The organism is Bacillus sp. N1(2025), assembly GCF_053470005.1.
This window is the reverse complement of sequence record NZ_JBLTJB010000005.1, coordinates 111,288-168,779: the sequence shown is the minus strand read 5'-3', so window position 1 is coordinate 168,779 and position 57,492 is coordinate 111,288. Positions and strand designations below refer to the sequence as shown.

The 57,492-nt window shown below is 46.0% G+C and carries 57 protein-coding genes and 1 pseudogene (2 of these 58 running past the window's edge); 19 read left to right on the top strand and 39 right to left on the bottom strand.

The features are described from left to right. The 5 genes from ACNFN4_RS13630 to ACNFN4_RS13610 form a co-directional block, all read right to left on the bottom strand. A protein-coding gene (locus tag ACNFN4_RS13630; protein WP_014417151.1) for a putative nucleotide-diphospho-sugar transferase crosses the window boundary here: on the bottom strand, positions 1-358 show its start. 554 nt of this gene lie to the left of the window's left edge; only the first 358 of its 912 coding nucleotides appear in the window; the start codon lies at positions 356-358; its stop codon lies off the left edge, out of view. Positions 359-382: 24 nt separating this feature from the next. Continuing rightward, the gene (locus ACNFN4_RS13625) at positions 383-1,351 is read right to left on the bottom strand and encodes a GDP-mannose 4,6-dehydratase (protein ID WP_012117042.1); all 969 of its coding nucleotides are present in this window, start codon (positions 1,349-1,351) and stop codon (positions 383-385) included. A gap of 6 nt (positions 1,352-1,357) precedes the next feature. Then, a complete protein-coding gene (gene rfbF, locus ACNFN4_RS13620; RefSeq protein ID WP_014417150.1) occupies positions 1,358-2,122 on the bottom strand; it encodes a glucose-1-phosphate cytidylyltransferase in 765 nt (254 codons plus the stop codon). A gap of 215 nt (positions 2,123-2,337) precedes the next feature. Continuing rightward, on the bottom strand, positions 2,338-4,266 hold the full coding sequence (locus ACNFN4_RS13615; protein ID WP_014417149.1) for an LTA synthase family protein: 1,929 nt from the start codon (positions 4,264-4,266) through the stop codon (positions 2,338-2,340). A 427-nt stretch (positions 4,267-4,693) separates the two neighbouring features. Then, a complete protein-coding gene (locus ACNFN4_RS13610) occupies positions 4,694-7,876 on the bottom strand; it encodes a bifunctional cytochrome P450/NADPH--P450 reductase (protein ID WP_448200254.1) in 3,183 nt (1,060 codons plus the stop codon). 164 nt (positions 7,877-8,040) lie between these two features. Between ACNFN4_RS13610 and ACNFN4_RS13605 the strand changes: the two genes are divergently transcribed. Then, positions 8,041-9,111, top strand: coding sequence for a DUF3900 domain-containing protein (locus ACNFN4_RS13605; RefSeq protein ID WP_007609950.1), 1,071 nt, complete (start codon positions 8,041-8,043; stop codon positions 9,109-9,111). 36 nt (positions 9,112-9,147) lie between these two features. On the opposite strand, the gene ACNFN4_RS13600 is transcribed toward ACNFN4_RS13605, so the two are convergent. Beyond that, complete coding sequence (locus ACNFN4_RS13600) at positions 9,148-10,269, bottom strand: FAD-dependent oxidoreductase (protein ID WP_448200253.1); 1,122 nt, start codon at positions 10,267-10,269, stop codon at positions 9,148-9,150. A gap of 150 nt (positions 10,270-10,419) precedes the next feature. Here ACNFN4_RS13600 and ACNFN4_RS13595 point away from each other — a divergent pair, with 150 nt between their 5' ends. Continuing rightward, complete coding sequence (locus ACNFN4_RS13595; protein ID WP_007408942.1) at positions 10,420-10,932, top strand: MarR family winged helix-turn-helix transcriptional regulator; 513 nt, start codon at positions 10,420-10,422, stop codon at positions 10,930-10,932. A 38-nt stretch (positions 10,933-10,970) separates the two neighbouring features. On the opposite strand, the gene ACNFN4_RS13590 is transcribed toward ACNFN4_RS13595, so the two are convergent. The 8 genes from ACNFN4_RS13590 to ACNFN4_RS13555 form a co-directional block, all read right to left on the bottom strand. Next, positions 10,971-11,615 (bottom strand): Bax inhibitor-1/YccA family protein, encoded by a 645-nt coding sequence (locus ACNFN4_RS13590; protein ID WP_007408941.1) that lies wholly within the window; start codon positions 11,613-11,615, stop codon positions 10,971-10,973. 90 nt (positions 11,616-11,705) lie between these two features. After that, positions 11,706-12,008: a hypothetical protein gene (locus ACNFN4_RS13585; RefSeq protein WP_015416995.1), complete on the bottom strand. Its 303-nt coding sequence runs from the start codon at positions 12,006-12,008 to the stop codon at positions 11,706-11,708. Positions 12,009-12,037: 29 nt separating this feature from the next. Beyond that, positions 12,038-12,211 (bottom strand): YezD family protein, encoded by a 174-nt coding sequence (locus tag ACNFN4_RS13580; RefSeq protein WP_003155693.1) that lies wholly within the window; start codon positions 12,209-12,211, stop codon positions 12,038-12,040. 118 nt (positions 12,212-12,329) lie between these two features. Beyond that, on the bottom strand, positions 12,330-13,400 hold the full coding sequence (locus ACNFN4_RS13575) for a sulfate/molybdate ABC transporter ATP-binding protein (protein ID WP_061861944.1): 1,071 nt from the start codon (positions 13,398-13,400) through the stop codon (positions 12,330-12,332). 13 nt (positions 13,401-13,413) lie between these two features. Beyond that, a complete protein-coding gene (gene cysW / locus ACNFN4_RS13570) occupies positions 13,414-14,277 on the bottom strand; it encodes a sulfate ABC transporter permease subunit CysW (protein ID WP_072177514.1) in 864 nt (287 codons plus the stop codon). A gap of 10 nt (positions 14,278-14,287) precedes the next feature. Next, on the bottom strand, positions 14,288-15,124 hold the full coding sequence (gene cysT, locus ACNFN4_RS13565) for a sulfate ABC transporter permease subunit CysT (RefSeq protein ID WP_280144922.1): 837 nt from the start codon (positions 15,122-15,124) through the stop codon (positions 14,288-14,290). 15 nt (positions 15,125-15,139) lie between these two features. Continuing rightward, entirely contained in the window at positions 15,140-16,168 is a 1,029-nt protein-coding gene (locus tag ACNFN4_RS13560; protein WP_448200252.1) for a sulfate ABC transporter substrate-binding protein, read from the bottom strand. A 281-nt stretch (positions 16,169-16,449) separates the two neighbouring features. Next, on the bottom strand, positions 16,450-17,316 hold the full coding sequence (locus ACNFN4_RS13555) for an STAS domain-containing protein (protein WP_014417142.1): 867 nt from the start codon (positions 17,314-17,316) through the stop codon (positions 16,450-16,452). A 160-nt stretch (positions 17,317-17,476) separates the two neighbouring features. Here ACNFN4_RS13555 and ACNFN4_RS13550 point away from each other — a divergent pair, with 160 nt between their 5' ends. Together ACNFN4_RS13550 and hmoA are read left to right on the top strand one after the other, a co-directional pair. Further along, the gene (locus ACNFN4_RS13550; RefSeq protein WP_029973727.1) at positions 17,477-17,839 is read left to right on the top strand and encodes a VOC family protein; all 363 of its coding nucleotides are present in this window, start codon (positions 17,477-17,479) and stop codon (positions 17,837-17,839) included. 84 nt (positions 17,840-17,923) lie between these two features. Continuing rightward, complete coding sequence (gene hmoA / locus ACNFN4_RS13545) at positions 17,924-18,250, top strand: heme-degrading oxygenase HmoA (protein ID WP_003155696.1); 327 nt, start codon at positions 17,924-17,926, stop codon at positions 18,248-18,250. A 32-nt stretch (positions 18,251-18,282) separates the two neighbouring features. Here hmoA and ACNFN4_RS13540 read toward each other — a convergent pair whose 3' ends face one another. The 9 genes from ACNFN4_RS13540 to ACNFN4_RS13500 form a co-directional block, all read right to left on the bottom strand. Then, positions 18,283-18,972, bottom strand: coding sequence for a YetF domain-containing protein (locus ACNFN4_RS13540; protein WP_017419063.1), 690 nt, complete (start codon positions 18,970-18,972; stop codon positions 18,283-18,285). 113 nt (positions 18,973-19,085) lie between these two features. Beyond that, entirely contained in the window at positions 19,086-19,364 is a 279-nt protein-coding gene (locus tag ACNFN4_RS13535) for a YesK family protein (protein ID WP_095273248.1), read from the bottom strand. A gap of 30 nt (positions 19,365-19,394) precedes the next feature. Then, the gene (locus ACNFN4_RS13530; RefSeq protein ID WP_095273249.1) at positions 19,395-19,928 is read right to left on the bottom strand and encodes a GNAT family N-acetyltransferase; all 534 of its coding nucleotides are present in this window, start codon (positions 19,926-19,928) and stop codon (positions 19,395-19,397) included. 88 nt (positions 19,929-20,016) lie between these two features. After that, a complete protein-coding gene (cotJC, locus tag ACNFN4_RS13525; protein WP_003155700.1) occupies positions 20,017-20,586 on the bottom strand; it encodes a spore coat protein CotJC in 570 nt (189 codons plus the stop codon). A 14-nt stretch (positions 20,587-20,600) separates the two neighbouring features. After that, positions 20,601-20,864, bottom strand: coding sequence for a spore coat protein CotJB (gene cotJB, locus ACNFN4_RS13520; protein ID WP_007408934.1), 264 nt, complete (start codon positions 20,862-20,864; stop codon positions 20,601-20,603). Further along, on the bottom strand, positions 20,848-21,096 hold the full coding sequence (gene cotJA, locus ACNFN4_RS13515; protein WP_003155704.1) for a spore coat-associated protein CotJA: 249 nt from the start codon (positions 21,094-21,096) through the stop codon (positions 20,848-20,850). The genes cotJB and cotJA overlap by 17 nt, the downstream gene beginning before the upstream one ends. A 133-nt stretch (positions 21,097-21,229) precedes the next feature. Beyond that, the gene (gene ant(6) / locus ACNFN4_RS13510; RefSeq protein ID WP_448200251.1) at positions 21,230-22,099 is read right to left on the bottom strand and encodes an aminoglycoside 6-adenylyltransferase; all 870 of its coding nucleotides are present in this window, start codon (positions 22,097-22,099) and stop codon (positions 21,230-21,232) included. A gap of 197 nt (positions 22,100-22,296) precedes the next feature. After that, on the bottom strand, positions 22,297-22,587 hold the full coding sequence (locus ACNFN4_RS13505) for a spore coat protein (RefSeq protein ID WP_448200250.1): 291 nt from the start codon (positions 22,585-22,587) through the stop codon (positions 22,297-22,299). A gap of 179 nt (positions 22,588-22,766) precedes the next feature. Continuing rightward, positions 22,767-23,486 carry a YebC/PmpR family DNA-binding transcriptional regulator gene (locus ACNFN4_RS13500; protein ID WP_003155709.1) on the bottom strand — a complete coding sequence of 240 codons (720 nt, stop codon included), beginning with the start codon at positions 23,484-23,486 and terminating at the stop codon, positions 22,767-22,769. A 298-nt stretch (positions 23,487-23,784) separates the two neighbouring features. Here ACNFN4_RS13500 and ACNFN4_RS13495 point away from each other — a divergent pair, with 298 nt between their 5' ends. The 10 genes and pseudogenes from ACNFN4_RS13495 to ACNFN4_RS13450 all read left to right on the top strand — a co-directional run bounded on the left by ACNFN4_RS13495 (position 23,785) and on the right by ACNFN4_RS13450 (position 30,878). Further along, positions 23,785-25,668 carry a T7SS effector LXG polymorphic toxin gene (locus tag ACNFN4_RS13495; protein ID WP_448200249.1) on the top strand — a complete coding sequence of 628 codons (1,884 nt, stop codon included), beginning with the start codon at positions 23,785-23,787 and terminating at the stop codon, positions 25,666-25,668. 16 nt (positions 25,669-25,684) lie between these two features. Further along, entirely contained in the window at positions 25,685-25,975 is a 291-nt protein-coding gene (locus ACNFN4_RS13490; RefSeq protein ID WP_015417243.1) for a contact-dependent growth inhibition system immunity protein, read from the top strand. A 596-nt stretch (positions 25,976-26,571) separates the two neighbouring features. Beyond that, complete coding sequence (locus tag ACNFN4_RS13485) at positions 26,572-26,967, top strand: immunity 22 family protein (protein ID WP_202331975.1); 396 nt, start codon at positions 26,572-26,574, stop codon at positions 26,965-26,967. A 235-nt stretch (positions 26,968-27,202) separates the two neighbouring features. Beyond that, a pseudogene (locus ACNFN4_RS13480) lies at positions 27,203-27,862 on the top strand (DNA/RNA non-specific endonuclease); the annotation flags it as partial. Positions 27,863-27,866: 4 nt separating this feature from the next. After that, positions 27,867-28,340, top strand: coding sequence for an antitoxin YezG family protein (locus ACNFN4_RS13475; RefSeq protein WP_088037566.1), 474 nt, complete (start codon positions 27,867-27,869; stop codon positions 28,338-28,340). A 33-nt stretch (positions 28,341-28,373) separates the two neighbouring features. Further along, on the top strand, positions 28,374-28,847 hold the full coding sequence (locus ACNFN4_RS13470; RefSeq protein WP_094296466.1) for an antitoxin YezG family protein: 474 nt from the start codon (positions 28,374-28,376) through the stop codon (positions 28,845-28,847). After that, the gene (locus ACNFN4_RS13465) at positions 28,837-29,307 is read left to right on the top strand and encodes an antitoxin YezG family protein (RefSeq protein WP_448200248.1); all 471 of its coding nucleotides are present in this window, start codon (positions 28,837-28,839) and stop codon (positions 29,305-29,307) included. Before ACNFN4_RS13470 ends, ACNFN4_RS13465 begins: the two co-directional genes overlap by 11 nt. Positions 29,308-29,351: 44 nt before the next feature. Continuing rightward, entirely contained in the window at positions 29,352-29,822 is a 471-nt protein-coding gene (locus tag ACNFN4_RS13460; RefSeq protein ID WP_088056297.1) for an antitoxin YezG family protein, read from the top strand. A 91-nt stretch (positions 29,823-29,913) separates the two neighbouring features. Further along, positions 29,914-30,342 (top strand): TIGR01741 family protein, encoded by a 429-nt coding sequence (locus ACNFN4_RS13455; RefSeq protein ID WP_448200268.1) that lies wholly within the window; start codon positions 29,914-29,916, stop codon positions 30,340-30,342. Positions 30,343-30,392: 50 nt separating this feature from the next. After that, positions 30,393-30,878 carry an antitoxin YezG family protein gene (locus ACNFN4_RS13450; protein WP_448200247.1) on the top strand — a complete coding sequence of 162 codons (486 nt, stop codon included), beginning with the start codon at positions 30,393-30,395 and terminating at the stop codon, positions 30,876-30,878. A gap of 152 nt (positions 30,879-31,030) precedes the next feature. Here the strand turns inward: ACNFN4_RS13450 and ACNFN4_RS13445 are convergent, their stop codons facing one another. After that, positions 31,031-31,906, bottom strand: coding sequence for an ABC transporter permease (locus ACNFN4_RS13445; protein ID WP_448200246.1), 876 nt, complete (start codon positions 31,904-31,906; stop codon positions 31,031-31,033). After that, a complete protein-coding gene (locus tag ACNFN4_RS13440) occupies positions 31,907-32,860 on the bottom strand; it encodes an ABC transporter ATP-binding protein (RefSeq protein ID WP_014417126.1) in 954 nt (317 codons plus the stop codon). A 351-nt stretch (positions 32,861-33,211) separates the two neighbouring features. Between ACNFN4_RS13440 and ACNFN4_RS13435 the strand changes: the two genes are divergently transcribed. After that, positions 33,212-33,679 carry a hypothetical protein gene (locus tag ACNFN4_RS13435; protein WP_151280332.1) on the top strand — a complete coding sequence of 156 codons (468 nt, stop codon included), beginning with the start codon at positions 33,212-33,214 and terminating at the stop codon, positions 33,677-33,679. 155 nt (positions 33,680-33,834) lie between these two features. Here the strand turns inward: ACNFN4_RS13435 and rlmD are convergent, their stop codons facing one another. From rlmD to ACNFN4_RS13420, 3 genes are all read right to left on the bottom strand, one after another. Then, complete coding sequence (gene rlmD / locus ACNFN4_RS13430) at positions 33,835-35,220, bottom strand: 23S rRNA (uracil(1939)-C(5))-methyltransferase RlmD (RefSeq protein ID WP_448200245.1); 1,386 nt, start codon at positions 35,218-35,220, stop codon at positions 33,835-33,837. A gap of 147 nt (positions 35,221-35,367) precedes the next feature. Continuing rightward, a complete protein-coding gene (locus tag ACNFN4_RS13425) occupies positions 35,368-36,279 on the bottom strand; it encodes a diacylglycerol kinase (RefSeq protein ID WP_014417122.1) in 912 nt (303 codons plus the stop codon). A gap of 152 nt (positions 36,280-36,431) precedes the next feature. Next, positions 36,432-39,575 (bottom strand): efflux RND transporter permease subunit, encoded by a 3,144-nt coding sequence (locus ACNFN4_RS13420; protein ID WP_014417121.1) that lies wholly within the window; start codon positions 39,573-39,575, stop codon positions 36,432-36,434. Between the two features lie 128 nt (positions 39,576-39,703). Between ACNFN4_RS13420 and ACNFN4_RS13415 the strand changes: the two genes are divergently transcribed. After that, positions 39,704-40,552: a TetR/AcrR family transcriptional regulator gene (locus ACNFN4_RS13415; RefSeq protein ID WP_448200244.1), complete on the top strand. Its 849-nt coding sequence runs from the start codon at positions 39,704-39,706 to the stop codon at positions 40,550-40,552. 62 nt (positions 40,553-40,614) lie between these two features. On the opposite strand, the gene gatB is transcribed toward ACNFN4_RS13415, so the two are convergent. From gatB to gatC, 3 genes are read right to left on the bottom strand one after another with little or no spacing between them, the layout of a single operon-like run. After that, a complete protein-coding gene (gene gatB, locus ACNFN4_RS13410; RefSeq protein ID WP_003155730.1) occupies positions 40,615-42,045 on the bottom strand; it encodes an Asp-tRNA(Asn)/Glu-tRNA(Gln) amidotransferase subunit GatB in 1,431 nt (476 codons plus the stop codon). A gap of 13 nt (positions 42,046-42,058) precedes the next feature. After that, a complete protein-coding gene (gene gatA, locus ACNFN4_RS13405) occupies positions 42,059-43,516 on the bottom strand; it encodes an Asp-tRNA(Asn)/Glu-tRNA(Gln) amidotransferase subunit GatA (RefSeq protein WP_007408915.1) in 1,458 nt (485 codons plus the stop codon). Between the two features lie 14 nt (positions 43,517-43,530). After that, positions 43,531-43,821, bottom strand: a complete 291-nt coding sequence (gene gatC, locus ACNFN4_RS13400; RefSeq protein WP_003155732.1) for an Asp-tRNA(Asn)/Glu-tRNA(Gln) amidotransferase subunit GatC — start codon at positions 43,819-43,821, stop codon at positions 43,531-43,533. A gap of 421 nt (positions 43,822-44,242) precedes the next feature. On the opposite strand from gatC, the gene putP reads away from it, so the two are divergent. Both putP and ACNFN4_RS13390 read left to right on the top strand, forming a co-directional pair. Next, on the top strand, positions 44,243-45,721 hold the full coding sequence (putP, locus tag ACNFN4_RS13395) for a sodium/proline symporter PutP (protein WP_007408914.1): 1,479 nt from the start codon (positions 44,243-44,245) through the stop codon (positions 45,719-45,721). 120 nt (positions 45,722-45,841) lie between these two features. Beyond that, the gene (locus ACNFN4_RS13390; RefSeq protein ID WP_003155735.1) at positions 45,842-46,534 is read left to right on the top strand and encodes an MgtC/SapB family protein; all 693 of its coding nucleotides are present in this window, start codon (positions 45,842-45,844) and stop codon (positions 46,532-46,534) included. Between the two features lie 37 nt (positions 46,535-46,571). Here ACNFN4_RS13390 and ACNFN4_RS13385 read toward each other — a convergent pair whose 3' ends face one another. The 5 genes from ACNFN4_RS13385 to ACNFN4_RS13365 form a co-directional block, all read right to left on the bottom strand. Then, positions 46,572-47,567, bottom strand: coding sequence for a phosphotransferase enzyme family protein (locus ACNFN4_RS13385; RefSeq protein WP_448200243.1), 996 nt, complete (start codon positions 47,565-47,567; stop codon positions 46,572-46,574). Between the two features lie 236 nt (positions 47,568-47,803). After that, positions 47,804-49,000: a CamS family sex pheromone protein gene (locus tag ACNFN4_RS13380; RefSeq protein WP_007609871.1), complete on the bottom strand. Its 1,197-nt coding sequence runs from the start codon at positions 48,998-49,000 to the stop codon at positions 47,804-47,806. A gap of 15 nt (positions 49,001-49,015) precedes the next feature. After that, the gene (gene ligA / locus ACNFN4_RS13375; protein ID WP_448200242.1) at positions 49,016-51,022 is read right to left on the bottom strand and encodes an NAD-dependent DNA ligase LigA; all 2,007 of its coding nucleotides are present in this window, start codon (positions 51,020-51,022) and stop codon (positions 49,016-49,018) included. Positions 51,023-51,046: 24 nt separating this feature from the next. After that, the gene (gene pcrA, locus ACNFN4_RS13370) at positions 51,047-53,266 is read right to left on the bottom strand and encodes a DNA helicase PcrA (protein ID WP_059366739.1); all 2,220 of its coding nucleotides are present in this window, start codon (positions 53,264-53,266) and stop codon (positions 51,047-51,049) included. Between the two features lie 57 nt (positions 53,267-53,323). Then, complete coding sequence (locus tag ACNFN4_RS13365; RefSeq protein WP_003155740.1) at positions 53,324-54,013, bottom strand: heptaprenylglyceryl phosphate synthase; 690 nt, start codon at positions 54,011-54,013, stop codon at positions 53,324-53,326. A 195-nt stretch (positions 54,014-54,208) separates the two neighbouring features. Here ACNFN4_RS13365 and ACNFN4_RS13360 point away from each other — a divergent pair, with 195 nt between their 5' ends. Then, positions 54,209-55,783 carry an FMN-binding glutamate synthase family protein gene (locus tag ACNFN4_RS13360; RefSeq protein WP_448200241.1) on the top strand — a complete coding sequence of 525 codons (1,575 nt, stop codon included), beginning with the start codon at positions 54,209-54,211 and terminating at the stop codon, positions 55,781-55,783. 34 nt (positions 55,784-55,817) lie between these two features. Here the strand turns inward: ACNFN4_RS13360 and ACNFN4_RS13355 are convergent, their stop codons facing one another. The 3 genes in view from ACNFN4_RS13355 to ACNFN4_RS13345 are tightly spaced (at most 24 nt apart) and all read right to left on the bottom strand, a layout consistent with a single transcriptional unit that may run on beyond the window. Next, complete coding sequence (locus ACNFN4_RS13355) at positions 55,818-56,129, bottom strand: YerC/YecD family TrpR-related protein (RefSeq protein WP_003155745.1); 312 nt, start codon at positions 56,127-56,129, stop codon at positions 55,818-55,820. Between the two features lie 2 nt (positions 56,130-56,131). Continuing rightward, a complete protein-coding gene (locus ACNFN4_RS13350) occupies positions 56,132-57,127 on the bottom strand; it encodes a DUF3048 domain-containing protein (protein WP_014417110.1) in 996 nt (331 codons plus the stop codon). Positions 57,128-57,151: 24 nt separating this feature from the next. Beyond that, positions 57,152-57,492 carry the final stretch of an adenine deaminase gene (locus ACNFN4_RS13345; protein ID WP_202729454.1) on the bottom strand. It continues 1,402 nt past the right edge of the window, so only the last 341 of its 1,743 coding nucleotides appear in the window; its start codon lies off the right edge, out of view; its stop codon occupies positions 57,152-57,154.

Genomic DNA, 57,492 nt, shown 5'->3' with positions numbered 1-57,492 from the left:
TGTCAAAAATCGCGCGCGGATCAGCGAAGAAAAACAAATCGGCATCAATGTACGTGACACGCTCTAATTCCGGATGTCCGTCCAGCACGAATTCGAGAAATACCGGCTTCACCGTCCAGCAGTATTCGCTCTGATCCCTCGTCCGCTTCAGTTCAAGGAGCTCCTCATTTTCCAGTGCGGACACCTGAATCAAGGTGACATTATCCGGCCGCATAGCCTGAAGCACGTCATAGGTGTCTTGATCCATACACAAAGTAAAAATGGGGGCGTCCGCCTGAACCGCTTTCAATGAGCCGAACAAAGCGATGGCCTGATACAGCCTTCCTTTTGATAAAACTGTGCAATATGCGCTTGTCACGTCTTTCTCTCACCTCTGTTTCTGTTACTTTTGAAAAAAGGCTTTATACCATTCGATCGTTTTTTCCAATCCTTCATCAATGGTATGCGCGGGCGTCCAATTCAGAAGCTTCCTCGCCTTTTCCGCCGATAAATATTGGTGCTTGATTTCATGGCTTCCCTGGTTGAGCACTTTCGGCTTGAGGTCACTGTCCATGGCCTTAAGAATTTTTTCTACAAGCTCCAGCACCGTCAGCTGAATCTCATTGCTGAAGTTGAACGCTTCTCCCGCAAGATTGAGCTCCTCCATCTTTTCCGCCAGCAAAAGGTATGCCTCGACCGCATCCTCGATGTAAAAATAATCACGGATAAATGTGCCGTCGCTGCGGATTTCCGGCGCTTCACCGTTCAGCACGAGCTGAATCGTCTGCGGAATAATCCGGTTGAAGTTCAAATCTCCGCCGCCGTACAAGTTGCCGCAGCGCGTAATACAGACCGGAAGTCCGTACGTATTAAAATATGTGTGGCTTAACAAATCGGCACAGCTTTTTGATACGTCATACGGATGTTTGCCTTGAAGAGGCATGTTTTCATCGTACGGCAGTGTCGGCTGGTCGCCGTACGCTTTATCACTGGACGCGACGATCACCCGCTTGATGAGCGGATGCCTGCGGCACGCTTCAAGGATGTTCCATGTGCCGAGAATATTGGCTTCAAATGTGGAAATCGGATTGCGGTTTGCGACGCCGACGATCGCCTGAGCGGCTAAATGAAAGACCGTGTCAATTTCATATTCGCCCAGCGCCCGCTCAATCACATCCAGATCCTCAAGCGCACCCTGCACGATATTCATTTGCTTCACTTGTTCTCCCTGATACAGGTTCGACTTGGGCACAGTGTCACGGACAAGTCCCGTCACATTGGCCCCCTGATCGATCAGTTCCTTCACCAAGCAGCTTCCTAAAAGACCTGTACATCCCGTCACAAACACATTTTTATTTTTCCAGAAACTCAAACTTGATCACCATACCTTCCATACATGTTGTCCCCGGTCCCACATCTTGTTGATTTCCAGCAGGTTTTTATACGTATCGATCGCCGTCCAGAAACCGTAATGCCGGTATACCGCCAATTCGCCGTCCTTCGCCAGCTCCTTCAGCGGTTCTTCTTCAAACATGACGTCCCTGTCTTTCGGCAGATAATCAAATACCTTCGGGCTGAGCACGAAAAATCCGCCGTTGATGATGCCTTCACTTGAGGTTTTTTCAGAAAAGCTTTTCGCCATACCGTCTTCAACCGTCAGCGTTCCGAATTGCGAGGTCTTTTCTATACCGGTGACGGTTGCCGCAGCCCCTTTTGATTGATGATAGCTGATCAGATGAAACAGGTTGATGTTGGCCAGTCCGTCCCCGTACGTCATAAGAAAGGTTTCATCACCGATGATGTCCTTCGCCTGTAAAAGCCGCCCCGCTGTCTGCGTGTGTTCCCCCGTGTCTAAAAAAGTGATTTTCCACGGCTCGGATTTTCCCAATATCCGCACTTCTCCGGTAGAGCTGTCCAGCGTCATGCTGTGATTCTTCCAGTCATAATCTAAGAAATATTCCTTAATCATCTCTCCTTTGAAACCAAGAAGCAGGATAAATTCGTTCACGCCATAGTATTGATAGAGTTTCATAATATGCCATAGAATCGGTTTGCCGCCTATCATGGCGAGCGGTTTGGGACGTTCATTGGTGATTTCGCTCATTCTCGTTCCTTTTCCGCCGCAGAGAATGACTGCTTTCATCTCTACCCCTCTTCTCTGTGAATATTGGATTCGAAACCGCCCGTATAAGAGAAACCAACCCGATAATTTGTCCGATTCTCTATCACCGGTTTCAAAATCTACTGTAAGATATGAGAGATTGGCGCCCTTTGTGACCAAAAGCTCTCTCTTTTTTCAGATTGGTGAAGATACACACAAAAAAAGAGCCTTACGGAAATTCCGTAAGGCTCTTTCTATTATTTATTATCCTGATTCAGCTTTTCTTTGCCGTAATGATATTTAGACGGATCAACCGGCGTAAAGTCGCTCAATTTGTGGAATCTGAGCAGGTCTTTGTACATCACGCTGTCAGACAGCTTCAGCTGCTCTGTGACTCTGGCTTTCAGGTTTTTCGTTTCCTGATTGCCTTTCAGTTCTTTTCCTGTCTTCGTATCGTATACGACATTGGAGATGGAAGTATATTTCGGCGTGACGTAATCTCCGTTACGGAACGCCACCGTATCATCATGGTCTTTCGAGAAGAGATCGGTGCCGAAATTAATATATTTCCTAGAATCGATGCCTTCCAAGTGAAGGATCGTCGGCACAACGTCCATTTCACCGCCGTACGTATGGTTCACCCCGCCTTTTTTGCCGGGGATGCGAATCATAAGCGGCACACGCTGATTCTGCGCGTTTTGATAAGGCGTAATTTCTTTGCCGAGAATTTCTTTCATCGCGCGGTTATGGTTTTCAGAGATTCCGTAGTGGTCTCCGTAAAGCATAATCACCGAGTTGTCATATAAACCGGATGACTTCAGATCTTTAAAGAACTGTTCAAGCGCCTCGTCGAGATAACGCGCCGTCTGGAAATAGTCATCCACAGTCGCGTCGCCCGTTTTCGCTTTTTCGATCGTTGCGTCTTTTTCATCAAGCGTAAACGGATAATGGTTCGTCAGCGTGAGCAAATGCGCATAGAACGGCTGTTTCAGCGATTGAAGCTTCGGAATGGATTCTTTGAAGAATGGTTTATCCTTCAGCCCCAAATTGACAAGGTTGTCATCAGACATATCGTATGTGCTGGCGTCAAAGAATTTATCGTAGCCGATATGTTTGTATATCTGGTCACGGTTCCAGAATGATTTGTAGTCACCGTGTAAAACGGCGCTTGTATAGCCCTCACTTTGGTTAAGGATGGCAGGAAGCGATTGATACGTGTTTTCCCCTTTTGTCACGAAGGCTGACCCTTCAGGCAGTCCGAACAGGCTGTTATCCATCATCAGCTCGGCGTCAGATGTTTTACCTTGGCCCGTTTGGTGGAAAAAGTTATCAAAGTACGTCATGTCCTCTCCGCCGCGGGCGAGTTTATTCAGGAACGGCGTGACTTCTTTTCCGTCAAGTTTGTAGTTGATCAAAAACGTTTGGAAACTTTCCAAGTGAATCTTAATAATGTTTTTGCCTTTGGCCTTGCCGAAATACTCGGCGTTCGGCTTCGCATAATGCGAGGATGTGTAGTTTTCAACGCTCGTCAGGTCATCGCTGCTGGCATATGCCCGCTGTGATTCCGTCTGCGCCGTCTGCACGCCGTCATAAATCGTGTAATTATAAAGGCCTAAGTATTTTACAATGTAATTGCGGTCAAACGTTCTTGTCAGCAGCTCCGGGCGGTCCTCTTCGGCAATCGCCAGGTTCACGAAGAACAAAACAATACCCGTCACGATAATTAATGACGTATACCGTTTTTTCAGCTTGAATTCCTTCAGCTCACGTCTCCACACCAGAAGCGCGATTAAAATAATAATATCAACAAAGTATAAAATATCATGGCCGGACATAATGCTGAAGATGCCGTCTCCCATATTTCCGACATTACCGGACTGCTTTAAGTTAGGGAATGTCAAGAAATCATCGAAGAATCGATAGAATAGGATATTTGCATACAAAATAAACGTCATGATGAAATCAATAATCACCATGATAATCGCTGATTTGCGGCCTTTCGCAAACAATGCCAGTCCTAAAAAGAAAATGGCGCTTGAGAACGGATTGATCACAAGCAGAAACTGCTGCGTCGGACCCTTCACCCCAAGGTTGAATTCAGCATGATAGGCTAAATACGTTTTGGCCCAAAACAAAATAATAGCCAGTACAAAAAAACTAAGTCTGTAAGAAAATAATTTCTTCATGGCAACCTCTACTTTCCTAAACACTTTAAATCTGTATTCTTACTTTTTGCTTCAATTCCTGCTTTCCGAGCAAAACGAAAGCATCACACAGCCCCATAAACACACCATTTTAAAAAACGATATATTTATCATTCGTGTCATGCCCATTGAACATCTTATCCCGCCAGCCATTAGACGCAGGATATCCGTTCTTCGTTTCACATTTTTTTCTGGCATTAAAAGGTACCGTATCAGACCCGGTCTGAAAAATAGGAGATACCAAATATAAGAATAACACAAACTTCTAAAAACGAAAAATGAATATCAAAGACAGCCGCCCAACAGGCGGGCTGAAGTTATTGTATGCAAAGGGGTTGAAAAACTTGAAGGTTTTTTTGGCTGATGTAAAAAAAGGACTGGAGTCATCCAGTCCTTCTCATCAAATCGGTCAAATCCCCGCCCAAACATCTTTTGCGTAAATGCCTTTTGTCTGGAGGTCCAAAAGCCATTCTTGCGCTTGCCGTTCGTCTGTTTCGTGGACCGACTGATACGCTTTTTGCAGCGTTGCCTCTACATCGGGCGCCATTTTGCTGCCGTCGCCGCATACGTAGAGGTGCCCTCCCCGGCCGAGGATGGAAATTAAAGCGCCGGCGTCTTTCGCCATTAAGTGCTGCACATACGTTTTCGGTACGCCTTCTTTGCGGGAGAAAGCCGTATGAAGCGTCACGATTCCGTCTTTTTCATAAGCTTCAAGCTCGTCACGGTAAATAAAATCATGATCGTTTCTGCATCCGAAATACAAATGAGCCTCCCCCAGCTCTTTTCCTTCTTTTTTTAACGCCGCCCGGGCCTGCAGAAATCCGCGGAACGGGGCGACTCCTGTGCCGGGACCGACCATAATAATCGGTTTTTCCGGATCTTCCGGCAGCCGGAATCGTGTTTCCGGAGTGCGGACAAACATCACGATACCATCCTCAGGGCCGCGATCCGCTAAATAATTCGAAGCGACTCCGCGATACTCACCCAAACCGCTCCGAGCGGGACCGCGAACGACGCCGACGGTAATTGAGGCCTGCCCGGGATGTTCCCGAGGCGAACTTGAAATCGAATAATACCGCGGCTTCAACGGGCGCAAAAGCTCCAGAAATCGCTCAAACGGAAGTTCACACGCTTCATATTTTTCAAGGAGATCGAGCATCGAGACGCGCAATGTTAAGATTTGCTCCTGATAGACGCCCTCCTCAAGAAAATCTTCCAATTCCCGTTTGTGCGGCGGGCAGACCGTATAAGCGGCCATTTCCCGGATTTGAGCCCTTGATGCCGCTTCCTGCAATTCGACACAGCTGCTCAGAAGATCATGCAGCCTGACCGGCCGATCGAGCGGGAGATGAGCCGCGCTCTGTCCGCTGGCCGTCAGCAGCACTTGATCATTCCCATTCAGATTGAACCGGCGGAGAACACGGCTGACCTGCTCTTTGCTGTTTACCGGCAGCACGCCGAGATGATCCCCTTCATGATAGGCAGCCTCTTTCGGCAGAGTGATTTCGATATGCCTTGTGCTCCGGCCGCTTTCCGGCGCCTGAAGTTCCCTGTTTTCCGCAACGGATGCGTAAACCGCTTCATACGTCTTTGCCAAAGGGGACCCGCCAAGCCCGCTGACAAATTGAAGGCCCAGCGAACTTCGCTCTTTTTCGGCATTTTCATTCAGCTTGAGACCGAATGCCTTCATGGCGTCCGTCCACATGCTTTTTTTCCATTCATCAAGCTTTCCTTCAAAATCGCCGCTGACGTCCCCTTCGCCTCGGGAGGAAAAGCGTTCCGCCCCTTTTTCGGCAAGCTTCTCATCAATAAGCCTCGGTACAGCCTGATATGTCGCCGCCCAGTTATGATCACCGCATCCGAAGACGGCATATCGGACGCCTTCCAGTTCCCCGGGTTTGACTTCTTCAAGCCATTGAACGAATTGTCCCGCGTTGCTCGGAGGCTTTCCGTTATAAGAAGACGTAATGATCAAGAGAGCTCCTTCTTTCGGCAGTTTTCCGATCCGGTTATTTAAAGGCGCCGTTTCAGTCCGGACGCCGTGCATCCCGGCAGTATCAGCAAGCTCCCGCGCCACGCCTTCTGCGGTTCCCGTATCTGAGCCGTACAAAATCAGAAGCGGTCGGTTATCAAGCCCGATAATGGATGCGCCTTTTGTTTCCCGTTTTTCTTTTTCGACATCTCCCGCCGCTTTTTCAGCCGCCGGGAGGGCTGCCGCAACGGCTCCTTTGTTTCTCGGCCGCACCCGGATATGAAAGTCGCCGGGCTTGATCGTTAGCGTCTGTTTAATATCGAGCTCATAATCGGTGTGATCGATAAAGGTAAAATGCTGCAGAATCATCCCCAGAACAAGGGTTGCTTCATGCAGGGCGAACTGCATACCGATACACGCCCTCTGACCGTTTCCGAACGGCTTATACGCATGTTGAGGCACTTGATCAGGATGTTCAAACCGCTCCGGATAAAATTCCTCCGCATTGTCTCCCCACGCGTCTTTATCACGGTGAAGCTGGGGAATTAAGACGGAAATTCTGTCTTTCGGCGTGATCGGATATTTCCCGCCGATCACCGTATCCTCTTTCGCATAAAGGCTGAACGCAGGCGCGGTCGGCCATAAGCGCAATGACTCCTGCAAAATCATTCGGATATAAGTAAGATCCAGCACTTGTTTATATGAAGGAACGGGATCGGTCAATACCCGATCGGCTTCCTCATAGGCTTTATCCAAAACACGGGGATGTTTCAGCAGAAAATAAATGGCAAAGGAAAGCAGGCCGCTGGTCGTTTCGTGGCCGGCAATTAAAAACGTGATGATTTGAAACCGGATATTTTTATCATCAAGTTTTTCGCCCGTTTCCGGGTCTTCCACATTCAGCATTCTGGCCAGCAGATCCTTTTCATCCCGGCCGCCTGACCGGCGCTCTGCGATAATACTGTCTACTAACGAAAACATCGCCTGAATGTCATGATGAAATTGGCGCTTCGTCCTGATCATAAGCTTATCCTGAACATCAAGGCGCTGCATTTGGTGCATCGCTTCATCAAGGGCGCGCACCATGCTGTTGATAAACGGATGAGGCGTTTCCCTGTAATAGCTGTTAAACCGATAGTTAAAGCCGCAAAGCCCGATCGTATCGAGCGTCAGGCGGGTCATATCAGCAGGCACATCAACGGCCTCATCCGGATTCAGCCTAGCCCATTTTTGAATCAGCTGCACCGCGATATCAGTCATCATCGAATGATAATCTTTCATCGCGCGCTGGCTGAAGGTCGGCATCAGAATATTATGCGCCTTTCGCCAGTTAGGCTCCTGCGTCCAGCTTGTAAACAGCCCGTCTCCGGAAAACGCCCGGACTTTCTCTAAAGCCCCTTCAATGCTTTTATCGAACCGCTCTTCATCACAAACCTCTTTCACCAGTTCATGGCCGGACACGACGATAATGGCGCCCGCCGGCGTATGCAGCTGAAAAATAGGCCCCTGCTCGTTTGCCAGTTTGATAAGCGACATTGTAGGCTTGTCTTTATCAAGCAAAGGAAGATTGCCGAGCGGGCCGAATGTCTTCGGCTGCGGAATCGGACCTGTTTCCTTCATGAATAACACCCTTTCTAACACGTTGATGCGTTCCTTCCAACTACATTGCCCTTTTCACCGGCCGATTATCCGCCGTCACGGATCAATCATCGGATTGACGATCGATAACGGTTTTTTCTATACTGGAGAGGCTTGTTAAATACAGAAATAAGGTGAGTTCACATATGGATTTTGAAATCAAGTTTTTATCGTTTTATGTCATTCAAGTGGAAGGAAAAGACGAACAGGCAAACAAACAGTTCAAACATTTCCAGACCCTTGACACGGAAGAATTTGAAGAAAGCGAGCTGAAGGATTTTCTTGACGGGGAATTGAAGAAAATCGTCAAACGGAAAGCCGAACGGCATCCGCAATCCGAGCAGGTCCCCACAAAAATCGGCCATTTTATCACGGAGCCGGGCCATGAGCTTGATTCAAATCCGAATTACAACCTTTTCAACCGCGCCAGACTTGCGGATACGAAGGAAGCATTTATCGAAGCAAGCGAGCAGTTCGTCCGCACTTACCTTGACACGAGCGCCGTGCGCGGCGGTGTTTTTATCGTGGCATCGGCCGTTCCGCGCAAGTATTTTGAAGACAAATTCGTCTTTATGATGAAATGCGATTTCGAGCCGAAGGTCGCCCGCATCTCAGACGCCTCGTCTCTCATTAAAAAGGTCGAAATGGCCATCACGACAAAAAACATGAAAAGCATTCAATATCCGTATATGCCGGAAGAAGGCATGACGGAAGAGCATGAGCTGAAAATCCACCAGGCCTCGCACGCCCGTTATTTCGAAGATTTTCTCAAATTTGTCGAATACGGCGAATCGATGCCGGAAATCATGAAAAGCCAAGTCATGAACATGGTGCAGGAGCACGTGTATGAAACTTTTGAAGAAAACAGCGAAGAGCTTCAGCAGTTTGAGCACGACATTGAAATTTGGGAAGCGAGTGAAAAGCGGGAAATTCAGGAGCGCCTCGACACCCATCAAGTCATCGAGGCATCCGCGCAGATCATTGAACACACGCCGGAAGCCGAGCTGAAAATGAAAGTCGGAGAAACAGAGATTAAAGGATTACTGGCTGATTTCGGCGAATCCATCCATCTCGCAAAAGTGAACGGGCGCTATGTCGCGCTCATTGAGGCGGAGACGATCTCGTTTGAAAAAGGCAGTTCGCCGGTGGAGTTTCACAAGCCTGAGGGGCTGCATGAGGTGATTGAGCGGATACGGAATAAATCTGAACAAGACTGACAAAAGTCCAGACGCCATGTTCTGGACTTTCTTTATTTAATAAGGCTCTTTGAGCAATCGATAGCATTCACTGATGATGTCTTGGACGCCGGGCGTTCTCTTTATCTCGCGGCGGACGATTTCAGATGAGAGATTCTGCACCTGTAATGCCCGCTCCGCCCGTCTTTCGAAGTATGCTTGACATGCAGTTTCATGGTTTTCGTGTTTTTGCAGTTCTTCACTAAGCACAATCGCGTCTTCAATCGCCATCGCCGCTCCCTGCGCCAATGTCGGCGCTCCTGCATGGACGGCATCCCCGCCCAGAACGACGCGGCCTCTGTGCCACGGTTCTTTAACCGCCATCTGCTCAATCTTATGAAACAAAACGGGATATTCCTTTGACATATTCTCTGTCACAAACTTCACTCCCGGAAATCCGTGCAGCAAGTCTTTCACCCGTTCAAAACGCGTGTCCTCGTCATCCCTGAAGTCAGCGTCATACGGCCGGATGATAAATACGTATCCTGTTTTTTCAGAGAGCGGCACGACCCCGACCTGCGTCTGCCCCTTTTTATACATCAGTGTTGAATCATGAAAAACCGGCTCGGGAAAAGAAATGTAAAATCTGTGCGCTCCCATGCCGAGATACTCTGTTTTCACTTCTCTTTGCAGCATTTGATTGCGGACAGCGGAGCGGATGCCATCAAAGCCGGCGAGGATGTCAGCCGTCATCGCGGTTCCGTCTGCACAATGCACCGTTATTTCATCTGCTGTTTCTTCGTAAGACACGACTTTTTTACCGAGCAGAATCGTGACCCCCGCCGCTTCAGCATGCTTTTTGAGGATATCGTTTAACGTTTGCCGCAATATATTATTCCGCCCCGGCAATGAATCATCTAAAAACGCCTCACTCACTTTAAACTGCAGCGTTCCGTTTTCATCATGCTGCTTCAGCCATTCCGTTTGAAAGCCGTGTTGGCAGCATTCATCATACACACCGATTTCCCGCAGCACCCGCAGCGCATTTTGAGGCTGGAGAATGCCCGCTCCGCTTTTTCGCATGCCGGACGCCGCCTCGCAAAGGGTCACTTCAAAACCCGCTCTGCCGAGAGAAATCGCTGCGGACAGGCCGCCGATCCCTCCGCCCGCTATGATGATCTTTTTCACTTCATGGTTCATCCCGATACCGCCTTCTCTATTTATTTATCACTCATTAACTATTAGCCACCTTACTATATAGGCTGAAAAACTGTCAATCTTTATAGGTTGCCTTTTGAATCCGGCAAGCTTATACTTTGAATCACTAAAATGGTACGGAGGCTTACAAAAATGGAGTTGAGACATTTGCCGGATTACTCGCAGATTGCCGGACGCGCTGAGATTTACGCCGATATGGATGCTGAATCATTGAAAACATTTTTGACGTTATTTGATATGTCTAAAAAAATGAATCAGGTCATGGAGCATTATTTCTCAAGTCACGGATTGTCCGAAGGGAAATTCAAAATTTTAATGTTTCTGTTTGACGCACCCGGCCACAGCCTGAGCCCGACGGAACTGGCGAAAAAATCCAATGTCACCAAAGCGACCATCACCGGGTTGATCGACGGACTCGCACGGGACGGCTTTGTAAACCGCAGCCGGCATACCGGCGACAGACGAAAAATCAGCATCGAACTCACAAAAGAAGGAAAAGAAAAGCTGATGCTGTTTCTTCCCGGACACTTCTCCAATATTTCAGGAGTCATGGAAAGCTTCACCGCTGAACAAAAAGCGGAATTGACAAAAATGCTTGAAGTTTTATTTGATAAGCTTCTGCTGTTTTCCGGCGGCAGAACATAAAAAGGCGCCCCTTTTAGCAGGGCGCCTTTTTCGCGCGATTAATCATCACTGTTTAAAATCCCGAAAAACCGAAGCAGGTTAATAAACAAGTTGATAAAGTCGATATAAAGCGTCAATGCCATCAAAGGAATCAAATCAGCCGTGATGTCCCGGTGCTTGATCTGGTTCAGATCGTATAAGATGTACATTGAAAACACAATCGTTCCGATGACGGAATACGCCATCATGGCGGCGGAATTCAGCGGGCTGAAAATATTAAAGATCCCCACTGCGAGAAGCGCGATAACAGCGACAAGCAAGAAGGACCATAAAAACGACAAGTCCTTTTTCGTCTTAGCGCCAATCGTGCCGAGCACCGCAAAAATCACAAACGAAGAACCGAATGCCTCCAATACAACATAGGCCCCCGCTGCGGACGCATAATGGCTGATAATCGGAAACAGCGTCATTCCGGAAATGAAAGCGAATGAAAACACAAACACATATCCGACGGCTTTTTTTCGGCGCAGCCAAAACGCGGCGATGATCATGACGACCTCTAAGACCGACAGCGGCAGCATCAATGCCGGCGGAATGAACTGGCCCGTATACAGGCCGATTGTCGCAACTAACAGTGTAAACACAAATACCGTTATAATGCGCTGCATAATAGATTGTTTGCTCTCATAAGCAGCAGTTTGCATGTCAAAAGTCCTCCCAAAAAATGATCGTGATAGGTCTATTATAAATAAAATGGGAGAAATTTGTATGATTTTAAGAAGATTTTAAGGATGTCAGGCCTGACGTTTTGCTGCGCACTCCTGCATATCCATGAAATCATGCAGTTTTTTCGTCAAACCGCCGTGCCCGAATCGGATTTTCCCCTTCTGCCCCGGCGTTTTCGCGAAATCGAGGAATGCCAGCACATAAAGACGCCTGACGGGAATCGGAATGACGCCCGCATCATAAAACCAGCCGTCAATTGTATTGAGCACGCCTTTGTTAATGCCGTATTGCTTCGTGCACCAATGCAGAAAGCGCACTTCGGGCAGGTGCAGATACCGGCTCTCCCGGAAAGGAACAGTTGAATGCTTCATATGTACCGCCTCCTGTCATTGGCTGTTTTTTAAGATTGTTTTACTTCTTTGCTCTTCAGGGAAAATCGATATTTCTCCACCTTATCAATTTGTGTCACTTGGGAATTATGAACCGTAATCTGAACTGTCCCGAAATCGAGCGTTTCCAGCGCGCTGATAATCTTTTCGATCACATGCGGATCTACGTTTCCTTTGGACGTCATCATGCTCCCCCTTTATGTCTGGCCGTTCGTCTTTTGACAATGAGTGTTTTAATTCATACTATTCTGATAAGAAATATATAATTATACTATTATGTTTTCATTCAGAAATCAATAACATTTACACAATTTTTGGATATGTTTTCTTTGCAAAAACTTTCACTTCCTTCGCTTTGACATAAACCGTGTCGCCGACGCCCGCCCCCAAGGCGTCATATTGCTCTTTTGAGAGCTCAATCTCCAAGTGCTGGCCTGTGTCGGTACGGACGGCTTCCAATCTGACGGACGGTCCGATGGCGCGAATATGAGCCGCCCTTGCTTCAAATGAATGCAGACCGGACGGTTTTTTTTCTACGGTAAAATGGTGTGGCCTCACATAAGCGATCCCCTTATCCTGATCAGCATGCCCGACAGGTATTGCCGCGTTTCCGGTGATCAGCTTTCCTTCCTCCACTCTTCCTTCAAATACGTTGACACTGCCGAGAAAGTCGTACACAAACGGATTTGCGGGGTGATCATACACCTCCTGCGGCGTTCCGATCTGTTCAATCGCACCTTCATTCATAATAACGATGCGGTCGGCCACATCAAGCGCTTCTTCCTGGTCGTGAGTGACGAAAATACTTGTCATGCCGAATTCATCATGAAGCCGTCTGAGCCATTGTCTTAACTCTTTTCTTACTTTGGCGTCAAGCGCGCCGAACGGTTCATCCAACAGCAGAATGTTCGGTTCTACGGCCAAGGCGCGTGCGAGGGCGGCTCTTTGTCTTTGTCCGCCTGACAGCTGCGAGGGATAGCGCTTTTCATAAGGTTCCAGTTTCACAAGCGCCAGGAGCTCTCTCACCTTTTCGGCAATTTCCTTTTTGGCGGGACGCTGCTTTCGCGGACGGACTTTTAATCCGTAGGCGACATTTTCAAAAATCGTCATCTTGCTGAATAACGCATAGTGCTGAAACACAAAACCGACATGTCTGCTTTTCACATGCGTATCCGTCACATCTTGTTTTCCGAACAGGACACGTCCCCCATCCGCCTGCTCAAGACCGGCAATGACTCTCAATAATGATGTTTTGCCTGAGCCTGACGGACCGAGAAGCGCAACCAGCTCGCCATTATTGACGTGAAGATTGATATCCCGCAATGCCTGATAGTTTCCGTAATGCTTAGAAATACTGTCGATCGTAATCTCCATAATGACTCCTTCCTCATCCGGTTTTGACAGAACGATAACCGGCTTTCCATTCAATGATGTTTTTCAAAAACAGTGTCGCAATCGCAAAAACCGACATGACGGAGGCCGCCGCAAAAGCGGCCGTAAACTGATATTCGTTGTACAAAATTTCGATATGAAGCGGGAGCGTGTTGGTAACACCTCTGATATGACCGGAAACGACTGATACGGCGCCGAATTCGCCGATTGTCCGGGCCGCGCTCAAAATCACCCCGTAGATCAGCCCCCATTTGATATTAGGAAGCGTGACATGCCAAAACGTTCTCCAGCCTCCCGCGCCTAGCGTGACGGAGGCTTCTTCTTCAGCATTTCCTAAGCTTTGCATAAGCGGTATTAATTCCCGGGCGATGAAAGGGAGCGTCACAAACAAGGATGCAAGCACGATTCCCGGGACGGCGAATACGATTTTTATCTGGTGATCAAGTAAAAATGGGCCAAGCCAGCCGTGAAGCCCGAACAAAAGGACAAAGATTAAGCCCGCGATTACCGGAGACACGGCAAACGGCAGATCAATCAGTGTCATAAACAGACTTTTCCCCCTGAATTCATATTTGGTCACAGCCCACGCCGCGGCGACGCCGAACAGCGTGTTCAGCGGAACCGTGATGAAAACGACGAGGAGCGTCAATTTCATCGCGGCAAGGGAATCCGGATGCGTGACAAAGAGGATATATGCTTCCGCTCCCTTTTTAAAAGCTTCAATAAATATGAATGCAAGCGGCATGATTAAAAATATGGACAAAAAGAGCAGGACCGCTGAGATCAGCACCCATTTCACAACGGGTGATTCCCGCATCTCCCGCTTTGGCACGGCTGTTTTCGCTGTTTCCAGCTGCATGGCATATCCCCTACCTTCCTGCGTATTTTCTCGCGGTGAGCCATTGCAATCCATTGATGACGAATAAAATAAAGAATGTGATGACAAGCATGACTGCCGCAACAGCCGTTGCCCCGGCATAATCGTATTGCTCTAATTTCGTCATAATGATCAGCGGGGAAATCTCGGTTTTAAACGGCATATTGCCCGCGATAAAAACGACAGAACCATACTCCCCAAGGGCGCGGGCAAAAGATAATGCGAAACCCGATATAATAGAAGGAAAAAGCTCCGGCAGAATGACCTTTTGGAAGGTTTTCCATTTCGAAGCTCCAAGTGAAGCAGATGCTTCTTCCGTTTCCCTTTGGAGATTTTCTAAGACGGGCTGAACCATCCTAACGACAAAAGGCAGCCCGATAAACGTCAATGCGATGACAATGCCGATCGGCGTAAAGGAAATACGGAAAGGAAACAGCTGTCCGATCCAGCCGTCCGGTGAATACATTGCCGTTAATGTAATGCCTGCGACGGCGGTCGGCAGCGCAAACGGCAGATCAACCAGGCCGTCAGCCAGCCTTTTCCCCGGAAAGTCATATCTCGTCAGCACCCAGGCGATGACAACGCCGAAAACCGCATTGATCAAAGCGGCACAGCCCGCCGTCAAGAAGCTCAGCCGATAGGAAGCCGCGGCCCTCGGCTCAGAAATGATATGCCAGATGTCCCCGGGCTCCATTGACATCGTATGAAAAAACACCATGGACAGCGGCACGATAACCAAAACGGCCATATATAAAAATGTAAATCCCATCGTTAATCCGAAACCCGGAATCACGGACGGTTTTGTTTTTTTGAAAAGTAACGTTCTCATACTCGTTTCCTCTTTCTATTTCTCATAGATGCTGTCAAAGGTTCCGCCGCCATTGAAATGGGTTTCCTGCGCTTTTTTCCAGCCGCCGAATTCCTTTTCGACCGTCACCGTTTTAATCTGCGGGAATTGTTTTTTATACTTTTTCAGAAGCTCTTTATCGCGGGGCCGGTAAAAATTCTTCGCGGCGATCTCCTGCCCTTTTTTGCTGTAGAGATAGGATAAATATGCTTCAGCCGCTTTTTTTGTTCCTTTTTTATCCGCGGTTTTGTCGACGACAGAGACAGGAGGCTCAGCCAGAATGCTGATTGAAGGATTGACAATCTCAAATTTCTCCTTGCCGAATTCCTTCAGTGTGAGATAGGCCTCATTTTCCCAGGCGATCAGCACATCCCCCATCCCTCTTTCTGTAAAACTGGTCGTGGCTCCGCGCGCCCCTGAATCAAGCACTTCCACATTGCCGTAGAGGTCTTTCATAAACTGTTTGATTTTCGTGTCGTCATGATGATACGTTTCATCCGCATATGCCCATGCCGCTAAATAGTTCCATCTGGCTCCGCCCGATGTTTTCGGATTGGGCGTAATGACCGAAACGTCCTTTTTCACCAAGTCAGCCCAATCAGTAATGTGCTTCGGATTCCCTTTTCTGACTAAGAATACGATGGTTGACGTGTAAGGAGTTGATTGATCCGGCAGACGTGACTGCCAGTTTTGATCAATGAATCGGGCTTTTTCTGCTATCGAATCAATGTCATAACCTAAAGCAAGCGTTACGACATCAGCGTCAAGTCCGTCTATTACGGATCTGGCCTGCTTCCCCGAACCTCCGTGCGACTGCTGAACGGTTACATCTTGACCCGTTTTCTTTTTCCAATAGGAAGAAAAGGCCTGATTATACTCTTTATACAGCTCCCGTGTCGGATCATACGATACATTCAGCAGCTGAACGGTCTTTCCGTCTGCTGACGCGCTGCCGGACTCAGATTGACAGGCTGACAGCGCCCCTGCCAATAAGATCAATACTAAAAATGCCGCTGTTTTTTTCATGTGCCTGATTTCTCCTCTCTTTTTCCGCATAAAAAAAGGCATATTATCCCCTTTCAAAAAAGGGAAATAATATGCCTTCAGTTGACTGATGGGCAATTATACCGGTATCAGATTTGGGCAGAACGGCCAGCTTTCGTTTGTGTACGATCAGCTAACTGTGCCGGTTCGATGTGTATAAGAATAATTCAAACTATCCCTAGCTGTCAACTAAGTTTTAGACTATGTAAATTGTTTTCCGCTGACAAAAAAAGCGCTCCGCCTCTGGCCGGAGCACCTTTTTTCTATGCTTTTGCTTCCTCGATCACACATGTGACACCCATGCTGGCGAGCGCCTGCTCCAGGGAGCCGTAAGTTTGATACTCTGAAAAATCAAGCCCTAATTGGATAGAAGTCTGTGCCACATCAGGCCGAATGCCGGAAAACACGGTTCTGATGCCGAGGAGAAATAACGTTTTCGACAGCATATACAATTGCTGCGCCACCATCGTATCGACAATGGGCACACCGGACAGATCGATCACAAGGTTTGTGATCCGTTTGGCGACACAGTTTTCCGGCACCGTCTCCAAAATCACGCGCGCCCGTCTCGTATCAATCGATCCGATGAGCGGCAGAGTGCCGATCGTATCCGCGATCAAAATAACCGGACAGCTCAATTCGGAAATAAGCTCCTGCTGAGATGACAGCCTTGCGATCATTAATGTCTGAAACTGTTCAGTAAAATCCGTCATCAGCTGATCAAACGAGCTGTTGACAAGGTGATTCCAGCGGCGGGCATCCTCGTTTGTTACGATGTCCTGATGCTCATCCATAAAACGGGTGACCGCCTCCCAAAAGACGGTTCTTGAATTGCCGATCGCCTCAACGACCTCATGAACCTCCGCGTCCTGCTCCACTCTGCTTTTCGCTACCTGTGCGGCCCATTTTTCTTTGTTATGCTGAAAAACGGCCGGATCTTCCAAAAAAGCGCTTGCGATGACCGTGTTTGTAAAGGTATGCTGCTCGATCAGCAGCCGTTTCATTTCCTCACTTAATTGATCCGCAGAATAAAAACGCCCTCTCAGCTTCCGTCTCAGCTTGAGCCATTTTTCCGTCAGCTCTGCCGAATGTGTAATAATATAATCATGAAGTAACTGGTCTTTGTTCACTGCCGTCTCCTCTTTCAAGAATATGTACTTTTGTCTAAATTATAAATCGGAATCGCCGATCGCACTAGAGAAATTAAAAAAACCTGCACATTAAAGCTTTTGATTGCTTTTTTCGGCAGGAGGATACACTATAAAAGAAATGAAACAGGAGGTCAGTATGATGATCAAAAAAATCGCGACAGTCGCCGTATACACTGATGATCAGCAAAAAGCGAAAACATTCTGGACGGAAAAAGCGGGGTTTGAAACCGTCGCCGAGCATCCGATGGGCCCGGGCGCCTTCTGGCTTGAGGTAGCGCCCAAAGGAGCCGCCACTCATTTGGTTATTTATCCGAAATCGATGATGAAAGGCGCCGAGCATATGAAGGCTTATATCGTATTTGAGTGTGAAGATGTCTTTGCCGCATACGAACAGATGAAAAAGAACGGCATCACCTTTTTAGATGAACCGAAACAAATGGAATGGGGCAGCTTCGTGCAATTTAAAGATGAGGATGGTCATGTCTTTCTCCTGAAATCGTAATCCGTCAGGCATCTTAATTGACTTTGAGAATCATTTTCATTTAAAATGTTGGATAAAGCGTAGAAATGATTGGAGAGATGCCAGATGTTCGTGCAAATCAGAAAAATGACCGTAAAAGAAGGACATGCCGACAAAGTAATCGAACGCTTCAGTTCAGAAGGCGTGATTGAAAAGCAGGAAGGTTTGATAGACGTAACGGTCTTGGAAAAAAAAGTCCGCCGCGGTGATGAAGAAGTCGTCGTATTAATCCGCTGGGAGTCAGAAGATCATTGGAAACAATGGGAAAAAAGCGAAGACCACATCGCGGCCCATAAAGCAAACCAAGGCAAGCCGAAACCTGATTATATGCTTGGGACGGATGTCGGTATGTATCATGTCAGAGCCGTTAAAACAGGCGTACACGAAAAATAATAAAGAGCATTTGCCCCAGGGCAATGCTCTTTTTATTTTTTCTCCTCATACGGCAGGACAAACAGCGGTTTATCGGGCTTCCATTCCGCATACAGCACGTCCTCCGTTTTTTTGATGTTCAGCTTTTTCAGCTCCTGATTCAGCTGCTTTTCTTCCAGCCCGGCTTCTTTCAGATTTTCATACAGCACTTCGCCGTCAATAATCAGCGTGACCGGCAAAGAGACCTGCTTCGGCTTTATTTGCATGTCGCCGTTTTTCGTCGTATCATATTGAAATTTCGGCAGGACGCTGACCATCCCGTTTGTTTCTAAAATCGCGTACTCCGCTTCCTGTATGGAAAAGCAATTCGCCTGTCTGAGAAGGCTTTGCAATTGATTAATGTCCAGCTTATTCTTTTTCAGCACATCATATTTCAGTTTTCCTTTATGTATGATAATACTCGGCTCGCCTTCCAACAGCTTTCTGGTGCTTTTTACTTTCTGCGTAATCAGTTCGATGAGATAAATTAAAACTCCCCATAACAGAGAAGCAAAAATGATTTCAATAATCCTGACGTTTTTATCATACACCGCATTTCCGACCAGTTCGCCGAGGATGAGCGCAGAAATAAAATCAAACGGCGTAATTTGCGAGAATTGAGTTTTTCCAAGCAATTTTAAAATCACAAATAAAATACCCAAACCGCATACTAACTCCCAAGCCACTGTAAGTAAATGTCCCATATTCGCACCTTCTTCTTAAAAGTCATTACCATTATGGACATTCGCCTGTTTTCTATACAGCGGCCGGCAACACACAAAAAAACGCAGCCGAGGCCGCGTTTTTTCACTTCTGCTTACTGTTTTTGATTCGATCTGACGACCCGTAAACACACCTCAGCGGCATAACCGGCGGCCGCTCCGGAACCCGCAAACATCGCGGCAAGCCCCAAGCCCATTCCTTCCCAGCCGCCGACACCGAAAATGCTGTAAACAACCGTACCGAAAGCAGTCAGGCCCAGCACCGCCAAAAGGCACTCAGGCCACATCTTTTTCGGCCATTTCTTACGGAGCACAGCCGATACGGCCAAGTTAAGACAAAATGCGGCCAGACAGATCAGATAAAAAAACCCCATGTCTTTTGCACCTCCGTCATGAGGAGCTTTTTATTTACTCATCTTTTTTTCAAACAAATGATAACCCGGCGCGAGTCCTTTTGATTCGTACCCCATTCCGCTGTAAAACGACTGAAGCGCCTTGTTTTCGGACACGCAATCGAGCCGGATTTTCGTTTTTCCCGGACAAGACACACCCGTCTCCGCCCAAGTCATGATTGTCCGGCCGAGCCTCTCGCCTGCAAACCGCCTGTTAATCGCCAGCCGGTGGAGATATACGGACTCCTCATGTCCTTCATCGCCCCAAAGACGTCTGTCCCACCCGCTTGCTTCGGGAAGCAGCATGACGACGCCGGCCAGCTCTTCATTCTGCCTGAATAGAAAAACATACCCTTTGGCGATCGCCTCCCGCATATTGTGGGTATCTTCCCCTTGCAGAAGGCCGCTCCACTGGTTCGACCCTTTATCGCGAAGCCATTCTGCCGCTTGCACGAGCAGATCCATGACCTCTTTTTCATCATCCTTCCGGGCGGAGGTGACCCGGAATGCCCCCGCCTTCTCCTCCGTGATCGTAAATGGTGTCATAAAAGCCTCCTGTAATCAGAATATTCGACACCTTTATTATAGACCAAACGCTGAAAGGAAAAAAACAGCCGTCATGTTTGAGGGCCGTTTAAAAAATTTTCTTCTTATCACGTTCTTCTTTTAAAATCTCAACCGCTTCCCTGAAACGCATAGAGTGGACGATTTCACGCTCACGCAGAAAACGGAGTGAATCATTCAGGTCAGGATCATCGGAAATATCAATAATCCATTGATACGTCGCTCTCGCCTTTTCTTCAGCCGCAATATCCTCATATAAATCAGCGATCGGATCTCCCTTCGCCTGTATGTAAGACGCTGTGAACGGAACTCCGGCCGCATTGTGATAAAACAGCGCGCTGTCATGGTTGACGTAATGATCACTGAGCCCTGCATCACGCAGCTGCTCCGGGGTCGCATCTTTTGTCAGCTTATAAATCATCGTCGCAATCATTTCTAAATGCGCAAACTCCTCCGTGCCGATATCCGTCAGCAGGCCGATCACCTTGTCAGGAATCGTGTAGCGCTGGTTTAAGTACCGGAGCGCTGCGGCCAATTCGCCGTCCGCCCCGCCGTATTGTTCAATGAGAAACTTAGCCAGCATCGGGTTGCATGTACTCACTTTAACCGGATACTGCAGCTTTTTTTCATATACCCACATTTACAGATCCCTCCTTATACTTGCCATGGCCAAGGACCGCGGCCCCAGTCCCATTGAGCGCCAACCTGACTCACGCCGAATTGCAGAAGCGGTCCGTACTCAGGTTCAAACCGCTTTCTCAGCTGTCTTGAGTACCGGGAATATTCATGAAACTGCTGAAGCGCGAGACGGTCATGGGGATGCGTATCCAGATAAAGCGTCAGCTCCACCAAGACAAAGTCCGCCGCCTGGATTTGTTCCAGCAGCCGATAGTATTCATCATCAATCTTTTTCGCCATATTCGATTCCCCCCCGATAAGGATTATCATAGAAATCGTAAAGATCCTTCCAAAGGGTCCCTTTTCTCAATGCCTCCATCGGAGAAAACTGCTCCAAGTGATACGGCTGAAACCGCATATAAAGATGCGGCGGCGTTCTGTAATATTTTCTCCCGATCGGCGGGCAGGGATCAAACCGGCTGTGGAAGGGTTTATAGGATTTGACCGGTGTAAACGGCTGATTTTCTTTCATTACGATCCTCCTTTCCTAAACACATGACCTTAATAGGTATGAATCCGTATCGGCATTTATGCCCTGTAAGAAAATAAAAAAGCCCGTTAAAAACGGACTCAATGCAACTCATCTGGAATTTGAAGTGAAAAAATCATAATGAAAAATCTGATTGAAAGCGCTGATAATGTTTCAATGTATATTCCGTAATTTGTTGATCATATTCAGGATATTCATATCTCAATAAAACAGCCACTGACTTTGAATATGCTCTGAAGAGACCTTGGCAGTCAAACAATGCCTTCCACACGCTTTCATAAGTATTGCCGACATAAGTATTCAGCAGGATTTCCCAATCTTTCGCATTCATGTAATGTTGAATATACTTATAATTCTTCCCTACACTTAATGAAAACTGATTCTCTATCCCGATATTCCACGCAATCATACGCAAAACATTAGGCCTTAAAATGTCATTCATATGATCCAGCGCAAACAGTATTTCTTTACGCATTAATCCTTTTATAACATAGGTTGAAACCATCCAAAATTCATTGCAGCAATCATCAAACTCTCTGGAGGTCGGTTTCTTTATATGATATTGTTCATCACTCGCAATAATCTTACTGTTGATTCGGTTATCCTTGTCTAATACTATTTCCGCCAAACCATCACCCTGTGTAAAATAATCCTCTGTTTGACTCAGAGGGATCAAAGTTAAGTCGATTTTATGATGATCTTTAAATAGCATTAGATAGGAGAACCAGTCTCCGAGTTCCGGAGGGAAAAGTTCCATATCTTCAGGTTTTTGCATCATCATTCTTTCGCCAAACTGATCCAGCCAGCTGTCGTCAGATGTGAAGGAGTCCATATCGGTCACAAAATAAGAAATATCATAGTCTTGAAATCTGTCTCTCGGTACATTTTTATTGGTTCTTGATCCCTCTAAAGTGACAAGACGGATTCTCTCGTCCTTCATCGCAATATCAAGAATCAATTTCATCATTTCGTCTTCACTTCTCACATGTAAAACCTCCCGATAAAGAGATTTTTACAGATCATGCTTTTCAGTTTATAAACAACAGAAAGAAAAGGTTTGTGAGCTTGCTCATGATTTACAGAAAGCCTTATGTACTTGATGATTTTGCTCCAATCGTAACACAGCTGCAAGAACATGAGAAGAGCACTCCCGCTGTTCCAAGAGTGCTTTTTCCCGAATGGTCAGATATATTGGCTGTCCCGATGATGATGATGGAACGGGTAGCCGCCGTAGCCTCCGCCATAGCCGCCAAAACCGTACCCCGGATATCCCCCGAAGCCTCCGTAGCCGCCGTAGCCGCCAAAACCGCCGTAACCGCCAAAACCGTATCCCGGGTAGCCGTAGCCTCCGCCGAAACCGTATCCCGGATATCCTCCGAAGCCTCCGTGGCCGCCAAAACCGTACCCCGGGTAGCCTCCGAAGCCTCCATAGCCGCCGCCATAGCCGCCGTAAATCGGTCTTCTTTCATTCATGATTTATCGCTCCTTCACATAGGTTACAGTCCAGTTTATGACACCCGAAAGGAAACGTATGGGCATCCGCCCAGTTTTGGCGAAATAATCAATAATTGCTTACGGAGACATACGATACAGGCCGACCGTATAAGCAAAATAAAAAGGCCGGAACTTATGCCGCCCCGGCCTGTTTGTCTTTATTCGCCTAAATCTACATTGTGATAAACCTGCTGTACGTCTTCCAGATCTTCCAGCACATCGATCAGCTTTTCAAATTGAGCTTTCGCATCTTCCGGAAGCTCGACTTCATTTTGCGCAAGCATCGTCAGCTCGGCAACCGTGAACTCTTCAACGCCGGCATTTTTGAATGCCTCCTGCACGGCATGGAATTGGTCAGGCTCGGCATACACGATAACACTGTCATCCTCTTCTAAAATATCGCGCACGTCCACATCAGCTTCCATCAGCAATTCCAGCGCTTCATCCGCCGTCTTGCCTTCAACGCCGATAACGGCGGTCGCATCGAACATGTAAGCGACAGACCCGCTCACACCCATATTTCCGCCGTTTTTCCCGAATGCGGCGCGCACTTCAGGCGCCGTGCGGTTTACATTATTCGTTAACGCGTCAACGATGATCATTGAACCGTTCGGCCCGAAACCTTCGTAACGCAGCTCGTCAAAGTTCTCCTCCGCGCCGCCTTTCGCCTTTTCAATCGCACGCTCAATAATATTTTTCGGCACACTGTACGTCTTCGCGCGCTCAAGCACCACTTTTAACGCCTGGTTCGATTCCGGATCTGGCTCGCCCTGTTTTGCCGCCACATAAATCTCACGGCCGAACTTCGCGTAAATCCGGCTCGTATTTGCGTCCTTTGATGCTTTCTTTTCTTTAATATTGTTCCACTTACGGCCCATTTTGTTCCACTCTCTTTCACGAATTGAATCTGTATGATAAATACTCTGCTTCTATTATACCTCAGCAGTTAGGTTGTTTCGAGTGTAAGACATTAGAAAAAACAGGCACGCTTAAAATCACCGGAGCGCGGCAGGCCGAATTTTAGGGTTATCATACAAAACATAAAAAGCCTCCCTTCATACAGGAAGGAAGTCGCAAGCCAAAAGATTCATTTTATTCTTATTACCTATTTCCTACACTGTATATCCCGACTCACGTGGTAAAATTTTGATATCGAACAAAAGAAAGGATATGGTCATGAAAGTTTTCGAAGCAAACAGCCTCCTCGCCGCTGCCAAACAGCGCGCGGGTGAATACAAAAAACTGCGCGGCCAGATGGTTAATCTGAAAAAAGCGTTTCAAGGCATGGCTGATCTCGGTGACAGCGATTTCTCAGGCCGGGGCGCTGACAATATCAAAGCGTTTTTCAAGGACCACGCCGGCGTCACAGACAGCTGCCTTGATCTGATCGATATGAAAATCGCATTTCTCACAAGCCTTCCCGGCAAGGTCGAAGACGCCGGACTTTCCAATTCGCATGTGGAGGAATCATTTCTGGAGCATGAGCTCACCCACGCCCTTAGTAAATCAAAGGCGATTATGGAAGAGCAGAAAAAGGACATGCGCTCCATCCTCGGAGAGATCGAAGACATCATCTCGCTTGATCTGTTTTCAACCGAAAGCACAGATCAGAAGCTCTCTTCAGCTGACAAAAAAAGAATCGAAACGATACATAAACTCGGCAAACTTGATCACGATCTAACGAAAGAATACGCAGAAACCGAAGCAAACGAACAGTTCATCCAAGCCGACTTTCAGCAGCTCCAAAACGTCACGGGCAAAGGAAAAAGCGCCACGCCGCTTCACTACAACGCCAAAGCATACCGTGAAAGCGACATCCATAAGAAAAAAGGCGATATCGCAAGACATTCGGATGCTTATTTGACGATTAAAAAGGAAGAAGCGAAAGAGCGGGAAATCAAGGATCTGAAGAAAAAGCTGGCCGCTGGTGTCACCGATCCGGATGAATATTTAGAAATCGCGAAAAAGATCGGCTATGAAAACCTTGAACCCGCTCAGGTGCAATATGTGATGCAGCTCGAACAAGCAAAACAGCTCGAAGAAGTCGGAGAAACGGCTTGGGATATCGTCAAAGGAATAGGCGTCGGCCTTTATGATGTCGGGAAAGACACGATAACAGGCGTCAAAGATCTGGCTGTCGGCGCATGGGATTTTTACCATCTCTCTGATGAACAAAAAGTCACTAAAACCATATCGGCTGTATTGAACACGCCCTCCTACGCAAAAATCATATGGACAAACCTGGCGGATTCATGGAATGATAAAATGGTTAACGGGGATGCGTATTCAAGATCACATTACATCACCTACGCCATCGGGAGCATTGTCGGACTCAAAGGTTCCGGCTCAGCTGTAAAAGTATCAAGCAAGCTCGCTAAAACAGGCGCCGCCAAAGTGGATAACGTCTTGGAAGCCGGAGAAAAAGCGGCTGCAAAACATGTGAAGACCGGGATTGAAAAAGGAAAAGACTATATCAATTCCGTTTCGAAAAATAAGTACCAACCCGCACTTGCCGGAATAGCACAGGATATTGAAAATACTCACAATGTGAAGAATACGCCTTTGTTGAAAAGTATTATTGAAGATAAAAAAGAGAGTGTGCTCAGTAAGTCTGTGACTTCTGACAATAGCGGTATACATAGTGTTAAACAAGGAGACAGCAGCCCTCTCGCACCAGGCGGTGGCTTAGCTGCTCATGAAGCAAAAGGCGGACACCTTATAGAAAGACATGTTGGGAAAACAGATAAAGAATTAATAGAAAGACTGAAAACTGATCCTAACCCACATATTACAGCTTCATCTACTTTTAAAGATAGGGCTACCGCTGAAAGAATTGCTAATTCAGTTTTAAACGATCCAAAAAATATAAAGAAAATCGAAAATTGGATTGATGATCCTAAAAAACCTAAATTAATGTTAAGATACAAGGGCGATGGAGAAATAATCGGCAGAAGTGTATCAAGAAATTCAGAACTAGTAGAAAACGTTACAAACGCGAAAATTATACTCAAAAAAGATAATAACGGTAACTTTATTCTTACAGGATATCCAACCAAATAGAAAGAGAGGAAGTATCATGGATGAAAGGTATGATTTCTTAGATGAATTAGAAAATTTTTTAGGTGCAACATTTCATCAAGATATCCAATCCCCTGAACACGCCTTAGACGAATTTATTGAGGAAATTAGTAAAGAAGGTTTGCTATTTACAGTAAAGTATTGCGAAGAGTTTCTAAATAGCGATCTAACTAAAGAAGAAAAGGAAGACATTATAAAGTGTAATGCAGAAATATATTTCCCGACAATTGGCTTACCGCCTATAGAATGGTTAAAAAGTGTAATAGAACAACTAAAAGAGGCTATTTAAAAGAAACACTGAAAGGCCCCCATTTTATGGAGGGCCTTTTTATATTGATACCGAATTTTTCGGCTTTCTTATCCGGATAGAAATGCAATACCGACAGTTCGGTTTGGATCTACTTGACGGCATCACCAGCTGAACTTTTCAACAATTTTGCCCCTAAAAGAGATACGAACAATAAATTTCGAGCCAAAAAATCAAGTTCGCCAACAACTTGCGAATTTGATAAACCGGCTTTATTAAGAGAAAGTAAAAAATCCTAGCGTAGCAAGGGTTTCGTCTATGATTCCGACTGGGCCCGAACCAGCGACCTCTACCCTGTCAAGGTAGTGATTATCTTCTGATACAAACATTGGAATATTACAGCGGAACAAATAAGAGATTTAAGAACTGCCATAAACGAAGTTGAGTTCGTAAATCCTGTTGGTAAACACGGGGGATTGGGCTCTACAGCTGCCCATAATGAATTGCTAGGAATTATTGATTCATCTCTAAACTATAATATATTTGTCCGAAGGTTGAATAATTGGGCAAACTATAGACTTAAAGGTGGAGTGGAAGCCCTGCCAAAAGGATTGAGGATTAAATAATAGGAGGTTTATATGGAACGTCAAAATTACGTATCATTGTGGATCGGAAGTATAAAGGATGATGAATCATTAAGTAAATATGTTGAATTAGTTTACAATGAAGATGAGGGTGATTTTCTTCCTTCCCAATTTTTAATTGACTTTGATATAGATATCGATGATTTAGATGAAGATTTTATAGAAAAAGTTGCACATGAAAATAATCATAACAATTTACCTGCACTAATTGACGGCTGTTCATACGATAGTGTCATCTTACATCGTTTCGAGGACATGGTAGGTATCACACTCCCTGATCAAATCAATGCTGCTGTTCTTTTATATAATTTTGAATATGACGGCAGGGAGAAAGAAATAAACGCAAAAAACTATTCATTTAAATTTATTGGAGCAGTTTCCTATGTATAAAAGAAAAAATCATAATAAAACATAATTCAGAATTACATTTTCATAATGTAGAGATTTTATTAGATGGTTATTCATACTACTTGGAAGAAGATAAAAAGTAGGATGACTTGAAGAAGGCTCTCTTTTTTTCAGAGGCCTTTTTTGTTTGCGTGTAAAACCTAAAAGACTAAAACATCTATAGATAAACAAAAGGAGGGGCGTTCCCTCACAAACAAAGTAACTATAACTTGAGGTTATTCTTCACTATCATCCACTCCATGCACCGCTGAAGGAGTGCCTTACAACACAGTCAATCAAAAGTTTAAAAGAAGCACTGCAAGCATTCGCCAAAGTGGTATTGCCGAAACCGTACGGAACCTCCGCAAGCGGCAGGCGGACACCGGCACCGCATGTACCGCCGATAACGGTCAAATACGGCGAGCATTTTGCGAAATGGACCAGAAAGAAAGTATTGAAGCCGAATGTCATCTACAAAACAAAAGAAGGCTACACGTACACCACTGACAACTATGGTAGAATTACAAGTGTCAAAGCAGACTTACAGCTGGGAGAAGCAAAACGAAACCAATATGCACAGACGAATGCTGGAAAGCCCCAAGACCGAAAGCCTGACGATGACGGAGGCCATTTAATCGCCACCCAATTCAAAGGCTCAGGCCAGTTTGACAATATCGTGCCGATGAATTCTCAGATTAATAGAAGCGGCGGGAAATGGTACAAAATGGAGCAAGTGTGGTCAAAGGCATTAAACGGAAAACCTCCTAAGCAAGTAAAAGTTAATATAGAACCCGTTTATCAGGGAGATTCACTAAGACCTGTATTATTTAATGTTGAATATAAGATAGGTAATCGTAGAGCGAGACAAGTTACTATAGAAAATAAACCAGGGGGTTAATCTAATGGAAACAAAAAAGATGGAAGTTCTATATCAAAAGATAGCAGAACAAATTAATGATATGATCCCTTCCGAATGGAGCAAAGTTGTTCTTTATGCGGAAATACTAGACGGCTCCAGAGAAGTGTATTTTTTCTTTCAAACACCAGAAAACGATGAATATATATACTCTCATGACATTCCAGAACAATTTCAGGTCAGTAAAAAAATTTATACCGAACTATTAATAGATCTTCAAGAGTTATTTAAACAGTTACACAATGAGTTTAAAGAAAATAATCCTGAAGCATGGACAAATTTGACACTGAATCTTGAAAGCGATGGAACGTTCTCAATTGATTATGATTATGAAGATGTTATTGAATCTGATTTGGACGAATACGAAAGACAAATGATTTGGGAGTTCAATAACTTGGGTATTTTCCCCGAAGATGAAGAGGATAAAGAATTTGTTAAGGATTATCTAAATATTAAATAATGGCTTCAACAATTCAAAGGTAGAGGATCATCAATGGTAACTGAAAAAATGGAACAACTATATCAAAAGATTGCTGAAAAAATAAATGATATGATTCCCTCCGAATGGATGAGGGTTACTCTATACGCCGAAATTTTAGATGACTCCAGAGAAGTTTATTTTTTCTTTAACACACACGAAGACGAAGAATATATTTATTCACACGATATTCCAGAACATTTTCAAGTAAGTAATCGAATTTACAAAAATATGCTGCTAGACCTTCAAGATTTATTTGATGAATTAAGGGATGAATTTAAAAAGCAATCCTCAGATATTTGGACTAACCTCACACTAAATTTAGATAGAAACGGTGAATTCTCAATTGATTATGATTATGAAGATATACTCGCTTCAAAATATACTGATACTGAGCGACAAGTCATTTGGGAATATAAGCACTTGGGAATTACGCCAATAAGCGAGAGCAGCAGAAAGTTCCTTGAACAATATCTAAATGAACAATGAAAAAATGGGTGAACTATATCAAAAGATTGCTGAACATCTAAATGAAATGATTCCATCTCAATGGGAAAAGATCGTTTTATATGCTGAAATACTTGATGACTCAGCGGATATATACTTTTATTTTACAACACCAAATAACAGTGATTATTTATTTTCTCATTATGTACCTGAACACTTTGATATGAGTGAAGAGATTTACGATCAACTGCTAATTGAACTTCAAGAGCTATTTGAAAAACTAAAAGAAGAATTTAAACTAGGCAACCAAGATATTTGGACTAATCTCACTTTAAAATTAGAAAACACCGGAAAGTTTTCAATTGATTATAATGATGATGATGTTTTATCCTCTGAACTTGATGACCTTCAAAGACGCGATGTTTGGAAATATCAAAATCTCGGCATACTGCCAGCTGATGAGGAAGATAGAAAATTCATAGAAGAGTATCTAAACATATAATAAGCTTTCAAACGGCTAAAAAAATTAAAAAGGATTCTGATATTGTGGAAACTGAAAAGATGGGAGTACTGTATCAAAAAATAGCTGAGCAAATAAATGAAATCATTCCGTCTGAGTGGGAGAAGGTTGCTCTTTATGCCGAAATTTTAGATGATTCTTCAGAAGTTTACTTCTTCTTTACTACTCCACAAAATCAGGAATATATATATTCACACGATATTCCTGAACATTTTAATGTTGATGAAGATATATATGACGAACTTCTATATGAATTGCATGATTACTTTGAAGAGTTACGGGATCAATTTAAAACAAACAACGAGGACTTATGGACAAACCTCACTTTGCATCTCGAACGAAGCGGTAAATTCTCAATTGACTACGATTACACCGATGTCATCGCCTCAGACTTAAACGGAACACAACGGCAAGTGGTATGGGAATATCAAAACTTGGGGATTTTGCCTGAAGATGAGGACGACAAAGAATTTGTAATAAGCTACTTCGGTCTATAAATCAATAATGGCTCAGCAGTTCCCTGCTGGGCTATTTTTTATAACTAGGATTTCTCGACAATTGAAGGTGAAAAAGTTGGAAACTAAGCAAATGCAAGATTTGTACCACATTATTGGTGAAAAATTAAATGACATCATACATTGTGAATGGACAAAAATATATCTTTATGCAGAAGTATTAGATGACTCTACCATGGTTCTCTTTCACTTCAAGACACCAGAAAAACATCAGCTGATTTATTCGCAAAATATACCAGTCCGATACAGTGTAAGTAAAGATATCTTCAACACTTTTTTAAGAGAAATCCGTGAACTTTTTGAGGAATTACGAGCTGAGCACAAAAATAATAATGATCAGGTTTGGACGAACCTTACATTGACATTGAAGAGCAACGGTCAATTCCAACTTGATTATAATGATGACGATATTTTAGCATCTGAGCTTGATGGGTATCAAAGAATTGCATTATGGGAGTACAAAACTCTTGGAATTTTGCCTAAAGACGAGGTTTTTAATTAGCCACCTAAATCTATAAATTTGATATAGTTCTAAAAAAACTGGAGGTTGGCATGGAAACAGAAAAAATGGGTGAATTATATCAACAGATAGCAGAAGGCATTAACGAAATCATTCCTTCTGAATGGGAAAAAGTCATTCTTTATGCAGAAATACTCGACGATTCATCTGAGGTTTTCTTTTATTTCAATCCTCCGCAAAGTGAGGAGGATTTTATCTATTCTCATAACATTCCTGAGCATTTTCAAGTAAGCGAAGATCTTTATGACGATCTATTAATCAAACTTCAAGAAGCCTTCGAAGAACTGCGCAAAGAATATAAAGAAAATAATCTGCATATTTGGACGAACTTGACTTTGAATCTAGATAGAACAGGCCAGTTTTCTATAGATTATAACTATGAAGATGTAATCGGTTCAGAGCTAAACGGAGCTCAAAGAAAAGCTGTTTGGGTGTATAAAAACCTAGGCTTGATGCCAAAAAAGAAAACGTTAAGAGCCTTCCTAGAAGATTTCATCAAGACTAGCGAAAAAAAATGAAAAGCTGACAACCAGGATATCTTGACTAATGTACACAAAGACAGGATTTGAAGAAGCAAAAATATGGGCATGCTCCTAGAAGACTAAACAAAACAGGCAGCATCCAGTAAACGGATGCTGCCTGTTACATCGTTATGTATCGTCTGAAGAGGTCATTTATTTTGTTTTTTAAATATGCAAATAGATATGACGGTAAATATGATGGCTGTAATGACAATGACCCACAAGCTCGCAGCCGTACTGATAAAATGGCCGTTTAACTTGTAGACGATCCCGTAATGCTTTTCATATTCCTGTATTTGGGTTGTGGAAGCATGTTTAAATACTTTATCAACTGAGTCTGTCATAAACGCTTTTCTGAACAGAACAGCGGTGTGGCTGATAGGGAAATACATAATAATCTTCTGCACAAACACCGGTACGCCGCCGATCGGCACATATACTCCGCATAAAAAACCGATGGCTGTTCCGACAATCATACTTAACGTCGAAAATGCATTTTGTGTGTGAATAAACAGCGTTAAAAATAAATTTATGGAACTTGACAGTGCAACTGAAAGAATAATGATCCCCAATACTTCAAGTATATCTGTACCGCTTAAAAGCTTGCTGCCTGTTGAAATGAGAAAAATTTCACAGCCTAAAAAGGCGATGAAAGAAAAGATCAAGCCGATGACAAATGAATGAATGACATAGCTCAATTGGATGGTCGCCCTTGATAAAGGAGCTGTTAAAAAGTCATACGTTCTCTTACTTTCTTTATCTTTCACCATAATTCCGAAAGCGCCTAAAGTCGTTGTCACAGCTGTAATGGACAGCAATCCCGCCACCATCCATTCGTTCACCATTGCTTTGGAATCATCTGTCGAACCGACCAAGGCCTTAATGGCGTCCAGCTGTGTCTGCTGTAAGAACACGGCATATAACAGAATGACGATAAATACTGACAGCAAAGAAAGAAGCAAAAGCGTTCGATCACGGAAGTATATTTTTATATTTCTGCTGATTAAACTGGATAAAGACTTCATTTATGCAATGCTCCCCTTTACTGGCAAACTGCTTCCTTGTTCCTCGATAATATGGATAAACACATCATCCATATTCCCTTTAATCACCTCGAAAGATTCAATTTTTCCTTCAAGACCTTTCAAAATGTCCAGCGCATGGAGAGTGGACTCTACACGAAGAGAATAAATAGAGTTTTTAACCGTAAAATCCAGTTGTTTATTTTCAAACCATGCCGTCGGATCAACGCCTTGCTTAAACATCATATGCAGACTGTCAAACGCATATTGATCTTTCAGCTGACTCGGTGTACCCTCTGCGATCAGACGTCCTTCTTTGATGACCACAACGTTATCAGCCACAGCGGCCTCCTCCATGTAATGGGTCGTTAAAAAGATCGTCATGTTTGTTTCTTCCTGCAGCCTTTTAATCGCATTCCAAACAAATACTCTCGTTTGCGGATCAAGACCTGTAGTAGGCTCATCTAAAAATAATATAGTCGGTTTATGGATGATGGCACGGGCAATATCAGCTCTTCTTCTTTGTCCGCCTGACAAATCGCTGTATTTTTTCTCCTTAATATCATCCAATTTTAAATAGTCTGTTACAAACTGATAGTTCTCTTGCACTTGTGCCTTGCTTAAATGATAATATTGTCCGCGGTTCATGATATTTTCATAAACGGTCAATCGTTCATCCAAAATGCTCTCTTGGAAAACGACTCCGATCTTTTTGCGGATATGATTATTCTCTTTCCCCTCACCAAGCGTATAACCGTCTATTACCACTTTTCCGGATGTCTTTTTAATCAGCGTACAGAGAATATCGATAGTGGTCGATTTCCCTGCACCGTTCGTTCCCAGAAATGCAAACAGCTCGCCGCGTTTGACAGAAAAGGATACCCCTTTCACTGCTTCAAATGATCCATATTTTTTACGAAGATCCGTTACTGTAATAATGTCTTGTTCTTCTCCCATTCTGTTCACCTCGAAAAGTAAGATTCTATACCGGTGTTCACTAACTTTATATCGTCATTTCCGCCAGGATTTTCTCATTTTTATCCAACTTTATTATCTTTTTAAAAATAATTATCTTTATTATAACGATATAATTTATTATTTTCGCGTTTTGTTATTGGGTTTAGGATCGGTGGATTTTCTATAGATGGGGATCACTATTGATTTTGCATGAAATTTATACATGCTGTAATCAATAAACCCTTTATCATAAAAAGGGTTTTTATTGGTTAAGAATCTCTAATACTATTTAAAATTCCTGTTTGTAACCGAAATACATATTATCTTAGAACATTCAGAAAGGAGAACGTAATGGAAACATGCCCTTATTGTGCAACTTCAATTCAAAAGGATAATCAGTATTACTGTAGTTTTTGCTTAATGTACATACATAATGTTCAGAGAGATGGCAAACGTGAAATCATAGAATATCGTGAGCATACTTCTGAATTAGATTTGGATAAGTCTACACCAGAACTAATGACTCTGCCAACAATTGAATTATTTCATTTACTGCGGCTCTCAAGAAAAATACGCAAACAGAAGTATGATCAGCTATATAAATCTCGACTTGAATCAGAAAAAGGAAATGAATCAGAAAGTGTTCAAATCGCAACGGGGAATTACCAATATTACACAAAGAAAATGTATATCATAGAGAATATATTAAATAAACGTCTGGGTTACATTCCAGATAGGATAGATAATGTATTTCTTAAGAGTTATTTAGAAAAAGTAATGATTAGTAAGGAGAAAAAACAAGATATGAAAGTGTATTAAAAAAGCTGCCCCTCTAGAGTGAATATTAATAAAGAAATGTATAGAAAGCTATATTATAGGCGTTAACCAAACATCTTCTGGTACTCTTCTCATGTCAAGAGTTCGTCCTGAATGCAAAAAAATTTGGATTAAAAAAAGGCAACCATCCCTAAGGGTTAGTTGCCTTCTCTTAATTCCAGCACAGCCACACACTCCACATGATTCGTATGCGGGAACATATCCACTGGCTGCACTTCTCGCGTCTGATACCCGCCATCCTCAAGCACCCGCAGGTCTCTTGCAAGCGTTCCTGGATTGCAGGATACGTACACCACCCGCTTCGGTTTCATGTCGATGATTGTCCGCAGGAGGGCTTCGTCACAGCCTTTTCTTGGCGGGTCGACGACGAGGGTGTCGGCCGTGATGCCTTCTTCATACCATTTTGGAATGACTGTTTCCGCTTCTCCGACTGCGAATTCCGCGTTTGTGATGCCGTTCAGCTCAGCGTTGCGTTTTGCATCCTCGATGGCTTCCGGCACGATTTCGACGCCGTATACTTTCTTCGCCTGCTTCGCTAAGAAGAGAGAAATGGTTCCGATGCCGCAGTAGGCGTCGATGACGGTTTCTTCCCCTTGCAGCTCCGCGTACTCAAGCGCTTTGTCGTAGAGCACTTTTGTCTGTTCCGGGTTGACCTGATAGAACGATCTGGCGGAGATGGCGAATTTGACGTCTCCGATGAGGTCGTAGATGTATTCTTCGCCCCAGATGACGTTTGTTTCGTTCCCAAAGATGACGTTTGTTTTGTTTGGATTGATGTTTTGCACGATGGATTTGACGTGCGGGAATTGCGCTGTGATGTCTTCGATGATTTTCGCTTTGTGCGGAAAATCGCTTGTTCTTGTGATGAAGACGATCATCATTTCGCCCGTGACGACGCCGTATCTGACCATAATGTGGCGGAGCCAGCCTTTGTGGCGTTCTTCGTTATAGGCTTTGACACCGTATGCTGCGCAGATGTCTTTGACGGCTTGGACGGCTTCGTCATTTTTGGATTGCTGGATCAGGCAGGCGCTCATGTCGATGATGTCATGGCTTCTTTGCTGATAAAATCCGGCGACGAGTCCGCCTTCTCTTTCTCCTACCGGCACCTGCGCTTTGTTTCTGTAGTTCCACGGGTCTTCCATGCCGAGCGTCGGGTGCACGGTGACTTTTGAGAGGTCCAGCTTGCCGATCCGTTCTAAGACGTCTTTGACTTGTTTCTGTTTAAACAAAAGCTGGCCTTCATAGGTCATGTGCTGAAGCTGGCAGCCGCCGCATTGTTTGTAGATTGGGCACGGGGCATCCGTTCTGTGCGGGCTTTCTTCCTTCAGCTCGATCAAACGGCCGAAAGCGAAGCCTTTTTTGACGCGTGTCACTTTGATTTGCGCTTTTTCCTCAGGCAGGGCGTTCGGCACGAAGATCGGAAAGCCCTGAACCTTTGCGACGCCCGCTCCTTCGTGCGTCAAATCCTCAAATGTCACATCATAGTATTCATTTTTTTCTATCGGGGGTTTCATTTTCATCTATAATCACCTCTAGTTTTACAAATAGCCTTGTTTCAGCGTGCTGGCAAACCTTCAAATTCAATGTCAGCCTTCAAAGGTTTCCGATCACGCTGAAAAGATGACAAAATCCTAAAACGAATACTGTTTTAGGATTTTGTCCGCGTATTAATCATCCAGCTGTTCCGCTTTCTCCTTCGGCATGATGACGTGAATATGCCGGTACAGGTTCACGAATTCGCCCGGCAGCATGCCGCCGTACTCGCCGTCCAGGTTCAGCTGCATCTTTTCTGATACATTGACTTTCACACGATTCGCTTTTGTGTAAATAATGTGCTGATCGTTAATATGATCGCCTCTGAGCGCCATGCTCGCGACTCTGATAAACTCCGCGAGATTGGCTTTTTTCAAAATAATCAAATCAAACATGCCGTCATTCAGGCTGGAATCAGGGGCCAGTTTCTCGAATCCGCCGACCGAGTTGGTCAGCGTCACTAAAAACAGCATAATTTCGCCTTGAAACAGCTTGCCGTCATATTCAATCTCGACTTCTGTCGGTCGAAGTGAAGGCAGCATTTCCATTCCCTTTAAATAATAAGCAAGCTGGCCGAGCATCGTTTTCAGTTTGCTTGGCACATCATACGTCAGCTCCGTCAGACGGCCTCCGCCGGCGATGTTGATAAAATACTGACCGTTCACCTGTCCGATGTCGATCGGGCGGGCCACGCCGTTAATGACGGTATCAGCGGCATTCAGTATATTCTCTCTCGGAATGCCCAGCGCCCTGGCGAAGTCATTTGTCGTGCCGACCGGAATGATGCCGAGTGTCGGGCGTGTGTCTAACGGCGCGAGGCCGTTGACGACTTCATTAATCGTTCCGTCTCCGCCGGCAGCGATAATCAGGTCAAACTCCCGCAAAGCGGCTTCTTTTGCGGCGTGGGTGGCATCCCCCGCGCATGTGGTGGCATGGGTGGAGGTTTCATAACCGGCTTGTTCAAATTTTTGCAGGACCTGGGCAAGATTTTTCTTAAAAAGTTCCCGTCCTGAAGTCGGATTGTATATTATGCGTGCACGTTTCATTATCTCATCATCCTACTTAAGAGTATCCGATCCATTATTAACACTAACAACCTTTAATTATACTATGACTTGAGAAAATCGCAACAATATGTACAGGAATTGCCAGAAGAAAAAAGGCCCCGGCTCCGTTTAAGGAGCCAAGGCCCGCTGTCTTACTCTTCTTCCGTTCCAGGTTTTTTCTTACGGAATTTCGCCAATACTTCATATACGATCGGCACAATCAGAAGGGTAAGCAGAGTCGAACTGATTAAACCGCCGATAACGGTGACACCGAGTCCTTTAGAAATGACCTGGCTGCCGCCTTCGAAGCCCAATGCCAATGGAAGCAGGGCGCCGATTGTCGCGATCGCCGTCATCAGAATCGGACGCAATCTCGTAGAGCCGGCTTCCAGGAGCGCTTCTCTCGTCGATAAGCCTTCCGCTTCTTTATGGATGACGCGGTCAATTAAGACAATCGCATTTGTGACGACGATTCCGATCAGCATCAGCATACCGATCATGGCATTCAGACTGATCGTCTCTCCGGATACATACAGGCCGGCTAATGCGCCGATGACTGTAAACGGAAGCGAGAACAGAATCGCAAACGGCGCTAATGCTCCGCCGAACGTGATCACAAGAACGAGGTATACGATGGCGATTGCGGCAAGCATCGCTAACCCGAGTTTCGTAAAGGAATCAGCAATATCCGCTGATACACCGCCGGTATCAATGGATACATTGTCCGGCTTATCCAGTTTGTCAACTTTCTTTTGAACGGCTGATGACACCTTCGTGACGTTGTCAGAAGTGACGGTTGCCGTTACGTCAGCGTACACTTTGCCGTCGCGTTTGGAAATGGTATCGGATGTCGTGCCATTTTTCACTTTCGCCACATCGCCGATTTTTACTTCTTGGCCTGCAGGCGATGTGATGGTTTTATCCTCTAATTCTTTTACACTCTTATACTGGTCTTTTTCTGTTTTGATGTTGACGTCAAGCTCTTTGCCGTCCTTTTTCACCGTTGTCAAAGGAGACTGTGACGTTTGGGACATCAGGGCTTGGGAGATTTGCGAAGCCGTCAGGCCCTGCTTGCTGAGTTTCTCCTGGTCAGCGGTGAACGTGTACTCATCATATGTGCTGGAAAGGCCTGAGTTGATGTCTTTCAGATCTTTCTGCTTTTTCATGATGCCTTCGATGTCTTTGACCGTGCCTTTAATATCAGACTCTGAATCTCCGTACACATAGTACGTTAATTCGTTGTTGTTGCCTGACGAACTGAAATTTTGTGATTTCCATTCGCCGCGGCTGGATGTTTTTTTGATTTCTTTTAAGACATTGTCTTTTTCTTTGTCAAAATCAGGCGTGTCATCCTCGTATTTCACGTAGAACAATGCGCCGTTTGAGCTTCCGCCGAGCGGACTTTGCGAGCCTAATGAATACTGAACGGTATCGACATGTTTGCGTTTAAGCAGCATGTCTTCCGCTTTTTGCGCAGCTTTTTCAGCTTCGCTTTTCGTTTCGCCCGGTTCAGGCGTGTATGTGAGCTGCATCGTTTTGTCCGCTTGCGCAGGCAGGTAGCTCGCGCCGATCAGAGGTACGAGGAATAAACTGCCGACAAGCATCAGAACCGCGATGATAGATGTAATCCATTTATGTCTTAATGACCAATTCAGCACTTTTTTATAGAAATTGGCCAATCTGCCCGGCTTATGCTCTTTCGCTTTAACAGGCGCGCCTGTGAGCGATTTTTTGAATAAGCTGTGCGCAAGCATCGGCACCAGTGTGATCGAAATCAACAGCGATGCGGCAAGCGCGAAGACGATTGTTAATGCAAACGGCATAAACAGTTCGCCGATCTGTCCGCCGACCATGGCAAGCGGCAGGAATACGGCAATGGTTACGATCGTTGATGACATGATCGGTTTAAACATTTCTTTCGTCGCTTCACGCACCAATTGCTTCCCGCGTAAAGGTTCATCTTTCAGCCTCATGCGGCGGTAAATGTTTTCGATCACGACAATCGAGTCGTCGACTACCCGTCCGATGGCGACCGTCATTGCACCGAGCGTCATTATGTTCAATGTGACATCAAGCTGATTCAGCACAAGAAGCGCAATCAGCAGTGACAGCGGGATGGAAATGATAGAAATCATCGTTGATTTAATATCTCTTAAGAATAAGAGAATGATCACGACCGCAAAAATCGCGCCGAAAATCGCTTTGCTTAACATCGTATCCACCGACTCTGTAATCGGCTCTGCCATATCAAGAGTCGAGCTGTACTTGAACCCTTTGTGGTCTTTTTTGTATTGATTCAGTTCATCTTTAATCGCATCGGCCACTTCTACCGTGTTGGCGTCATTGGCTTTTACGATATTAATTCCGATGCTGTCCTTTCCGTTCGTGCGGGAAATGGATTCAGCTTTTTTCACATCTTTAATGTCGGCAATATCAGAAAGCTTGACTGTCGGCACCCCTGCTGCCGCGCTTTGCTGTGCCTGCTGCATAGCCTGAGCGTCCGCCGCAGATGCCGCACCGGCTCCGCCCGCTTGACCTTGAGCGGCAGAAGAAGATGTGACCGGAATTCTCATATCTTTCAGATCTTTAATTGACGTAATATTTCCGTTAACGACAACTGATTTTTCTTTGTTGCCGAATGTGTACAATCCAAGCGGCGTATTGACGTCAGAGCCTTGGATCACTTTCTTGACGGTATCTTCATCAAGTCCGTACTCTTTCATTTTTTTGTCTTTGAAAGAGAATTCCACCTGCTCTTCCTGCTGACCGGAAACTTGCACGGACGCAACGCCCTGAATGCCTTCAAGCTTAGGAACGAGAGTGTTTTCCACATTTTTGGTCAGGTCTTCAAGCGAACTTTTGCCGCTTGTCACACTGAGCGTCAAAATCGGGAAAGAGTTGAGGCTGTAACGGGAAATGTCAGGTTTTTTCGCGTCGTCAGGAAGGCTGACACTGTCCAGCGCTTCAGCGACTTCGGTTTTCGCCTTGTCCATATCCTTGCTGTAATCATATTCAATCATAACCGATGAGACGTTTTCAGAGGATGTGGACGTTACGACGCTCACTCCTTCTAAATTCTGCACCGCCTGCTCGATCGGTTTTGTCACGTCATCCGCAACTTGACTCGGAGCAGCTCCGGGATAAGTCGTATTTACTGAAAGGTAAGGCATGTTGACGTCCGGTATGGATTCCTGCTTCATATTCATACCGGCATACAGCCCTGCTACAGTAACGATAATCGTCATCAGCCAAACTGCGAATTTGTTCTTCAGTACAAAGTTAATAATGTGGTTCATCATGTCCTCCGTTAATTTTTATTGACTGACTGGTCATTCTATATAATACTAAACGGTATAACTCAACATCGTCAACTAATAAGGCAGTAAATTTTTCTAAATTTTTCAGGATTAAGGGGAAGCACGTCATGAACGAAAAAAAAGAGAAAATCATAAAAACAGGCATCCATTTATTTGCCAAAAAAGGGTTTTCTTCAACAACCATTCAGGAAATCGCCGGTGAATGCGGAATTTCAAAAGGAGCCTTCTATCTCCATTTCAAATCAAAAGAAGACCTTTTGCTGTCAGCATGTGAGTATTACATCGGCATGTCTATGGAAGAAATAAAGAAAATCAAAACAGAACATCAGCTTAAACCGCCTAAGGACGTATTCCGAAAACAAATCGCTTATCAATTCCAGGAATTTATGGAGCACAAGGACTTTATCATTCTCTTGCTGAGCGAAAAGGTCATTCCTGAAAACCAAAAGGTCAAGCAGTATTTTCATGAGGCCAATATTCAATTTAACATGCTGTATCGGGATGCGTTGCTCTCCGTTTACGGAGATGCCGTCACACCGTTTATAGCGGATGCGTCCGTTATGGCGCAAGGAATTGTGAGCTCCTATATTCATTTCTTGATTTTTAATGAACATACGGCATTCCGGACGGAAAACGTGGCGGCCTTTCTGATTGCCAGAATCGATGATCTGATTACGGGACTGATAAAAGACAATCCCGATCCGCTGCTGCCTGAGGATATCTTCACTCAGCCCGCGGCGGACAGAGAAAGACTGCTTGCGGATATTCAAAAGATAAAAGCACAGCAGGAGCTGCCTGAGGACGTCCTCGTATCGCTTGAAGTCATTGAAGAGGAATGCGCAAAGGAAGAGCCGCGAAAACCGATTATTAAAGGAATGCTGTCCAACTTGGCAGGCAGCGGAAATGAGCAGATTGAAACGCTGCGGGCTTCCATTGAAACCTATTTCAGCTTATAAAAAAAGAGACCGGCGCTTACCGGTCTCCGTGTCAGCAGCGCCCTTAGAGGCGGCTGCTTTTTTTATCGTTTTTTGATTTCTTCAAGTAAGATCTTGTTGACCATCGGCGGGTTGGCCTGTCCTTTTGAGGCTTTCATAATCTGCCCGACAAGGAAGCCGATCGCGCGGTCTTTTCCGTTTTTGAAGTCTTCAATTGACTGCGGGTTGCTGTCAAGCGCATCTGTTACCAGCTTCAGAAGCACGCTTTCGTCAGAAATCTGCACGAGGCCTTTTTCTTTGACGATTTTTTCTGCGTCGCCGCCTTTTTCAATTAATTCTTTAAAGACTTTCTTCGCGATTTTGGACGAGATGGTTCCTTTTTCAATCAGCTTAATCATGCCGGCAAGGCCTTCAGGAGTCAGTGCGACATCCTCAAGCTCTTTTTGTTCGGCGTTCAGGTAAGCTGAGACTTCACCCATCAGCCAGTTTGATGCCTGCTTGGCTTCTGCGCCTTTATTGACCGTTTCTTCGAAGAAATCAGCCATTTCTTTCGTCAGCGTCAGAACCATTGCGTCATAAGCAGGCAGGCCGAGCTCTTCGATATAACGCTTGCGGCGCTCGTCCGGAAGCTCAGGAATGGTTGCTCTTACGCGTTCTTTCCATTCGTCATCAATGTAGAGCTCGACAAGGTCAGGCTCAGGGAAATAACGATAGTCGTCCGAACCTTCTTTGACACGCATCAAAATGGTTTTTTTCGTCGCTTCATCGTAGCGGCGCGTCTCCTGCTGAATGACTCCGCCTGACAGAAGCACCTGCTCTTGGCGTTTTTCTTCATGCTCAAGTCCTTTTTGCACGAACGCGAAGGAGTTCAGGTTTTTCAGCTCCGTTTTTGTGCCGAATTTCTCCTGGCCGATCGGACGGAGGGAAATGTTGGCGTCACAACGCAGTGAACCTTCTTCCATTTTACAGTCGGAAACACCTGTGTATTGAATAATTGATTTCAGCTTTTCGAGATATGCGTAAGCTTCCTCCGGTGTGCGGATATCCGGCTCAGATACAATCTCGACAAGCGGCGTGCCCTGGCGGTTGAAGTCAACGAGGGAATAGCCGTCGCCCGTATGCGTCAGTTTTCCCGCATCTTCTTCAAGGTGAAGACGGGTAATGCCGATTTTTTTCGTTTTTCCGCCGACTTCGATTTCGATCCAGCCGTTTTCGCCGATCGGCTTGTCAAATTGAGAAATTTGATATGCCTTCGGGTTGTCTGGATAGAAATAGTTTTTCCGGTCAAACTTCGTATCCGTTGCGATTTCACAGTTCAAAGCCATTGCGGCTTTCATCGCGAATTCAACCGCTTCTTTGTTCAAAACGGGCAGCACGCCGGGATAGCCGAGGTCGATGACGCTCGTTTGGGTATTCGCTTCCGCGCCGAATGGCGTCGGTGAGCTTGAGAAAATTTTAGATTTTGTTTTTAATTCCACATGGACTTCAAGTCCGATTACCGTTTCAAAGTTCACTTCATTTCCCCCCTTACAGTTCAGGTTTCGCTTTATGATGATCTGTTGCCTGCTCAAAAGCATGAGCGACGCGGTATACAGTGCCTTCATCGAAGTGTTTTCCGATGATTTGCAATCCGAGCGGCAGCCCGTCCGCAAATCCGCACGGCACGCTGATTCCCGGCACACCCGCGAGGTTGACAGGGATCGTTAAAATATCGTTGGCGTACATTGTGAGCGGATCGCTGGTTTTTTCGCCGATTTTGAATGCCGGTGTCGGCGTTGTCGGTCCGACGATGACATCGTATTTCTCAAATACGTCTTCAAAATCTTTTTTAATAAGCGTGCGCACTTTTTGCGCTTTTTTGTAATACGCGTCATAGTAGCCGGAGCTGAGCGCGAAGGTGCCGAGCATGATGCGGCGCTTCACTTCATTGCCGAAGCCTTCTGAGCGTGTCTGTTTATAAAGGTCGATCAGGTTGTCCGCATTGTCTGAGCGGTATCCGTAGCGGATGCCGTCAAAGCGCGCAAGGTTTGCAGACGCTTCGGAAGAAGACAGCAGATAATACGTCGCAAGCGCGTATTTGCTGTGCGGCAGAGATACTTCTTCCCATGTCGCTCCGAGGTCTTCAAGCACTTTTAAAGCGGCTAAAACCGATTCTTTCGCTTCTTTGCCGACGCCTTCTCCGAGATATTCTTTCGGTACGGCGATTTTTAAGCCTTTAATATCGCCAGTTAATGAAGAAAGAAAATCCGGCACTTCGACATTGGCGCTCGTAGAGTCCATTTTGTCCGGGCCTGAAATCGCCTGAAGCAGGAATGCGTTATCTTCTACGGTTCTTGTGATCGGCCCGATCTGGTCCAGTGAAGACGCAAAAGCGACCAAACCGTAACGCGACACGCGTCCGTATGTAGGCTTTAATCCGACGACGCCGCAGAAAGAAGCCGGCTGGCGGATGGAGCCGCCTGTATCAGATCCGAGTGAAAACGGCACTTCGCCCGCGGCAACCGCAGCTGCGGAACCGCCGCTTGATCCGCCGGGAACCGTATCGAGATTCCAAGGGTTTTTCGTCGCTTTGTACGCGGAGTTTTCAGTAGAAGAACCCATTGCGAACTCGTCCATATTCAGCTTTCCGATCGTGACGGCTTCAGCGGCTTGAAGGCGCTCCACGACCGTCGCATCGTAAATCGGATCGAAGTTTTCGAGGATTTTGCTTGAGCATGTTGTGCGAAGCCCTTTGGTCACGATGTTGTCTTTGACGCCGATCGGCATTCCGAAGAGAAGACCGTGTTCAGACCGTCCGTCAACCGCTTCGTCAAGTTCTTTCGCGTAAGCGCGGGCTCTTTCTTCATCAAGCTGTAAAAACGCCTGCACCTTATCATCCACGGATGCGATCCGTTTGTAAGATTCATCAACAAGATCGGAAATCTTGATTTCTTTTTTATGTATCATTTGTTTCAGTTCTGTGATTTTGTGATCAAATAATGACATACTGTCTCCCTCCTTTAATCCAGAATAGATGGCACACGGACATAGCCGTCTTTATGATCGGGAGCATTTTTCATGACATCCTCGACCGGAAGGCCTTTACCCGCTTCATCTTCTCTCATTACGTTTTTCATTTTCAGCACGTGTGTTGTCGGTTCCACGTTATCCGTGTCCACTTCATTAAGCTCCTCGGCAAACGAGATGATGCTGTCAAGCTGTTCTGTGAACATTTCAGCTTCTTCATCCGTAATGGCGAGTCTCGCCAAATGAGCGACATGCTTTACTTCTTCTATAGAAATTCGTGACATAAGATCCACCTCCGCATAATTCTCCGTTTCGTCATATAATACTGATCATATCAAAAATGAGCCCTCTAAAGCAACAAAACGCCGCCTTCTGAGGCATGATGAAACCCTCTCTATTTTATCCTAAATCGGGGAGAAAGAGAAACGAATTATATGTCAGAAAATTTTTACTTTTATAATTTATTGGTAGCGTTTTCATCTCTAAGCTGTTCTATGTTAGCGGGGATTTTTTCCTTGAGCGGGCCAGGTTTCGAGAGTTGATTGATCGGGGATACTTTGTTAGGTTTAGTAACCATAGCCAGCACTAAATCATGCGATCCGCATGGAATGATGACCAAAGGCTGGATCGCCGGCGCATATTCCGGCACTACTAATCTACAGAGGTGATGCAACATTTACATGAAAGAAGAGAGGGTCCAAAAACGTGAGTATTGAATTAATTATATCTCTTGGCATTTACTTTGCTGCCATGCTGTTAATCGGCTGGTACGCATTCAGGAAGACAACGAATATTAATGATTACATGCTGGGCGGAAGAGGACTAGGCCCGTTCGTAACGGCGCTGTCCGCAGGTGCGGCCGATATGAGCGCATGGATGCTGATGGGAGTTCCCGGCGCAATGTTCGCAACGGGGTTATCGACCTTATGGCTGGCGCTCGGTTTGACGATCGGCGCGTATTCAAATTATCTGCTGCTTGCTCCGAGGCTGCGCGCTTACACGGAAGTTGCGGATGATGCGATTACGATTCCCGATTTTTTCGATAAACGGTTCCGCCACTCGTCATCATTGCTGAAAATTGTTTCCGCCGTGATTATTATGATCTTTTTCACGCTGTACACATCGTCCGGGATGGTATCCGGAGGCAGGTTATTTGAATCGGCATTCGGCGCCGACTACAAATTCGGTTTGTTTTTAACGGCCGGTGTTGTTGTGCTTTACACGCTGTTTGGCGGTTTCCTCGCTGTCAGTCTGACTGACTTTGTACAGGGAGCGATCATGTTTGCGGCATTAGTGCTTGTGCCGATCGTTGCTTTTACCCAGCTCGGGAGCGTTTCAACGACGATTGATTCGATCAACGCCGTTAACCCGAAACTATTGGATATCTTTAAAGGCGCGAGCGTCATTAGCATTATTTCTTATTTGGCATGGGGACTCGGCTATTACGGCCAGCCTCATATCATCGTACGATTTATGGCGATTAAAGAAGTGAAAGATTTAAAACCCGCCCGCAGAATCGGGATGAGCTGGATGGTTATTTCAGTTGTCGGTTCATTGCTTACCGGGATTATCGGGGTTGCGTATTCTCATCACTTCGGGGTCTCCGTAAAAGATCCGGAAACGATTTTCATTATTTTTTCTAAAATCTTGTTCCATCCGCTGATTACGGGCTTCTTGCTGTCCGCAATTTTAGCGGCGATCATGAGTTCCATTTCCTCACAGCTTCTCGTAACGGCAAGCGCCATTACGGAAGATTTATACCGCGCCTTTTTCAGACGGGAAGCGAGCGATAAAGAATTGGTCATGACCGGACGCCTGTCGGTATTGATCGTGGCCGTTATCGCCATCCTGCTTTCCATGAATCCGAACAGCACCATTCTTGATCTGGTCGGATATGCGTGGGCAGGCTTCGGTTCGGCTATCGGCCCGGCGCTCTTGCTCAGTCTGTACTGGAAACGGATGAATGAATGGGGAGCGCTTGCGGCGATGATTACCGGGGCCGCGGCCGTTTTAATCTGGATCACGACAGGGCTTGCCGCTTCAACCGGCGTATACGAAATCATTCCGGGGTTCTTCCTCAGTCTGATTGCCGGTATTGCCGTCAGCCTGCTGACCAAAAAACCGGCCGATGCTTCTTATCAGCTGTTCAGCCGGATGGAAGCTCTTTTGAAAAACAAGAAATAGACAAAAAGCCGTCAGATTTTATCCCTGACGGCTTTTTTCTTCCGCACTTGTCCTGCTATAAATACTGTGAGAAAATCATATCAATTTATTATAAGAAAAATTGCGGAGGTGCTGTGCAAATTGAGCTGGCCTATCGAACCAGACATTCTATTAAAGCTGGGCATTGCCACGCTGATCGGCATGATCATCGGTCTTGAACGCGAGCTGAAAAACAAACCGCTCGGACTGAAAACCTGTATCGTCATCGCCGTCAGCTCCTGTATGCTGACGATCGTCAGCATTAACGCGGCATATCATTTCCCAAAATATTACCGTATCATGATGGATCCGCTCCGCCTCCCCGCCCAAATCATTTCCGGCGTCGGTTTTATCGGTGCGGGCGTGATCCTGCGCAAAAGCAATGACGTCATTTCCGGCCTGACGACATCGGCTATCATCTGGGGCGCAGCCGGGCTCGGTCTGGCGACAGGCGCCGGCTTTTATAAAGAGGCGTTCGCAAGCCTCTTGTTTATCCTGATCAGTGTCGAATTTCTTCCGTGGCTGATCAGAAAAATCGGTCCCAACCGCTTGAAGGAAAAGGATATCCGCGTGAGAATGTCTCTTTCCGATAAAGACAAAATGACCGAGATTTTAAAAGAAATGAAAAGCAAACAGCTCCGCATTCACTCCGTCCGGATTGATGATCTGGGTGAAAAAGAATTTCCGATTATGGAAGTGAAAGTCAGTGTTCACAAAAACCGCTACACCACTGACGTCTATTATGATATTAAAGAAATTCAGGGTGTCGTCGGAGTGAAGTGTGATACGCTATAAAAAAACGCCGGGCTGGATTCAGCCGGCGTTTTTCTATTTATACGAATGCAGAAAAGTTATACTCCGTAATCGGGGTTTCGTTTTCGATATCGCGCCTGAAGGTTTTCAGCATCTCAAGTTCCTCGTCCCCGAGTGCATTGAGGTCAAACGCCTGATGCAATAATCCGTAGATCAGCATATGGCGCAGCCGGAGAAAATCCGGGATGTGTTCAAGCCAGGCGGGGTCAAGGTCATTTTCTTCCCTGTAGCCTTTCATAAAGTGTGTCATGAATTCACCCGTAAACGCGGCCTTGTCTTCATACGGGATGACCGGATACCACAATATGTTGTACAGCAGAATACTGATATCATTCACAAACCAATTGTAGCCGGTATCATCAAAATCAAATGCAGTGATTTTTCCGTTGTCCCAATTGAAATTGCCATGGTGCAGATCGGCGTGCACAAGGCCGTAGTTTTCAGGGTTCTTCGGCAAACGGCGCAGTTTTTCCATTAGAGCATCCGCCCGCTCAAATACGAGATACTGATCTGCGGGCACATATTTTCTCAGCTTCAGCTGCTCCTCTTCATCCCATTCCTGCCTTTTATATGCCGGATCGCTCAGACGGTAGCTTTTCGTCAGCCGGTGCATGTTCCCCGTGTACTTCCCAAGCTCGTAAAACAGAGTCCCGTTCCAGTCTGATTCCTCCACTTTGCGTCCGGGCGCTTTTTCATAGACTCTTACTAAAAATGCTCCGCCTTTTCCATCCGGCACTTCTTCGACATCTTTGCCATTTAATGAAGGAATCGGTTTCGCTGCTGAAAGCCCGCCCTTTGCCAGATGATGAAGCCATTCCATTTCTCCGAGAATATATTCCGGTGTTCTTCTGATCGTATGCGTAATTTTTAAGATATAAGGTTCGTTATCTTTCACAATTTCATACACGTAGTTCTCTGCGTCGGCGATAAATTGAAACTGGGTAAAGCCGTATATTTCACCTGCTTCAGCGAGCACCTTATCTTCCTCAAAAATCGCTTTAATATCTTTATGCATGCTGATTCACCCTTTTCATAACGTTTGTAGGCGGTGTGTGTACTCAGCAAATGTCATTCATCAACATTCCTGCCCTTCTTTTTTCACAGCAGATTCGTAACATCCGCTTAGAAACGAAATGTGTTTTCCTGTTAATTCCTAATTATACAAATATCTTAACATACCTCATCCCTCTCTCCAACGATATTCACAATAAAAAACCCTTGCTCATACAGAAATGAACAAGGGCATCTTGGTTAATCGTAAATATGGACGGTCGGTTCTTTGTCACCCGCATTGCGGACGATCAGCGCTTCCTGTCCGTCAGACGAGGTAATGTTAATTTCGACATCAACTGAGCCTTTTGAATAATAATCCATCAGCTCACCTGTTAAGTATTGGGTAAAGGCGATAACTTCGCTTTTCCCGTAAAATTGCATCGGGATTTCAATCTTCATTTTTCTCATTTCATCGTTTTCGTACATTGCTGTTCCGACGACTCCGGTGTAATTCGGGAAGTAGCTGTCGATGGCGTTTTTGAAGCGTTTAAACACTTCGGAATCATCAGGGTATTTCTTTGCCGTGTCTGTATCCGCCGGATAGAAGACGTACTTTTCTTTGACATCATCCCAGTTTGAAATGGTGGATGAGCCGGCCTTGACTTCTGTTTTCGCAATGTAATTCCCCGGCACGATTGATGTTTTCGGCGCTTGTTTATAAAGGGCGACGGTAATCGGCACATTTTTCAGGTTATCCATTTTCCGAAGGCGGTTAACGACTTCCTGGGCGATTTCTTCACCGTGGCTGCGGATCGTTTTGTCACTGAGCTCCACTTCCTGCTGCGGATCACCTGTGTTTTCGCGGTAATAGTAAACAGAGTTGAGAGCGAGACCGATCATGACACCGCCAAGCTGGATGGAATTTTTATCTTTTCTTACTAAGTAATCCTGTTCAAGCATAGACGCTAAGTAAATCGGGCTGTTTTCATTTTTCTCTTTTGCCGATCCCGAGCTTGGCAGCACCGGGTTTAAGCCGAGATTCTGAAAATTGGCATCTGCCTTTTTCGCCTTTTTCAGATCACTGCCCTCTTTTTTGCGGTCAAGCCAGCTGAGTACCGTGTCCTCATCTAAATACTGGCCTTCCTGATACAAATAGTCATCCGTCGGGAACGTGTCTTGAGCGAGCCGCATCAGACCCGTCTCGAATTCATCGATGTCCAGCCTCGTGTTCAGCCGGTCCGCGGTCAGGCCGCGCGCTTTTCCGGCCTTAAACGGAAGCACCATTTTATAGTAGGAATCAGAGATATTATATTTCGGTATGATCGCTTTTTCAGAAGACTTTGCCGTTTTCTGCGTGATCTCTTCCTCTTTGTTCCCCCCGAAACTCGGCGAACAGGCCGACAGCATGAGTACTGCCGCCGTTGCCGTCGCCGCCAATGCCAACATCTTTTTCAATAGAAAACACTCCTCTTATTTCTTTAGCTCTCCCAATAGCTGTGCTTCATTCCATACTTCAATGTTTAATTCCTGCGCTTTTGTCAGCTTGCTTCCGGCCGCTTCTCCGGCAATCAGCAAGTCTGTTTTTTTGCTGACAGATCCCGTCAGCTTTCCGCCGAGCGCTTCAATCTGCGCCTTGGCTTCATTTCTGGACAGCTCTTCAAGCTTTCCGGTTAACACGATGGTTTTGCCGGCAAAATAAGAGTCGCTGTCCTCCGCTTTTACTTTTTTCGGGCCTTTGTAGAGTGTGTTCACACCGAGTTCCTCAAGTTCATTCAATAGCTCAAGCATTTCTTCTTTGCTGAAATAGGTGATAACGGCATCGGCCATCTTTTCGCCGATTTCATCTACCGCAAGCAGCTCTTCTTCCGTGGCTTGTTTCAAATTTTCCAGGCTTTCAAAATGCATGGCGAGTGTTTTGGCCGCTTTTGAGCCGATAAAACGGATGCCGAGACCGAACAGCAGGCGTTCCAGCGAATTCTCTTTCGACTTTTGGATGGAGCTGATCAGATTGTCAGTTGATTTTTCCCCCATCCGCTCAAGCCGGATGACCTGCTCTTTCGTCAGCTTATACAAATCAGCGACATTACGGACGAGATGTTCACGGAAAAGCTGTGTGATGACACGTTCTCCGAGTCCGTCAATATTCATCGCGTTGCGTGAGACAAAGTGAATCAGGCCTTCTCTGATCTGCGCCGGACATTCCGGATTGATGCAGCGCAGTGCGACTTCCCCTTCAATGCGGACAAGTTCGCTTTCGCACTCAGGACAGCTGGTCGGCATATTGAATTCTTTTTCTTCCCCGGTCCGCTGTTCAATTAAGACATTGACGACCTCAGGGATGATGTCGCCCGCTTTTTTGACGACCACTTTATCGAGAATGCGGATATCCTTCTCTTTAATTAAATCTTCGTTATGAAGGGATGCTCTTGAGACCGTCGTCCCCGCGACTTTTACCGGTTCCAGAACGGCGGTCGGCGTAATGACGCCCGTTCTTCCGACATTCAGTTCGATATCGAGAAGTTTTGTCACGACCTCTTCCGCCGGGAATTTATAAGCAATCGCCCAGCGCGGGCTTTTTGCCGTATACCCGAGCTCTTCCTGCTGGTCGAGCGAATCGACTTTGATGACGATTCCGTCAATTTCATACGGGAGATCGGCCCGCTTCGCCTGCAGCTCTTCGATCATTTCAATGACTTCATCTATCGTGGCGCATTTTTTCCGTTCCTGGTTTGTTTTAAAACCGAGCTCATCCAGAAAATCCAGGCCCTGACTCTGTGTTTCCACACCCATTTCGTCAAGCTCCGCTATACTGTAGACGAAGATGTCAAGATTTCGTTTCGCTGCAATTTTCGGATCGAGCTGTCTGAGTGAGCCCGCAGCCGCGTTCCGGGGATTGGCGAACGGCTCCTCTTCATGTTTCAGCCTTTCTTCATTGAGCGCTTCAAATGACTGTTTCGGCATGTACGCCTCTCCGCGCACTTCTATGGAAAGATTCCGTTTCATTTTCAGCGGAATGTTGCGGATCGTTTTTAAGTTTTCCGTGATATCTTCGCCCGTCGTTCCGTCTCCTCTTGTCGCGCCTCTGACGAAATAGCCGTCTTCATAACGGAGAGAAACAGCAAGACCGTCTATTTTCAGCTCCACGTTATAAGCGACGCCGTCACCGACAGCCTGACGGACGCGGCGGTCAAAATCGCGGAGATCATCATCGTTAAATGCGTTGCCGAGACTGAGCATCGGTGTGCCGTGCTGCACCTTTTGAAACGATTCAAGCACCGCTCCCCCGACCCGCTGTGTGGGCGAATCAGGCGTTCTGAGCTCCGGGTGCTCTTCCTCTATGGCAATCAGCTCCTGCATCAGTCTGTCGTACTCGGAATCCGGCACGCTCGGTTCATCTAAGGTGTAATATTCATAACTGTACTGATCGATGGTGCGGCGCAATTCTTCTGCCCGGTGTTTCGCTGTTTCTTTGTCCATCATGTTCTTCCTTTCCTCTTCAGGTTACTGCTTTTCAATCGGCGCAAAAGCGGCAAGAAGACGCTTCACGCCGACTGGGCTCGGGAATGCAATATCAAGCTCGGTGCTTTCGCCTTCTCCTTTTACGCTGACAACCGTTCCGGTGCCCCATTTTTTATGGCCCGCTTTATCGCCGACCGCCCAGCTGAGCGAGTCGCCGCCTGTTTTGTTCGCATAGGAAACGGGACGGGATACGGGCCCGCGTTTTGGCTGCACTTTTCTTCCCGGCTGCATGCGAGGTGTTTTCTTCTCATTTAGGTTCTCCAATAAATCGCCAGGTATTTCCCTGATAAAGCGGGATTCCGGATTCATATTGGTGCGGCCGAATAAGGTGCGCATTTTGGCATTCGTTAAATACAGTTCTTCTTCCGCCCTCGTAATGCCTACATATGCGAGCCTGCGTTCTTCTTCCATCTCGGCTTCTTCCATCAGGGAGCGGCTGTGCGGGAACACGCCTTCTTCCATGCCCATTAAGAACACGACAGGAAATTCAAGCCCCTTAGCGGCGTGCAGTGTCATTAAAGTGACGGCATCCTTTCCGCCTGATTCCTCTTCCTTCTGGTCGAGCTGGTCAATATCCGCAATCAGCGCCAAATCAGTCAGAAACGCGACGAGAGACTTGTCTTCGCTTTTTTGTTCGAAGTTTTTCGTCACGGAAAGAAACTCGTCGATATTTTCAAGGCGGCTTTGGGCTTCGATTGATTTTTCGGCCTTCAGCATTTCTCTGTATTCCGTTTTCTCGAGAATTTCTTCCGTGAGTTCTGTAATGGACAGGTAATCCTGCATGTTCGTCAGATTTTCAATCATCGCGCCAAAGCCGTCAAGCGCGTTTGCCGCTTTCGCGCTGACGCCGATGAAATCAACCTGTTTGACCGCCTGGAACATTGACATTCCGTTCATCGCCGCATATGAAGCGATTTTTTCTAGCGAAGTTGCGCCGACGCCCCGCTTCGGCACATTGACGATCCGCGTAAAACTGATGTCGTCGTCCGGGTTTGACACAAGGCGCAGGTATGCGAGAATGTCTTTAATTTCTTTCCTGTCGTAGAACTTGGTTCCGCCGACGATATTGTAGTTCAGTCCGGATTTTAAAAGGGTTTCCTCAATGACGCGCGACTGGGCGTTTGTCCGGTATAAAATCGCGATATCGGAAAGCTTCCGCCGGCCCGAGCTGTGCAGCTCATAAATTTTGCCCGCGACGAATTGGCCTTCGCCGAATTCATTGTCGCCGCTGTAATAAGAAAGCTTGATGCCTTCGTCATTTTCCGTCCACAGGTTTTTCGGCTTGCGGTTTGAATTGTTTTTGATCACTTCGTTAGCCGCCTGCAGAATCCGCTTTGTTGAGCGGTAGTTTTGCTCGAGCAAAATCACGTTTGCGCTCGGATAATCTTTTTCAAAGGAAAGGATATTCGCGATATCCGCCCCGCGCCATCTGTAAATGGACTGGTCGGAGTCACCGACGACGCAGATATTTTCAAGACGGGCCGCAAGCTGCTTCACAAGCAGGTATTGTGCCCTGTTCGTATCCTGATACTCGTCTACGTGAATGTACTGGAATTTGCGCTGATAAAACTCAAGCACTTCCGGCACACGCTCGAAAAGCTTAATCGTCGTCATGATTAAATCATCAAAATCAAGCGATTGGTTTTTCAGCAGTTTTTTCTGATAATCGGTATACACGTCACTCGTGACCTGATCGTAGTAGCCGCCGGCCGATTTTGCGAATTCCTCAGGTTCGATCAGCTCGTTTTTTGCGCTGCTGATGGACCCTAAAATACTTCTCGGATCAAACTTTTTCGGATCGATATTCCGCTCTTTCAGAATCCCTTTAATAACGGAAAGCTGATCAGCCGTATCAAGAATGGAGAAATTTCGGTTGATGCCGATTCTGTCAATATCCCTGCGCAGAATCCGCACGCACATGCTGTGGAAAGTGGAAATCCAGATTTCATCCGCGCCGGGTCCGAGAATGCTCTCTACCCTCTCCTTCATTTCTCTGGCGGCTTTATTTGTAAATGTAATCGCCAGAATGTTCCATGGCGCCACGTGTTTTTCCGCCATTAAGTATGCGATTCTGTGCGTCAGCACACGTGTTTTTCCGCTTCCCGCGCCCGCCATCAGAAGCAGCGGACCGTCCGTCGTCTTGACCGCTTCCTGCTGAACGGGATTTAATCCGCTTAATAATTGATTGCTAATGTAATTCATATCCGTTCACCGCCTATCAAACATATGTTCTATCATAAATCAATTTCGTCCGCTTGGCTACTTTGTCTTTACAGCCGCCACCGTTTTAAGCGCCTGATCAAAATCTTCATATACGGCATTTCCGACAACGATGACATCGGCATGACGGCCGAACCGTTCCGCCGTTTCCGCGTCTTTAATGCCGCCTCCGTAAAACAGGACGGACTTGTCCAGCACAGCCTTCGTTTTCTCCACCGTTTCTATGTCCGCCAGCATCCCGCTGTATTCCAGATAAAAAATCGGGAGATGAAGCAAATGTTCCGCGACCCGCGCATAGGCGAGAATATCTTCTGTTTCTATATGTGTATCCGCCTCCGTCAAAGCGGCCGCCTTACAATCAGGGTTGACGATGCAGTAGCCCTCCGTCACGATTTCCTCCATTGACATGAGCTCTCCGTATTCTTTCATCGCCTGATGATGCATGCCGACAATCCAGTCCGCCTTTTTGCTGTTGAGCACACTCGGAATGAAATAAAGATCAAACCCGGGCACAATGGAATCAATCGTCGACACCTCAAGTACGCACGGCACTAAAAACCGCCGCACCTTTGACATCAGTCTCAGCACATTGTCCTCGGTGATATTGTCGCTTCCTCCGATCACAATGGCGTCAGTCCCTGATTCACAAAGCCGTTCCAGCTGTTCATCCGGTAAATCTTTATTCGGATCGAGTTTAAAAACATGCTTCCACTCGTTAACATCGTACATGCGTTTTCGTTCCTCCATTCGTTTCTTGCCATTTAAACATTATAACAAATTCGTTTGGCCCGGAAAAACGGAAAAAGACGTCATTCACCTGATTCACAAAAAAAGATTGCGCTCCGCCGGACGGGAAACGGCTATGTTTGAAAACAGACAATATGTGGAATGTCAAAGAGAAAAAAGACAAGGAGTCTGATCTCAATGGAACAAGCCATTATCGTACTGATTTGTATATTGATTTTTATTATTTTAGTTCCCGCCGCATTGTTTCTCTGGATATACATAAGAGACGAAAAGCAGGAAGAACATTCAGTGCTGCGCAATTATCCCGTAGCGGGAAAACTGCGCTATATATTTGAAAAAATCGGACCTGAGCTGCGGCAGTATTTATTCAGCAATGATAACGAAGAACAGCCGTTTTCCCGGAGAGAATATGAACAGACGGTCATGTCGGGAAAGTATAAGAGCAGAATGATGGGCTTCGGCTCAGAACGGGATTTCAATCAGCCGGGCTATTATATCCGTAACGCCCTCTTCCCGAAACAAAGGGAGGAGCTGCGCGCAGATCAGACGCCGAAGATCGACACGATGGTATACAAGATTGACAAAGACAACCTGCTGAAACGCAGCGAACACCGCGAAAAGGCAAAAGCGGACCCTTATTACCTGCATCCGGACGATGTTCAAGTGATCGGCCGCGACACATGCAAGAAGCCGTTTTATGTGAAAGGGTTAATCGGACAATCAGCGATGAGCTACGGCTCACTTGGCGACCGGGCAATCACCGCCCTGTCAAAAGGGCTGCACCAGGCCGGCGGCACATGGATGAATACAGGCGAAGGCGGCCTGTCTGAGTATCACCTGAAAGGCGGCGCGGATATTATCTGCCAAATCGGCCCCGGGCTGTTCGGCGTGCGCACTGAAGATGGAGAATTTTCATGGGAAGAATTTAAGAAAAAAAGCCGCCTCGAGCAGATTAAAGCCTTTGAATTAAAGCTTGCGCAAGGGGCAAAAGCAAGAGGCGGGCATATTGACGGTTCAAAGGTGACCGAAGAAATTGCCGCCATCAGAAATGTGCAGCCCGGACAATCCATTGACAGCCCAAACCGCTTCAACGAGTTCTCAAATGTTCCGGACATGCTTGATTTCATTGAGAAATTAAGGACTGTCGGCGAAAAACCGGTCGGTATCAAAATTGTCCCGGGCAGCCGCAAAGACCTTGAAGACCTTATTTCCTGTATGAGTTCATCAGGCAAACTTCCCGACTTTATTACGATTGACGGCAGTGAAGGGGGAACGGGAGCTTCTTTCCATGAGCTGGCGGATTCCGTCGGCCTGCCGATTCTGACCGGCCTTCCCCTTGTTGACGGCCTTTTGAAGACATACGGGATAAGAGATAAGCTGAAAATTTTCGCATCCGGAAAGCTGCTCACTCCGGATAAGATTGCCGTTGCCCTCGCGTTAGGCGCGGATTTTGTCAATATTGCCCGGGGAATGATGTTTTCAGTCGGCTGTATCCGCGCTCAAGTATGCCACACCAATCATTGTCCTGTCGGAGTGGCGACAACCGATCCAAAACTTCAGCGCGCGCTCAGTATCGAGGATAAACAGCACCGCGTCTGCAACTACGTGCTCTCGTTGCGTGAAGGGCTGTTTCACCTTGCCGCGGCGGCGGGCATCAGCTCGCCGGTTCATTTCTCAGCTGAACACATCGTATACCGGGAGGAAGACGGAACCCTGAGGGAACTTCCCGGCCTTTTGAATCCGCACGCATAAAAAAACCGCCTGCCGTCATCGGCAGAGCGGTTTTTTACGTAGCTGAGGAGGATTCTCCTTTGTTTACGCGGTCAAGCGCCATTTCATAGGCGTCGTTTCCGTAATTTAAGCAGCGCTTCACCCGGGAAATCGTCGCTGTGGAAGCACCCGTTTCGCTTTCAATTTTGTGATACGTATTTCCTTCGCGGAGCATTCTTGCCACTTCCAAACGCTGCGCCAGCGATTGGATTTCATTAATCGTACAAAGATCGTCAAAGAAACGATAGCATTCCTCCAGATCTTTCAGCGATAAAATAGATAAAAATAACTGGTCCAGTTCTTTTCCGCGTAATTTATCGATTTGCATCGTCAAACACCTTCTCCTTTACTAATGGAAGCTGCATCGAGATCAGGCACGATATTAATCCATGTCTTTCCTGGCACAAACGGAAGAATCTCACCGCCTTTTACGGGCAGAATACGGCCGTCTTTATATTCCCAGTCTGACTCCATAACATCGCCGTGCTGAAGCAGGAGGCCCTTCCCCCCTGACTGAATATCGATGGCCCGCCTTCCATCTTTGTCTGTCATGCGATGGCCGGCTTCAACAATAAAAATGTTGTGCATGGCTAAAGGCTTTCCGGTCTCCCGGTCTGTCGCTTTCACACCATCAGAGCTTCTTGTATAAGCATCAGCTTTTTTATCATAATCGTATTCGACAAGATTTGTAATGTTTTGTGTTCCATAATCTATCCGAATATTGTAGGTTTCGTTTCCGGGTTTTGCATCTGATGTCTGAAATGGGAGCGGTTCTGTTTTTCCGTTCAGCTTGTATCCTTTTTGTTCCGCCGCCTTCCTGATATTGTCATACGACGTGTAGGAATTGTGGGGCGGCTTGCTGAAATCGGCTCTCCAAAACAGGCTTCCGTCAAAATCCAAACCGTTTATATAATCGTAAGCTCCGGACTCCAGCTGCTTTTTTGCGCCGGGACTCCAGCCATGATGGACAAATATGCTGTTAAACCCGCTGCTGAGCGTGACAAAATATCCCCTCGCGCTCCGCACAGGCCCGACCGTTTCCGGCATCTCACTTTGAAAAATCGCGAGAAACCGCGTAATCCGGCCCTCCGCAAGCGCCTCGATGACAACATCCGCCTTTGACAGCCCGGATTGGGGCCTCGCCTTCGGATGATTGTTCACTGCGACTGCAATCGGACGGCGTTCTGCAAGCTTCTGCTCAGTTTTCAGCCCCGTTAAAGGAGCTTCCGCTTCTTTCGGCTGCACCTGATCGGCATTGTTCTGCCGGCAGGCGGCAAGCAGCAAAAACGCAAAACAAAGCATACAAACGGTTTTCCATCTTTTCATATGTCGGCTCCCTGCTTTTATATTTTAACGCATTATCGATGGAAAGAGTACAGTTTTTTTCATCACGTCGAATATTCCTCTCGGCGTAATGCGGATATAAGGCAGGTGTGTGCTCTGCAAAAAGAGCAGCGTATAGATCGGATCGCAGAATCGGTAGCCCCGCTCCTCCAGCAGCGTCCTCAGTTTTTGCTCTTTCTCAAGCACTTCTTCATAATTCTCCGCAGATGCAGAACCGTTTAAGGCGAGGGGAATCTCATGCAGAATCTTCCCGTTTTCGGCAAGCACGATTCCGCCGCCGATTTCTTTCATCCGTGAGAAAGCGAGCAGGATATCTTCCTTATTTTTTCCGGCAGCGATAATATCTC

Coding starts and splice junctions, on each gene's coding strand:
- rfbF (WP_014417150.1), bottom strand. CDS start 2,122: ATGAAAGCAGTCATTCTCTGCGGCGGAAAAGGAACGAGAATGAGCGAA.
- ACNFN4_RS13615 (WP_014417149.1), bottom strand. CDS start 4,266: ATGAAGAAATTATTTTCTTACAGACTTAGTTTTTTTGTACTGGCTATT.
- ACNFN4_RS13610 (WP_448200254.1), bottom strand. CDS start 7,876: ATGAAGGAAACAGGTCCGATTCCGCAGCCGAAGACATTCGGCCCGCTC.
- ACNFN4_RS13605 (WP_007609950.1), top strand. CDS start 8,041: ATGGATTTTGAAATCAAGTTTTTATCGTTTTATGTCATTCAAGTGGAA.
- ACNFN4_RS13600 (WP_448200253.1), bottom strand. CDS start 10,269: ATGAACCATGAAGTGAAAAAGATCATCATAGCGGGCGGAGGGATCGGC.
- ACNFN4_RS13595 (WP_007408942.1), top strand. CDS start 10,420: ATGGAGTTGAGACATTTGCCGGATTACTCGCAGATTGCCGGACGCGCT.
- ACNFN4_RS13590 (WP_007408941.1), bottom strand. CDS start 11,615: ATGCAAACTGCTGCTTATGAGAGCAAACAATCTATTATGCAGCGCATT.
- ACNFN4_RS13585 (WP_015416995.1), bottom strand. CDS start 12,008: ATGAAGCATTCAACTGTTCCTTTCCGGGAGAGCCGGTATCTGCACCTG.
- ACNFN4_RS13580 (WP_003155693.1), bottom strand. CDS start 12,211: ATGACGTCCAAAGGAAACGTAGATCCGCATGTGATCGAAAAGATTATC.
- ACNFN4_RS13575 (WP_061861944.1), bottom strand. CDS start 13,400: ATGGAGATTACGATCGACAGTATTTCTAAGCATTACGGAAACTATCAG.
- cysW (WP_072177514.1), bottom strand. CDS start 14,277: ATGCAGCTGGAAACAGCGAAAACAGCCGTGCCAAAGCGGGAGATGCGG.
- cysT (WP_280144922.1), bottom strand. CDS start 15,124: ATGAGAACGTTACTTTTCAAAAAAACAAAACCGTCCGTGATTCCGGGT.
- ACNFN4_RS13560 (WP_448200252.1), bottom strand. CDS start 16,168: ATGAAAAAAACAGCGGCATTTTTAGTATTGATCTTATTGGCAGGGGCG.
- ACNFN4_RS13550 (WP_029973727.1), top strand. CDS start 17,477: ATGATCAAAAAAATCGCGACAGTCGCCGTATACACTGATGATCAGCAA.
- hmoA (WP_003155696.1), top strand. CDS start 17,924: ATGTTCGTGCAAATCAGAAAAATGACCGTAAAAGAAGGACATGCCGAC.
- ACNFN4_RS13540 (WP_017419063.1), bottom strand. CDS start 18,972: ATGGGACATTTACTTACAGTGGCTTGGGAGTTAGTATGCGGTTTGGGT.
- ACNFN4_RS13535 (WP_095273248.1), bottom strand. CDS start 19,364: ATGGGGTTTTTTTATCTGATCTGTCTGGCCGCATTTTGTCTTAACTTG.
- ACNFN4_RS13530 (WP_095273249.1), bottom strand. CDS start 19,928: ATGACACCATTTACGATCACGGAGGAGAAGGCGGGGGCATTCCGGGTC.
- cotJC (WP_003155700.1), bottom strand. CDS start 20,586: ATGTGGGTATATGAAAAAAAGCTGCAGTATCCGGTTAAAGTGAGTACA.
- cotJB (WP_007408934.1), bottom strand. CDS start 20,864: ATGGCGAAAAAGATTGATGATGAATACTATCGGCTGCTGGAACAAATC.
- cotJA (WP_003155704.1), bottom strand. CDS start 21,096: ATGAAAGAAAATCAGCCGTTTACACCGGTCAAATCCTATAAACCCTTC.
- ACNFN4_RS13505 (WP_448200250.1), bottom strand. CDS start 22,587: ATGAATGAAAGAAGACCGATTTACGGCGGCTATGGCGGCGGCTATGGA.
- ACNFN4_RS13500 (WP_003155709.1), bottom strand. CDS start 23,486: ATGGGCCGTAAGTGGAACAATATTAAAGAAAAGAAAGCATCAAAGGAC.
- ACNFN4_RS13495 (WP_448200249.1), top strand. CDS start 23,785: ATGAAAGTTTTCGAAGCAAACAGCCTCCTCGCCGCTGCCAAACAGCGC.
- ACNFN4_RS13490 (WP_015417243.1), top strand. CDS start 25,685: ATGGATGAAAGGTATGATTTCTTAGATGAATTAGAAAATTTTTTAGGT.
- ACNFN4_RS13485 (WP_202331975.1), top strand. CDS start 26,572: ATGGAACGTCAAAATTACGTATCATTGTGGATCGGAAGTATAAAGGAT.
- ACNFN4_RS13475 (WP_088037566.1), top strand. CDS start 27,867: ATGGAAACAAAAAAGATGGAAGTTCTATATCAAAAGATAGCAGAACAA.
- ACNFN4_RS13470 (WP_094296466.1), top strand. CDS start 28,374: ATGGTAACTGAAAAAATGGAACAACTATATCAAAAGATTGCTGAAAAA.
- ACNFN4_RS13465 (WP_448200248.1), top strand. CDS start 28,837: ATGAACAATGAAAAAATGGGTGAACTATATCAAAAGATTGCTGAACAT.
- ACNFN4_RS13455 (WP_448200268.1), top strand. CDS start 29,914: ATGCAAGATTTGTACCACATTATTGGTGAAAAATTAAATGACATCATA.
- ACNFN4_RS13450 (WP_448200247.1), top strand. CDS start 30,393: ATGGAAACAGAAAAAATGGGTGAATTATATCAACAGATAGCAGAAGGC.
- ACNFN4_RS13445 (WP_448200246.1), bottom strand. CDS start 31,906: ATGAAGTCTTTATCCAGTTTAATCAGCAGAAATATAAAAATATACTTC.
- ACNFN4_RS13440 (WP_014417126.1), bottom strand. CDS start 32,860: ATGGGAGAAGAACAAGACATTATTACAGTAACGGATCTTCGTAAAAAA.
- ACNFN4_RS13435 (WP_151280332.1), top strand. CDS start 33,212: ATGGAAACATGCCCTTATTGTGCAACTTCAATTCAAAAGGATAATCAG.
- rlmD (WP_448200245.1), bottom strand. CDS start 35,220: ATGAAAATGAAACCCCCGATAGAAAAAAATGAATACTATGATGTGACA.
- ACNFN4_RS13425 (WP_014417122.1), bottom strand. CDS start 36,279: ATGAAACGTGCACGCATAATATACAATCCGACTTCAGGACGGGAACTT.
- ACNFN4_RS13420 (WP_014417121.1), bottom strand. CDS start 39,575: ATGAACCACATTATTAACTTTGTACTGAAGAACAAATTCGCAGTTTGG.
- ACNFN4_RS13415 (WP_448200244.1), top strand. CDS start 39,704: ATGAACGAAAAAAAAGAGAAAATCATAAAAACAGGCATCCATTTATTT.
- gatA (WP_007408915.1), bottom strand. CDS start 43,516: ATGTCATTATTTGATCACAAAATCACAGAACTGAAACAAATGATACAT.
- gatC (WP_003155732.1), bottom strand. CDS start 43,821: ATGTCACGAATTTCTATAGAAGAAGTAAAGCATGTCGCTCATTTGGCG.
- ACNFN4_RS13385 (WP_448200243.1), bottom strand. CDS start 47,567: ATGCATAAAGATATTAAAGCGATTTTTGAGGAAGATAAGGTGCTCGCT.
- ligA (WP_448200242.1), bottom strand. CDS start 51,022: ATGGACAAAGAAACAGCGAAACACCGGGCAGAAGAATTGCGCCGCACC.
- pcrA (WP_059366739.1), bottom strand. CDS start 53,266: ATGAATTACATTAGCAATCAATTATTAAGCGGATTAAATCCCGTTCAG.
- ACNFN4_RS13365 (WP_003155740.1), bottom strand. CDS start 54,013: ATGTACGATGTTAACGAGTGGAAGCATGTTTTTAAACTCGATCCGAAT.
- ACNFN4_RS13360 (WP_448200241.1), top strand. CDS start 54,209: ATGGAACAAGCCATTATCGTACTGATTTGTATATTGATTTTTATTATT.
- ACNFN4_RS13355 (WP_003155745.1), bottom strand. CDS start 56,129: ATGCAAATCGATAAATTACGCGGAAAAGAACTGGACCAGTTATTTTTA.
- ACNFN4_RS13350 (WP_014417110.1), bottom strand. CDS start 57,127: ATGAAAAGATGGAAAACCGTTTGTATGCTTTGTTTTGCGTTTTTGCTG.